The organism is Burkholderia sp. BCC1988 (genome assembly GCF_905339895.1).
Lineage (GTDB): Bacteria > Pseudomonadota > Gammaproteobacteria > Burkholderiales > Burkholderiaceae > Burkholderia.
Genome location: NZ_CAJPHA010000019.1, coordinates 113,209 through 169,208, shown reverse-complemented (window position 1 = coordinate 169,208; position 56,000 = coordinate 113,209). Strand labels below are relative to the sequence as shown.

General features: G+C 65.4%; 58 protein-coding genes and 1 tRNA gene (2 of these 59 only partly in view). 22 read left to right on the top strand and 37 right to left on the bottom strand.

Going from position 1 to position 56,000, the window contains the following annotated elements; translation table 11 throughout:
• The 4 genes from U4012_RS25870 to U4012_RS25855 all read left to right on the top strand — a co-directional run.
• On the top strand, positions 1-327 hold the end of the coding sequence (locus tag U4012_RS25870; protein ID WP_044844642.1) for a DUF2863 family protein. 891 nt of this gene lie to the left of the window's left edge; 327 of the gene's 1,218 nt are visible here — the last part of the coding sequence; the start codon falls outside the window, past its left edge; it ends in the stop codon at positions 325-327.
• 209 nt (positions 328-536) lie between these two features.
• A complete protein-coding gene (locus U4012_RS25865) occupies positions 537-1,373 on the top strand; it encodes a response regulator transcription factor (protein ID WP_044844643.1) in 837 nt (278 codons plus the stop codon).
• Between the two features lie 75 nt (positions 1,374-1,448).
• Positions 1,449-2,123, top strand: coding sequence for an energy-coupling factor ABC transporter permease (locus tag U4012_RS25860; protein ID WP_044844644.1), 675 nt, complete (start codon positions 1,449-1,451; stop codon positions 2,121-2,123).
• A 136-nt stretch (positions 2,124-2,259) separates the two neighbouring features.
• Positions 2,260-2,913: a BspC domain-containing protein gene (locus U4012_RS25855; protein WP_321802133.1), complete on the top strand. Its 654-nt coding sequence runs from the start codon at positions 2,260-2,262 to the stop codon at positions 2,911-2,913.
• An 83-nt stretch (positions 2,914-2,996) separates the two neighbouring features.
• Here the strand turns inward: U4012_RS25855 and U4012_RS25850 are convergent, their stop codons facing one another.
• Together U4012_RS25850 and yaaA are read right to left on the bottom strand one after the other, a co-directional pair.
• Positions 2,997-4,151: a M14-type cytosolic carboxypeptidase gene (locus U4012_RS25850; RefSeq protein WP_321802132.1), complete on the bottom strand. Its 1,155-nt coding sequence runs from the start codon at positions 4,149-4,151 to the stop codon at positions 2,997-2,999.
• 88 nt (positions 4,152-4,239) lie between these two features.
• Positions 4,240-5,022, bottom strand: coding sequence for a peroxide stress protein YaaA (gene yaaA / locus U4012_RS25845; protein WP_321802131.1), 783 nt, complete (start codon positions 5,020-5,022; stop codon positions 4,240-4,242).
• A 57-nt stretch (positions 5,023-5,079) separates the two neighbouring features.
• Here yaaA and U4012_RS25840 point away from each other — a divergent pair, with 57 nt between their 5' ends.
• Positions 5,080-5,577 (top strand): putative toxin-antitoxin system toxin component, PIN family, encoded by a 498-nt coding sequence (locus U4012_RS25840; RefSeq protein ID WP_044844648.1) that lies wholly within the window; start codon positions 5,080-5,082, stop codon positions 5,575-5,577.
• Positions 5,578-5,610: 33 nt separating this feature from the next.
• On the top strand, positions 5,611-6,783 hold the full coding sequence (locus tag U4012_RS25835) for a pyridoxal phosphate-dependent aminotransferase (RefSeq protein WP_321802130.1): 1,173 nt from the start codon (positions 5,611-5,613) through the stop codon (positions 6,781-6,783).
• Between the two features lie 49 nt (positions 6,784-6,832).
• On the opposite strand, the gene U4012_RS25830 is transcribed toward U4012_RS25835, so the two are convergent.
• Positions 6,833-7,489: a glutathione S-transferase gene (locus U4012_RS25830; protein WP_257772852.1), complete on the bottom strand. Its 657-nt coding sequence runs from the start codon at positions 7,487-7,489 to the stop codon at positions 6,833-6,835.
• 211 nt (positions 7,490-7,700) lie between these two features.
• Here U4012_RS25830 and U4012_RS25825 point away from each other — a divergent pair, with 211 nt between their 5' ends.
• Both U4012_RS25825 and U4012_RS25820 read left to right on the top strand, forming a co-directional pair.
• Positions 7,701-8,492: an oxepin-CoA hydrolase, alternative type gene (locus U4012_RS25825; protein WP_124522500.1), complete on the top strand. Its 792-nt coding sequence runs from the start codon at positions 7,701-7,703 to the stop codon at positions 8,490-8,492.
• Positions 8,493-8,666: 174 nt separating this feature from the next.
• Complete coding sequence (locus tag U4012_RS25820) at positions 8,667-9,359, top strand: glutathione binding-like protein (protein ID WP_321802129.1); 693 nt, start codon at positions 8,667-8,669, stop codon at positions 9,357-9,359.
• 51 nt (positions 9,360-9,410) lie between these two features.
• Here U4012_RS25820 and U4012_RS25815 read toward each other — a convergent pair whose 3' ends face one another.
• The 28 genes from U4012_RS25815 to U4012_RS25680 form a co-directional block, all read right to left on the bottom strand.
• Positions 9,411-9,887: a MaoC family dehydratase gene (locus U4012_RS25815; protein WP_124487235.1), complete on the bottom strand. Its 477-nt coding sequence runs from the start codon at positions 9,885-9,887 to the stop codon at positions 9,411-9,413.
• The gene (locus U4012_RS25810; RefSeq protein WP_044844653.1) at positions 9,884-10,345 is read right to left on the bottom strand and encodes a MaoC family dehydratase; all 462 of its coding nucleotides are present in this window, start codon (positions 10,343-10,345) and stop codon (positions 9,884-9,886) included. Before U4012_RS25810 ends, U4012_RS25815 begins: the two co-directional genes overlap by 4 nt.
• A 34-nt stretch (positions 10,346-10,379) precedes the next feature.
• Positions 10,380-11,513, bottom strand: a complete 1,134-nt coding sequence (locus U4012_RS25805; RefSeq protein WP_321802128.1) for an acyl-CoA dehydrogenase — start codon at positions 11,511-11,513, stop codon at positions 10,380-10,382.
• A gap of 19 nt (positions 11,514-11,532) precedes the next feature.
• The gene (locus tag U4012_RS25800) at positions 11,533-12,729 is read right to left on the bottom strand and encodes an acyl-CoA dehydrogenase family protein (protein WP_044844732.1); all 1,197 of its coding nucleotides are present in this window, start codon (positions 12,727-12,729) and stop codon (positions 11,533-11,535) included.
• Between the two features lie 54 nt (positions 12,730-12,783).
• Positions 12,784-13,206, bottom strand: coding sequence for a DUF1178 family protein (locus U4012_RS25795; protein ID WP_006756910.1), 423 nt, complete (start codon positions 13,204-13,206; stop codon positions 12,784-12,786).
• Between the two features lie 136 nt (positions 13,207-13,342).
• Entirely contained in the window at positions 13,343-13,933 is a 591-nt protein-coding gene (locus tag U4012_RS25790; protein ID WP_044844655.1) for an NUDIX domain-containing protein, read from the bottom strand.
• A 36-nt stretch (positions 13,934-13,969) separates the two neighbouring features.
• Positions 13,970-14,266 (bottom strand): DUF2818 family protein, encoded by a 297-nt coding sequence (locus U4012_RS25785; protein ID WP_044844656.1) that lies wholly within the window; start codon positions 14,264-14,266, stop codon positions 13,970-13,972.
• Positions 14,266-15,720: an NADH-quinone oxidoreductase subunit NuoN gene (gene nuoN / locus U4012_RS25780; protein WP_193759852.1), complete on the bottom strand. Its 1,455-nt coding sequence runs from the start codon at positions 15,718-15,720 to the stop codon at positions 14,266-14,268. The genes U4012_RS25785 and nuoN overlap by 1 nt, the downstream gene beginning before the upstream one ends.
• A gap of 36 nt (positions 15,721-15,756) precedes the next feature.
• Positions 15,757-17,247 carry an NADH-quinone oxidoreductase subunit M gene (locus tag U4012_RS25775; RefSeq protein ID WP_044844658.1) on the bottom strand — a complete coding sequence of 497 codons (1,491 nt, stop codon included), beginning with the start codon at positions 17,245-17,247 and terminating at the stop codon, positions 15,757-15,759.
• A gap of 18 nt (positions 17,248-17,265) precedes the next feature.
• Entirely contained in the window at positions 17,266-19,323 is a 2,058-nt protein-coding gene (gene nuoL, locus U4012_RS25770) for an NADH-quinone oxidoreductase subunit L (RefSeq protein ID WP_124487230.1), read from the bottom strand.
• A gap of 17 nt (positions 19,324-19,340) precedes the next feature.
• Positions 19,341-19,646: an NADH-quinone oxidoreductase subunit NuoK gene (gene nuoK, locus U4012_RS25765; RefSeq protein ID WP_004185739.1), complete on the bottom strand. Its 306-nt coding sequence runs from the start codon at positions 19,644-19,646 to the stop codon at positions 19,341-19,343.
• Between the two features lie 18 nt (positions 19,647-19,664).
• On the bottom strand, positions 19,665-20,315 hold the full coding sequence (locus tag U4012_RS25760; RefSeq protein WP_044844660.1) for an NADH-quinone oxidoreductase subunit J: 651 nt from the start codon (positions 20,313-20,315) through the stop codon (positions 19,665-19,667).
• Positions 20,316-20,429: 114 nt separating this feature from the next.
• A complete protein-coding gene (nuoI, locus tag U4012_RS25755) occupies positions 20,430-20,918 on the bottom strand; it encodes an NADH-quinone oxidoreductase subunit NuoI (RefSeq protein WP_011885529.1) in 489 nt (162 codons plus the stop codon).
• A 15-nt stretch (positions 20,919-20,933) separates the two neighbouring features.
• Positions 20,934-22,001 (bottom strand): NADH-quinone oxidoreductase subunit NuoH, encoded by a 1,068-nt coding sequence (gene nuoH / locus U4012_RS25750; protein WP_044844661.1) that lies wholly within the window; start codon positions 21,999-22,001, stop codon positions 20,934-20,936.
• Entirely contained in the window at positions 22,002-24,332 is a 2,331-nt protein-coding gene (gene nuoG / locus U4012_RS25745) for an NADH-quinone oxidoreductase subunit NuoG (RefSeq protein WP_321802127.1), read from the bottom strand. It abuts the gene before it with no gap.
• A gap of 84 nt (positions 24,333-24,416) precedes the next feature.
• Positions 24,417-25,727, bottom strand: coding sequence for an NADH-quinone oxidoreductase subunit NuoF (gene nuoF / locus U4012_RS25740; protein WP_006756904.1), 1,311 nt, complete (start codon positions 25,725-25,727; stop codon positions 24,417-24,419).
• A complete protein-coding gene (gene nuoE / locus U4012_RS25735) occupies positions 25,724-26,209 on the bottom strand; it encodes an NADH-quinone oxidoreductase subunit NuoE (protein ID WP_006478266.1) in 486 nt (161 codons plus the stop codon). The genes nuoF and nuoE overlap by 4 nt, the downstream gene beginning before the upstream one ends.
• Positions 26,210-26,389: 180 nt before the next feature.
• On the bottom strand, positions 26,390-27,643 hold the full coding sequence (locus U4012_RS25730; RefSeq protein ID WP_044844663.1) for an NADH-quinone oxidoreductase subunit D: 1,254 nt from the start codon (positions 27,641-27,643) through the stop codon (positions 26,390-26,392).
• A gap of 9 nt (positions 27,644-27,652) precedes the next feature.
• Positions 27,653-28,255 (bottom strand): NADH-quinone oxidoreductase subunit C, encoded by a 603-nt coding sequence (locus U4012_RS25725; protein ID WP_044844664.1) that lies wholly within the window; start codon positions 28,253-28,255, stop codon positions 27,653-27,655.
• 21 nt (positions 28,256-28,276) lie between these two features.
• On the bottom strand, positions 28,277-28,756 hold the full coding sequence (locus tag U4012_RS25720) for a NuoB/complex I 20 kDa subunit family protein (protein WP_006398799.1): 480 nt from the start codon (positions 28,754-28,756) through the stop codon (positions 28,277-28,279).
• A gap of 62 nt (positions 28,757-28,818) precedes the next feature.
• Complete coding sequence (locus tag U4012_RS25715; protein ID WP_006398798.1) at positions 28,819-29,178, bottom strand: NADH-quinone oxidoreductase subunit A; 360 nt, start codon at positions 29,176-29,178, stop codon at positions 28,819-28,821.
• A gap of 154 nt (positions 29,179-29,332) precedes the next feature.
• A tRNA-Leu gene (locus tag U4012_RS25710) sits at positions 29,333-29,417 on the bottom strand.
• 111 nt (positions 29,418-29,528) lie between these two features.
• Positions 29,529-29,909 (bottom strand): preprotein translocase subunit SecG, encoded by a 381-nt coding sequence (secG, locus tag U4012_RS25705; RefSeq protein ID WP_042977371.1) that lies wholly within the window; start codon positions 29,907-29,909, stop codon positions 29,529-29,531.
• A gap of 72 nt (positions 29,910-29,981) precedes the next feature.
• Positions 29,982-30,737, bottom strand: coding sequence for a triose-phosphate isomerase (gene tpiA, locus U4012_RS25700; RefSeq protein ID WP_124487228.1), 756 nt, complete (start codon positions 30,735-30,737; stop codon positions 29,982-29,984).
• Between the two features lie 140 nt (positions 30,738-30,877).
• Positions 30,878-31,897 (bottom strand): NAD(P)H-quinone oxidoreductase, encoded by a 1,020-nt coding sequence (locus U4012_RS25695; protein ID WP_044844666.1) that lies wholly within the window; start codon positions 31,895-31,897, stop codon positions 30,878-30,880.
• Positions 31,898-32,040: 143 nt separating this feature from the next.
• Entirely contained in the window at positions 32,041-34,188 is a 2,148-nt protein-coding gene (gene pnp / locus U4012_RS25690) for a polyribonucleotide nucleotidyltransferase (RefSeq protein WP_044844667.1), read from the bottom strand.
• Positions 34,189-34,479: 291 nt separating this feature from the next.
• The gene (gene rpsO / locus U4012_RS25685) at positions 34,480-34,749 is read right to left on the bottom strand and encodes a 30S ribosomal protein S15 (RefSeq protein ID WP_006398792.1); all 270 of its coding nucleotides are present in this window, start codon (positions 34,747-34,749) and stop codon (positions 34,480-34,482) included.
• Positions 34,750-34,866: 117 nt separating this feature from the next.
• Positions 34,867-36,126 (bottom strand): branched-chain amino acid ABC transporter substrate-binding protein, encoded by a 1,260-nt coding sequence (locus tag U4012_RS25680; RefSeq protein ID WP_321802138.1) that lies wholly within the window; start codon positions 36,124-36,126, stop codon positions 34,867-34,869.
• A gap of 190 nt (positions 36,127-36,316) precedes the next feature.
• Here U4012_RS25680 and U4012_RS25675 point away from each other — a divergent pair, with 190 nt between their 5' ends.
• From U4012_RS25675 to U4012_RS25665, 3 genes are all read left to right on the top strand, one after another.
• Complete coding sequence (locus U4012_RS25675) at positions 36,317-36,829, top strand: hypothetical protein (protein ID WP_321802126.1); 513 nt, start codon at positions 36,317-36,319, stop codon at positions 36,827-36,829.
• Between the two features lie 387 nt (positions 36,830-37,216).
• On the top strand, positions 37,217-37,858 hold the full coding sequence (locus U4012_RS25670) for a carbonic anhydrase (protein ID WP_321802125.1): 642 nt from the start codon (positions 37,217-37,219) through the stop codon (positions 37,856-37,858).
• A gap of 36 nt (positions 37,859-37,894) precedes the next feature.
• Entirely contained in the window at positions 37,895-39,445 is a 1,551-nt protein-coding gene (locus U4012_RS25665; protein ID WP_321802124.1) for a SulP family inorganic anion transporter, read from the top strand.
• Positions 39,446-39,524: 79 nt separating this feature from the next.
• Here U4012_RS25665 and U4012_RS25660 read toward each other — a convergent pair whose 3' ends face one another.
• From U4012_RS25660 to U4012_RS25635, 6 genes are all read right to left on the bottom strand, one after another.
• The gene (locus U4012_RS25660; protein ID WP_044844671.1) at positions 39,525-41,069 is read right to left on the bottom strand and encodes a 2-isopropylmalate synthase; all 1,545 of its coding nucleotides are present in this window, start codon (positions 41,067-41,069) and stop codon (positions 39,525-39,527) included.
• A 325-nt stretch (positions 41,070-41,394) separates the two neighbouring features.
• Positions 41,395-42,267 (bottom strand): CDP-diacylglycerol--serine O-phosphatidyltransferase, encoded by an 873-nt coding sequence (gene pssA / locus U4012_RS25655; RefSeq protein ID WP_044844672.1) that lies wholly within the window; start codon positions 42,265-42,267, stop codon positions 41,395-41,397.
• A gap of 15 nt (positions 42,268-42,282) precedes the next feature.
• Positions 42,283-42,927, bottom strand: a complete 645-nt coding sequence (locus tag U4012_RS25650) for a phosphatidylserine decarboxylase (RefSeq protein ID WP_039370565.1) — start codon at positions 42,925-42,927, stop codon at positions 42,283-42,285.
• 127 nt (positions 42,928-43,054) lie between these two features.
• Positions 43,055-44,071, bottom strand: a complete 1,017-nt coding sequence (gene ilvC / locus U4012_RS25645) for a ketol-acid reductoisomerase (protein WP_044844673.1) — start codon at positions 44,069-44,071, stop codon at positions 43,055-43,057.
• A 104-nt stretch (positions 44,072-44,175) separates the two neighbouring features.
• Positions 44,176-44,667, bottom strand: coding sequence for an acetolactate synthase small subunit (gene ilvN, locus U4012_RS25640; RefSeq protein WP_034207977.1), 492 nt, complete (start codon positions 44,665-44,667; stop codon positions 44,176-44,178).
• A gap of 112 nt (positions 44,668-44,779) precedes the next feature.
• Positions 44,780-46,543: an acetolactate synthase 3 catalytic subunit gene (locus tag U4012_RS25635; protein ID WP_321802123.1), complete on the bottom strand. Its 1,764-nt coding sequence runs from the start codon at positions 46,541-46,543 to the stop codon at positions 44,780-44,782.
• Between the two features lie 352 nt (positions 46,544-46,895).
• On the opposite strand from U4012_RS25635, the gene U4012_RS25630 reads away from it, so the two are divergent.
• From U4012_RS25630 to U4012_RS25580, 11 genes are all read left to right on the top strand, one after another.
• Positions 46,896-47,459 carry an RNA polymerase sigma factor gene (locus U4012_RS25630; RefSeq protein WP_040144687.1) on the top strand — a complete coding sequence of 188 codons (564 nt, stop codon included), beginning with the start codon at positions 46,896-46,898 and terminating at the stop codon, positions 47,457-47,459.
• Positions 47,456-47,881, top strand: coding sequence for a DUF3619 family protein (locus U4012_RS25625; RefSeq protein ID WP_044844675.1), 426 nt, complete (start codon positions 47,456-47,458; stop codon positions 47,879-47,881). The genes U4012_RS25630 and U4012_RS25625 overlap by 4 nt, the downstream gene beginning before the upstream one ends.
• 30 nt (positions 47,882-47,911) lie before the next feature.
• The gene (locus tag U4012_RS25620; RefSeq protein ID WP_321802122.1) at positions 47,912-48,673 is read left to right on the top strand and encodes a DUF3106 domain-containing protein; all 762 of its coding nucleotides are present in this window, start codon (positions 47,912-47,914) and stop codon (positions 48,671-48,673) included.
• Between the two features lie 6 nt (positions 48,674-48,679).
• Positions 48,680-49,192: an RDD family protein gene (locus U4012_RS25615; protein ID WP_321802121.1), complete on the top strand. Its 513-nt coding sequence runs from the start codon at positions 48,680-48,682 to the stop codon at positions 49,190-49,192.
• A gap of 260 nt (positions 49,193-49,452) precedes the next feature.
• Positions 49,453-50,391 carry a UDP-2,3-diacylglucosamine diphosphatase gene (locus U4012_RS25610; protein WP_044844678.1) on the top strand — a complete coding sequence of 313 codons (939 nt, stop codon included), beginning with the start codon at positions 49,453-49,455 and terminating at the stop codon, positions 50,389-50,391.
• 30 nt (positions 50,392-50,421) lie between these two features.
• Entirely contained in the window at positions 50,422-51,456 is a 1,035-nt protein-coding gene (locus U4012_RS25605) for a glycosyltransferase family 4 protein (protein ID WP_044844679.1), read from the top strand.
• The gene (locus U4012_RS25600) at positions 51,453-51,989 is read left to right on the top strand and encodes a diacylglycerol kinase (protein ID WP_044844680.1); all 537 of its coding nucleotides are present in this window, start codon (positions 51,453-51,455) and stop codon (positions 51,987-51,989) included. Before U4012_RS25605 ends, U4012_RS25600 begins: the two co-directional genes overlap by 4 nt.
• 192 nt (positions 51,990-52,181) lie before the next feature.
• The gene (locus U4012_RS25595; RefSeq protein ID WP_044844681.1) at positions 52,182-52,937 is read left to right on the top strand and encodes a TetR/AcrR family transcriptional regulator; all 756 of its coding nucleotides are present in this window, start codon (positions 52,182-52,184) and stop codon (positions 52,935-52,937) included.
• Complete coding sequence (locus tag U4012_RS25590; protein WP_044844682.1) at positions 52,934-53,515, top strand: TIGR00730 family Rossman fold protein; 582 nt, start codon at positions 52,934-52,936, stop codon at positions 53,513-53,515. The genes U4012_RS25595 and U4012_RS25590 overlap by 4 nt, the downstream gene beginning before the upstream one ends.
• Positions 53,516-53,537: 22 nt before the next feature.
• Positions 53,538-54,299, top strand: coding sequence for an SDR family oxidoreductase (locus tag U4012_RS25585; RefSeq protein ID WP_124522480.1), 762 nt, complete (start codon positions 53,538-53,540; stop codon positions 54,297-54,299).
• A 228-nt stretch (positions 54,300-54,527) separates the two neighbouring features.
• Positions 54,528-56,000, top strand: the 5' portion of a protein-coding gene (locus tag U4012_RS25580) for an ArnT family glycosyltransferase (RefSeq protein ID WP_257772868.1). 423 nt of this gene lie beyond the right edge of the window; the window shows 1,473 of its 1,896 coding nt (coding positions 1-1,473); the start codon lies at positions 54,528-54,530; its stop codon lies off the right edge, out of view.

Genomic DNA, 56,000 nt, shown 5'->3' with positions numbered 1-56,000 from the left:
ATCGACGAGTATCGCGTCGGCTTCACGCGACGTGCCAGCAACGACGTGATCTATGGCGTCGTGTGGCCGCTGTACGGTCGCGAGAACGGTGACGTGTCGATCGACAGTGCGACGCTCGAAGGCGAAGCACCGATCGAAGGGCCGCTCGAGGAGATCGTGAGTCTGTTGAAGGAATGCGGTGTAACCGACGTCCGCCGGCACGCAGGCCGCTTCGAGCCCGAGTACTGCGACGACTGCGGCGTGCCGCTCTATGCGGATCCGCTCGGCGAGATCGTCCACGCGGAAATGCCGGAAGACGCATCGCCCGCCCAGCCGCACTTTCACTGATCGTGCACGGCAGGCCCGCTGAGCCTGCCCAATGAAGCCGTTCCCGGTTCCTGCCGGAGCGGCTTTTTTTTCGTCCGCATTTCCCTCACGAGAAATTTCAGACTTTTCCTAATCCTTTCAGCCAAGCAGACATCGTGTAAGGTTTTTGTCATTATCGGAACCACCCCATGCCGACGGCAGCTCAATGACTCACCTTACGGAGGTTGAATATGCGGTTCCTGGTGCTTAACTCAGACGCCGAACGGCGTGACGGACTGAAAGCCCTGCTGCGGCAGATCGACCGTCACGCCCGCATCAACGATGCACCCGATGGTTTCCAGGCGCGCCGGCTGCTGCGTACCCAACGTTTCGACCTCGTTGCCATCGACTGGCTGGACGTCGGGCGGCACAGCGAACTCCAGGCGCTCTGCAGCGCCTGCTCGCCGACGCCCGCCGCGGTGCTGATCGACGAATCCACGCCGGAGGCCATCCAGCGCTTCTACAACTACGGTGTCGCGGGCGTGATCCCGCACTCCACACGGCCGCACCTGATCGTGCGGGCGCTCGAAATGGTTCTGCTGGGCGGCCATTACATCCCGCCGATCGCGCTAAGCCTGCTGCCTTCCGCCGCCGCGGCGCGTCACGATGCCCATTTCCAGACGCTCGCCGGATCGCTGCCGCGCCGCCCGCCAAGCAGCCTCCTGTCGCCTAGACAGGCGCAGATCATGCGCTTCGTCCATATGGGCAGCACCAACAAGATGATCGCCCGCACGCTCGGCATCAGCGAAGGCACCGTGAAGATCCACCTCGCCAGCATCTTCCAGCAGCTGGGCGCGGCAAACCGCGCTGCCGCAGTCGCGATCTACAACGGCTGGCTGTCGCCCCATCTCGAGGTGCTGCTGGCGAACCGCGATCGTGCAAGCAAGCCCGTCATCGGCGAACGCGGCCCGGTCCCCCTGCGCAAGCAACGGAACGACCGTCCATACCCGCTGCCTGCCGCGGACACCAGCACTCGCGACCTGCCGCTCGCGGCCGAACCGCGGGCGCGGTTTCGGCGCGACCGCTGATCGGACAGTCTCGATATTGCGACGGTCGACATGTGCGGATTCCCACCTTTGATGCTCAACGAGTAATATGGACCCATGGGTTTTCTTTTCACACCGCTTCCGCTCTGGGTTGGCATCGGTGGCTGGATCGCCGCCGTGGCGCTGCTCGTGCTCGCGCTCTGGAATCGTCCCTTCGTCCGGCTGCAGGACGCAACGCTCCAGCACGTGTGGCTCGCGCTCGTCACTGCGATCACGGTGCTGTGGGCCTCGAATGCGTGGCTCGAAGATGGCATCGTCATGCACCTGCTCGGCGCGACGCTGCTCGTCACGCTGTTCGACTGGACGCTTGCGCTGATCGCGATGGGTGCCGTCACGGCCGTCGCCGCGATCGTCTTCGATGCGCCGTGGCAAGGCATCGGTCTCACCTATCTGATCTACGGCGCGCTACCGGTCGCCGTGTCCGCGTTGCTGCAACGCGCCGCGATCGCGTGGCTCCCGCACAACCTCGCATCGTTCATCATCGGCCAGGGGTTCCTGTCACCGGCCATCGCGATCGTCTCGGTCGCCGCGGCCGCGGCCGGTGTCCAGCTCGCGCTCGCGGACGGCGTGCCCGTCGTGATTCCCGCCGGCTATCTGCTGAACACCGCGCTGCTCGCGCTCGGCGAAGCGTGGTTCACCGGCATGGCCACCGCGCTCATCGCTGTCTATCGTCCGGCGTGGGTCACGACCTTCGACGTTCGGCGCTATCGCCTCGGCGGCCCGCGCGCCTGAACGCGGCGGCCCCGATGCGAGCGGTGCGCGCGGCGATCCGTTTGCGCAGCGCGGGAGAGTGCAACGCCTACTGCCGCACAACTTTTTTACGCTAAGATTGAACTCCTGATCTTCATCGGGCATCTATACGTGCCCGATGCCTCATTTGCTCCTCACCAATAACCAGATGGACAGCTCACCTGCCTCGCTCCGGATTTTCCGGGCGCTCGGCAAGCTGGCGGCCTGTGTCGCGGGCCTGTCGCTTGCGCTTCCGGCACCGGTATTCGCCGACCTCCTCGACCAGCGCTCCGAACTGATCAACAAATTAGTCAACGAGATGCACGCCGATCCGATCGTCGCCGATTGTGCGGCGCACGGCAGCTTCATCGCCAGCACGTCGTCGGCCTTCGATCGCGTCGACTTCGCGCCGAACGCGTTCGAAAGCGGCAAGGCGACGATCACGCCGTGGAACGATTCGTTCGATCAGGGCAAGCAGCGCGTGAAGGTCGACAACATCGTTACCGTGGATGGCCTCGGCGTCCACAGCGACGGCAGCGACCCGACACCGCTGAAATTCCGCTGCGGCTACGTCGGTCAGCAAATGCTTGCGTTCAGCTGGAACGATCCCGTGCCGCCGCTGAAGCCGCGCGTCGAGCGTCCGTCGTCGTCGACGAAGAAGTTCAACGGCAAGTCACACCGCGGCAAGGTGAAGGCCAAGGCATCCGGCCGCACCGGCAAGAAAGCCGTCGCAACGAAAAAATCCAGCGGCCAGAAGAGTGCCGTGAAGAAGAAAACCGCGAAGAAGTCCTGATACGACGGAGCGGCAACGACAGAAGCCAAAAAGCCGGCACATCATGCGATGCGCCGGCTTTTTTCATATCGACGACGATGCGCTTACGCGAACGTCTCGACGTGCACCAGGATTGCCGCCAGCATCGCAGCGCCAAGCGCCGCGCTCCGCTCGCCATTCCAGCCGACCCGCTCGTCGGGCAGGTTCGCGTTGTCCTTGAACGGCATCTCGAGCGTCAGCGACAGGCAGCCGAACTGATGGCCGATGTACTTCGACGCGAGCTTGAGCGCGTCTTCCTTGTACTTGCTCGCCGCATAGCCGTGCTCGGTCTGGAAATCCGGGCTCGCGACCTTGAACGCCTCGATGAACGCGGTCTGCTCCCTGCCCTGCTGCTCGGTAAAGCTCGGCAGCATCTCCGAACCCGCAACGAACACGTACGGCAGATCTTCGTCGCCGTGAATGTCGAAGAACATGTCGCAGCCGATCGCATGGATCGCATCGCGCACGGCCAGCACTTCGGGGCTGCGCTCGGCATCGGGCTCCATCCACTCGCGATTCAGGTTCGCGCCCGCCGCGTTGGTGCGCAAGTTGCCGTGCACGCTGCCGTCCGGATTCATGTTCGGGACGATGTAGAACGTCGCGCGGTCGTACAGCTTGCGCGCCACCGGATCGCCCGCCCAGTCGCCCCATCCGGCCAGCCGCTTGACGAGCCCTTCGACGAACCACTCGGCCATCGTCTCGCCCGGGTGCTGGCGCGCGATGATCCACACCTTCTTCTTCGGTGCCCCGTCGACTTCCGGCGTACCGAGCGTCAGCAGCGACATCGGACGGCCTTCGACCGTGCGGCCGAGTTCGACGACGCTCGCCTGCGGCAATTGCTGAACCGCGCCGAGGAACGCCGCATGGCGCTCTTCCGAGTACGGCTCGAAATACGCGTAGTAGATGCTGTCGAACTCGGGCGTATGGTCGATGGTCATCGTCTTGCCGTCGAATGTCGTCGGCACGCGGAACCAGTCGACCCGGTCGTAGCTCGCGACTGCACTGTAGTTGCGCCATCCCGACGGATACGCGCATTCGGCTGCATTCTCGAACGACATCACGCACCGCTCGCCGCGCGCGCCCGTCAGGCGAAAGTAGAACCATTGCGCGAATTCCGAGCGGTTGTCGCCACGTATGCGCAGCCGGATCGCGTCCGGGCTGTCGCACGACACGACGTCGACGGCGCCTGCGTCGAAATTGCTGGTGATCGAAAGGGTCATCTGTCTCTCCAATTGCGACCGGAGCGGGCGGTCTGCCACGTGTCCGGCCTCATGCATGCACCGGCCGTCTCGTGAACGGCCGGCTCGGTCACTCGCCGATTCGCCGGCGATATACGTAAGTCGAATCGTTCGACGCAGCGGCATCGAACGCGTAGTCTTCCATCGCGAAATCCTTCAGCGCGGCCGGCTCGGCGATGCGGTTCTCGACGATATAGCGCGCCATCAGGCCACGGGCGCGTTTCGCATGGAAGCTGATGATCTTGTAGCGGCCGCCCTTCCAGTCCTCGAACACCGGCGTGACGATCGGCGCGGCCAGCAGTTTCGGCTTGACCGACTTGAAGTACTCGGTCGACGCGCAGTTGACCAGCACACGTGCCGCGCCGCTGCGCGTCTCGAGCTGCTCGTTCAGTGCCCGCGTGATGCGGTCACCCCAGAACGCATACAGATCCTTGCCGCGCGCGTTCGCGAAACGCGTGCCCATCTCGAGCCGGTACGGCTGCAGCAGGTCGAGCGGGCGCAGCAGCCCGTACAGGCCCGACAGCACGCGCACGTGCTGCTGCGCATAGTCGAGATCGGCGGCCGACAGCGATCTGGCATCGAACCCTTCGTACACGTCGCCGTTGAACGCGAGCACCGCCTGCTTCGCATTGGCCGTCGTGAAGGTCGGCGACCAGTCCGCGTAGCGCTGGAAGTTCAGCCGCGCGAGCGGATCGGAGATGTCCATCAGCGTCGAGATGTCCTGCGGCGACAGCTTGCGCAGGCCGTCGATCAGTTCCGACGCATCGTCGACGAATGCAGGCTTCGTGTAAGACGGGACGTGGGCGGGCGTATCGTAGTCGAGGGATTTGGCTGGGGAGAGAACGATTATCATAGAGGCTCGCTGGCACGCCGTGCCTTGCGGTCAGACGAAAACCACCGATTGTAACGAATGACCCGCTCCCTCGCCCCGCATGCCGCACATCGCGTCGTGCTCGACTCGAACGTCTGGATCGACATACTCGTATTCGACGACCCCGCCACCCGCCCGATCCGGGCTGCGCTCGAACGCGGCACGCTGGCCGCCGTGATCGACGGCCGCTGCCTGAACGAACTCGAGCTCGTGCTCGACTATCCGCAGTTCCAGGCGCGCGCGATCGACAAGGCCGAAGCGCTCGCGACCGTCGCCCGCCTGACGCGCCTCGTCGAGCCGCCGCCCGTCGACGCCGACGCGCCGCCGCTGCCGAAGTGCAAGGACCGCGACGATCAGAAGTTTCTCGAGCTCGCGCGCGCCGCGCAGGCCGACTGGCTCGTGTCGAAGGACCGTGCGCTGCTCAAGCTCGCGAAGCGCACCGCACGCGACTTCGGCTTCCGGATCGCGCAGCCCGCGCCATTTACCGAAGCCTGCGCGCTCGATGCCGCGTCGGCCACCCCCACCACGCCGGCCTGACGAGCCCGGCGCCACCCGCTTGCGACCGTATCGATGAACGCTCCTACCGACATGCCTACGACTCCCGTTTTCCCCTCGCGCCTGCCGAACGTCGGCACGACGATCTTCACGGTGATGAGCGCGCTCGCCGCCGAGAAAGGCGCCGTGAACCTCGGCCAGGGCTTCCCGGATTTCGACTGCGACCCGCGCATCGTCGACGCGGTCGCGGCCGCGATGCGCAACGGTCACAACCAGTATCCGCCGATGGCCGGCGTCGCGCCGTTGCGCGATGCGATCGCCGACAAGATCGCGCAGGTCTACGGCCGGCGCTACGATCCGGCCACCGAGATCACGGTCACGGCCGGCGCGACGCAGGCCCTGCTGACGGCGATCCTGTGCGCGGTGCATCCCGGCGACGAAGTGATCGTCGTCGAACCGACCTACGACAGCTATCTGCCTTCGATCGAACTGGCCGGCGGCAAACCCGTGTTCGTCACGCTGGAAGCGCCCGACTATGCGATCCCGTTCGATCGCCTGGCCGCCGCGATCACGCCGAAGACGCGGATGATCATGATCAACACGCCGCACAACCCGACCGGCACCGTGTGGCGCGAGGCCGACATGCGCAGGCTCGAGGAGATCGTGCGCGGCACCAACGTGCTGATCCTGTCGGACGAAGTGTACGAACACATGGTCTACGACGGCGCGCGGCACGAGAGCGTCGCACGCTACCCGGACCTGGCCGCGCGCAGCTTCATCGTGTCGAGCTTCGGGAAGACCTACCACGTGACGGGCTGGAAGGTCGGCTACGTCGCGGCGCCTGCCGCGCTGACCGCGGAGTTCCGCAAGGTCCATCAGTTCAACGTGTTCACGGTGAACACGCCGATGCAGATCGGGCTCGCCGACTACCTGCGCGATCCGGCGCCGTACCTGACGCTGGCCGGCTTCTACCAGAACAAGCGCGACTTCTTCCGCGCCGGCCTCGAGCGCACGCGCTTCAAACTGCTGCCGTGCACCGGCACGTACTTCCAGTGCGTCGACTATTCGGCGATCAGCGATCTGCCCGAAGCGGAATTCTCGAAGTGGCTCACATCGGAAATCGGCGTGGCGGCGATTCCGGTGTCGGCGTTCTACCACGAGCCGCACGAGTCGGGCGTCGTGCGCTTCTGCTTTGCGAAGCAGGAAGGCACGCTCGCATCCGCACTCGAACGGCTCGCGCGCCTGTAAGACTTGCCTCGGCGACCGGGCGCGGCATGACACCGCGCCCGCACCGCGCTTACGAACGCGCGGCGCTCGCCGCCTCGACGTAGGCCTTGCGATCGGCCGCCACGCGCTGCGCGGCCGGCCGCTCGCCGACCAGCTTCACGTGCGCCTTCCAGTCGATGCCGGCGTCGAGCAGGAAATCGCGGCCGAAGACGGCCTTCGTCGCCATCCCGATCACCGGCAGATGGATCGCTGCGGCAATGTCCGCAAGACTGAACGTGTCACCGAGCACGTACGGCGAGAACTGCGTCATCCGCTTGAACGCATCGATCGCGCGCGGCAGGCGCTTCTCGACGTGCGCCTTCATCCCGTCGCTGACCTTGCCGCCGAAAAACGCTTCCGTATAGACCTCGCGCGCGGTCCATTCGAGATACAGCTCGAGCGTCTCGACGAGTTCGCGCACCTTCGCGGCCGCGAACGGCCCGGCCGGGAAAATGGCCTTGTCGGGATAACGCGCCGCCAAATACTCGATGATCACCTGCGACTCGAACAGCGCGCCCTCTTCCGTCTTCAGGAACGGAATCTTGCCGAGCGGCGAATCGGCAAGCAGTGCCGGATCGTTGATCGGCAGACCGCATGCCGATTCCTCGAACGGGATGCCATGCTCGAGCAGGACGAACTTCACCTTGTTGTAATAGTTGGACAACGGAATACCGCACAGCTGTAGCATCGGAGTCTCCTTCGTTGCTGAGGCGCGGCCGCAGTGATGCCGGCCGCATCGGGATGCGTCGCGCTGAAAAGCACGTTCGTGCTAGTCTAAAGCAGTTTCGCGTCCGTCAAGACAACGATACATCCGCTGCGGCATCACCCTCACGGGTAGGCGCGCAAGCCCGCGCAACATGCGACGCCGCAACCCCGCCATTCGATGGAGACACACTCGCATGAGTGCTGAACTGCTGGCCTCGCGTCCGCCCGAAAGCGAATCGACGCTCGTCCTCACGCTGTCCAATCCCGGCGCGCGCAACGCGCTGCATCCCGACATGTATGCGGCCGGCGTCGAAGCGCTCGCCACCGCCGAGCGCGATCCCGCGATTCGCGCGGTCGTGCTCACGGGGGCCGATCGTTTCTTTTGCGCGGGCGGCAACCTGAACCGGCTGCTCGACAACCGCTCGAAGGATCCGTCCTACCAGGCCGACAGCATCGATCAGCTCGGCGCGTGGATCACGGCGCTGCGCGCAACGACGAAGCCCGTGATCGCGGCCGTCGAAGGCGCCGCGGCCGGCGCGGGCTTCTCGCTCGCACTCGCGTGCGACCTGATCGTTGCCGCGCACGATGCGAAGTTCGTGATGTCGTACGCACGCGTCGGCCTCACGCCCGACGGCGGCGGCTCGTGGTTCCTCGCACGTGCGCTGCCGCGTGCGCTCGCCGCCGAAATCCTGTTCGAGGGCAAGCCTGTCGCGGCCGAACGCCTGCATGCGCTCGGCGTAGTCAACCGGCTCGCCGCGCCCGGTGCCGCGCTGTCCGACGCGCTCGCGTGGGCCGACTCGCTTGCCGGCATCTCGCCGAACGCGCTGACACGCATCAAGTCATTGCTCGACGATGCGACCGCGCAGCCGCTCGATGCGCACCTCGGCACCGAGCGCGATCACTTCGTCGCGTCACTGCATCACGCGGACGCGTTCGAAGGCATTACCGCATTTCTCGAGAAACGCCAGCCGCGCTACAAGCGCTGATCCGGCGCGCGGCCACCGCTCGAACGCCGGTTCCGCCGCCTCGGCGACACGCGCGCGCAGGCGCATGGCCGCACGTTGCCGTCGCCTGCAGCCCGCATCGATCCATGCTCTAATGACCGCCTGTCGCGGCGCCCTGTCGGCGCCGCTTTCGCGCATGCAATAAAGGAGTTGACGATGATCGACGTCTACAGCTGGGCGACCCCGAACGGCCACAAGGTACACATCATGCTCGAGGAAACAGGCCTCGCGTATCGTGCGCATCCGGTCGATATCGGTGCAGGCGACCAGTTCGAGCCCGAATTCCTGAAGATCAGCCCGAACAACAAGATCCCCGCGATCGTCGACGCGGACGGCCCTGGCGGCAAGCCGATCTCGCTGTTCGAATCGGGCGCGATCCTCGTTTACCTGGCGGAAAAGACCGGCAAGTTCCTGCCGACCGAGCCGGCCGCGCGCTACGCGACGCTCGAATGGCTGATGTTCCAGATGGGCGGCGTCGGCCCGATGCTCGGCCAGGCGCATCACTTCCGGCTGTATGCGCCGGAGAAGATCGAGTACGCGGTCAATCGCTACACGAACGAAGCGAAGCGCCTGTACAACGTGATGGAAAAGCGCCTCGGCGAATCCGCCTATCTCGCGGGCGACACGTACACGATCGCGGACATTGCGACGTTCCCGTGGACGCGTTCGTGGCAAAACCAGGGCATCGTGCTCGACGAACTGCCGAACGTGAAGCGCTGGCATGAAGCCATTGCCGCGCGTGCCGCCGTGCAGCGCGGCGTCGAAGTACTCGCGTCGCTGCGCAAGCCGCTGCAGGACGACAAGGCACGCGAGATGCTGTTCGGCGCGACGCAATACGCGAAGCACTGAAGCGCCGCGCGCCCTGTGACGCAGCGGCATCCGTCGCTGCCGCCGCGCGCATCAGAAGTAGTGCAGCGTAATGAATTCCGCCGAACAAACGAGCAACGGCGCATCCGGACGCTCGACCTGCATCGACACCGACCACGTCACCTGCACGCCGCCCCGCGCGGCCTGCGCGGCTTCCTTCACCGCGAACAGCGCGCGCACGCGTGCGCCGACCGGCACCGGCTTCAGGAACCGCACGCGGTTCAGTCCGTAGTTCACGCCCATCTTCTGCTCGAAGCGCATCGCATCGGTCATCAGCGCGGGAATCAGCGACAGCGTCAGGAAGCCGTGCGCGATCGGGCCGCCGAACGGCGACTCGCGCCGCGCACGCTCGGGATCGACGTGAATCCACTGGTGATCGCCGGTCGCGTCGGCGAACCCGTCGACCCGGCGCTGGTCGATCTCGACCCAGCCGCTCGCGAGCGGTTCCGCGCCGACTCGCTCGAGCAACGCTTGCGTCGACGCGATCAGCGGCAATGTCACGTCCGTCATGCACCCGCTCCTTGCGGATGGCGCAGCCCGAAGATCACCTTGGTATGCACGGTGATCACCGTGTCGCCGGCACCGTTGAGGCCGATCCACTCCGTCGACACGATGCCGCGATCGGGCTTGCTCGCCGACACGCGCTTGTCGTGGACCTTCTGGTACATCGTGATCGTGTCGCCGGCACGCACGGGCTTGAGCCAGCGGATCGAATCGATGCCGGGCGAGCCCATGCTGGTCGAATCCGGCCCGAGCTTCTTGATGAGCAGGCTCATGAACACCGAACACGTATGCCAGCCGCTCGCGACCAGCCCACCGAACGGCGAGGCCTTGCCGGCTTCCTCGTCGAGGTGGAACGGCTGCGGATCGTAGCGTTGCGCGAACGCCTTGATGTCGTCCGGTTCGAACGTATAGCGGCCGATTTCGGTCGTACTGCCGACTTCCAGATCTTCGTAACTGATACCCACTGTCTATCTCCTGTAGCGCGCTCGCGCGTCGCCGTCATGCCGCGTCGGTCTGCGCGAAATCCGGCAGGGCCGCGATGCGCGCAAGGTGATGATCGGTGTCGCCGAGGGTCGTCTCGATGATCGACAGCCGCTTGAACAGGTGTGCGGCGGCGACCTCGTTGGTCACACCCATGCCGCCGTGCAGTTGCACGGCCTGCTGGCCGACGAAGCGCGCGGCCGCGCCGACCCGCGCCTTCGCGGCCGACACCGCCTTGCGCCGCGCGTCGGCGTCGCCGCCCGCGTAACGCACGGCGGCCAGGTAAGTCAGCGAGCGCGCCTGCTCCGCGTGAATCAGCATGTCGACCATCCGGTGCTGCAGCGCCTGGAAGCGCGCGATCGGCACGCCGAACTGTTCGCGCGTCTTCGTGTATTCGACCGTCGCGCGGTTCAGTTCGTCGAGTGCGCCGACCGCTTCCGCGCAGAGCAGGAAGGTCGCGTAATCGGCAATCTGCTCGAGTGCGGCCGCATCGCGTGCGCCGCCCGTCAACTGCCGCGCGGGCGTTTCCTTGAACTCGATCGTCGCGGCGCGCTGGCCGTCGATCGTCCGGTAGTCGACGAGCTTCACGCCCGCGGCATCGCGATCGACGACGAACAGGCCGATGCCGCCGCCGTCGACGCGCGCGGGCACGATCCACACATGGGCCTGTGCGCCGTGCTGAACGATCGACTTGATGCCGGTCAGCCGGTACGTGCCGCCCTGCTCGCGCGCATGCGTTTCGAGTTCGTACAGGTCGTAGCGCGCCCGCGGTTCGTGGAATGCAACGGCAACGCGCTTCTGCCCTTGTGCGACCGCTTCCAGCAGCGCGGCATCGTCGCCCGTGCCGGACCCGGCGATGCGCAGCGCCTCGATACCGACCGCGGTCGCCCAGTACGGCTCGACCACGAGTGCGCGGCCGAGCTCCTGCATCGCGACCAGCATGTCGACCGGGCCGCCGCCGAATCCGCCCTGTGCGTCCGGCACGGGCAGCGCGGTCAGGCCCAGCTCCGCGAATGCGCTCCATTGTGCATCCGACACACCCGCCTCGCTGCGCACGATGGCCTGGCGCGCGTCGAAACCGTATTGCTCGCCGAGATAACGGCGCAGCGCGTCGGCGAACTGTTGCTGCTCATCGGTAAAGCTGAAATCCATGGTTGTCTCCGTTCCCTGATCACAGCCCCAGGATCATCTGCGCGATGATGTTCTTCTGAATCTCGTTCGAACCACCGTAGATCGACGTCTTCCGGTAATTGAAGTAGTACGCGGCGAGCGGCGCCGCATCGTCGTCGCCCGCGCTGCTGTGTTCGCGCTCGCCCTCGAGGAACGGGACATCGAACGGCGCGGCGAGCGGCCCGATCGCCTCGAACATCAGCTCGGTGAGCGCCTGCTGCACCTCGGTGCCCTTGATCTTCAGCATCGATGCCTCGGGGCCCGGCCCCTTGCCGCTCGTCTCGCGGCTCACGACGCGCAGCACCGTCACCTCGAGCGCCATCAGCTCGACCTCGAGCGCCGCGACCTTCGCGGCAAACACGGGATCGGCGAGCAACGGCTTGCCGTTCTTGCGCTGGTTCGACGCCACGCGCTTCAGGAATGCGAGCTCGCGCTTCGACGCGCCGACGCGTGCAATGCCGGTGCGCTCGTGGCCCAACAGGTATTTCGCGTAGGTCCAGCCGCGGTTTTCATCGCCGACGAGATTCTCGACGGGCACCTTCACGTCCTCGAAGAACACCTCGTTGACTTCGTGATCCTCGTCGAGCGTGATGATCGGACGCACGGTGATGCCGGGCGTCTTCATGTCGATCAGCAGAAACGAGATGCCCTCCTGCTTCTTCGCCGCCGGATCGGTGCGCACGAGACAGAACATCATGTCCGCATACTGGCCGAGTGTCGTCCAGGTCTTCTGGCCGTTGACGACGTAGTGATCGCCGTGGCGTTCGGCGCGCGTGCGCAGCGATGCGAGATCCGACCCGGAGCCCGGCTCCGAATAGCCCTGGCACCACCAGTCGGTGCCGTCGAGAATGCGCGGCAGATAATGGCGCTTCTGCGCTTCGCTGCCGTATTTCATCAGCACGGGCGCGACCATCGACACGCCGAACGGCAGCACGGTCGGCGCGCCGATGCGTGCGCACTCCTCATCCCAGATGTGCCGCTGCGTCGCGTTCCAGTCCGGGCCGCCGTATTCGGCCGGCCACGCGGGCGCAGACCAGCCGCGCTGGCCGAGAATCCGGTGCCAGCTCGCGAAATCCTCGCGGTCGAGTCGTTTGTGATCGAGTACCTTGGCGCGCAGTGCGTGAGGCAGATTGGCCTCGAGCCAGGCGCGGACGTCGACGCGGAACGCGTCGTCGGCGGGGGAATAATCCAGATCCATGCGCAGTGTCTCCTGGCCGCGGCCGTCCGGGCCGCCAAGGACACACTGCATACGTCATTGCAGCGGTTCTTTCAGCGCGGCAGGAATCGGCAGCGGCATCACGTCGATGCCTTCTTCGGCCAAGGATTGCGCATCCTCCGGCGTCGTGACGCCACGAATGCTGCGTGCCGGCGCCTCGTTGTAATGGATGCGCCGCGCTTCCTCGGCGAAGCGCTCGCCCACGTTCTCGGTCTTCTCCAGCACCTCGCGCAGCGCGCGCATCACCTGCGCCTGCAGCGCACGCGGATCGGCCGGCTGGGCCTGCGTCGCGCCCGACAGGTTCAGGCGAGGCGCCGACGGCATCCGGTTGATCTCGGTCGTCCCGCACACCGGACATTCGACCAGCTTGCGGGACAACTGCGCTTCGAACTCATCGGCGGAAGCGAACCAACCTTCGAACCGATGGCCGTGCGGGCACTGTAAATCGAGGACCTTCATGCTGAATCAGGGCGTGTGACGAGTGTAGCGCAAAACGCGCTTTTGTGAACGATCGTGCTAAACCAGGATCGCGCGGCCGGCCAGCAACCGCGTCACCCGATTGTAACGCGGCGCCCCACCCGCCGCTGACGCGTCGTCAGGGCTGCTCGACCGGACCCAGCGGCCAGGCGCCGGACAGCACCTTGTCGAGCCACATCGTGCCGATGATCGTCTTCACGTCGGTGATCTGGCCCGTGCGCACCCACTCCTGCAGGTCGGGCAGCGTCGCCGTGAAGGTTTCGAGGAATTCGCCTTCGTCGAGCTTGCGCTCGCCGGCCGTCAGGCCGCGCGCGAGATACAGGTCGATGAATTCGGTCGAATAGGAAATGATCGGGTGAATCCGGGCCAGGAACACGTATTCGCGTGCCGTGTAGCCGGTTTCCTCGCGCAGTTCGCGCACCGCGCAGGCGAGCGCGCCTTCGTTCGGATCCAGCTTGCCGGCCGGGAATTCGGCCATGACCTTGCCGATCGGATAGCGGTACTGGCTTTCCATCAGCACGCGGCCGTCGTCGAACAGCGGGATCACCATCACCGCGCCCGGGTGCTGGACGTATTCGCGCGTGGCCTGCTTGCCGTCCGGCAGACGGACGGTATCGCGCTTCAGCTTGAGGAACGAGCCTTCGAAAATCGCCTCGCTCTCGAGGCAGGTTTCGGTCAGTGCGGCGTCGTGATTGGGTAGTTCGGCCATCGGCGGCTCCAAGAATGAGCGCGACGGCCGAAGCCGTCAGCGTCGTTTGACGAGATACTGGAACGTGAAGCCGGGGAACGCGAACACGACAAAGAGACTGAACGTGATCGCGTAAAACTGCCAGCCCTGTTCGAAGCGGTTGCCGGCGCGCGACTCGAGCCAGAAGCCGAGCGCGCCGACGACGAAATACAGCACGATCAGCTCGCCGATCCGAACCCACGCGTTCTTCTTCGTCGCACCGATCGGCACGACGGCGAAGAGGCGTTGGTTCAGGAACGGCAGGTTGGCGCAGACGAGCGCCAACAGCACGATGAACCAGCCGGCTGCCGACATTACAGCGGCAGCGTGTGACGAATCGCCTGCAGGCAGGCCGTCAGCAGCGGACTCGGGATCAGGCCGAGCACGACGACTGCGAGGCCGTTCAGCACGAGGATCGTGCGCTTGCAGAAATCGCCGGTGACCGGAGCCGTATCCTGCGGTGCATCGAAGTACATCAGCTTGACGATGCGCAGGTAGTAGAACGCGCCGAACAGCGACGTGATCACGGCCAGCACGGCCAGCCACGTGAGACCCGCATTGACGGTCGCCTCGAGCACCGCGAGCTTCGCGTAGAAGCCGACGGTCGGCGGGATACCTGCCAGCGAGAACATCATGACCATCATCACGAACGCGAACACCGGGCTGCGCTTGTTGAGGCCCTTGAAGTCGTCGATCGTTTCCGCTTCGAAATCGCGGCGTGCGAGCAGCATCACCACGCCGAACGAGCCGAGCGTCGTGATCAGGTAGACGATCGCGTAGAACATCGCCGAGCTGTACGCGTTCGCCGGTGCGGCCGCGTCGCCCTTCACGATGCCGGCGAGCAGGCCGAGCAGCACGAAGCCCATGTTCGAGATCGCCGAATACGCGAGCATCCGCTTGATGTTGCGCTGGACGATACCGGTGATGTTACCGACGATCAGCGACAGCGCGGCGAGGATCACGAGCGCGGTCTGCCAGTTCTGTGCGAGCGGCAGCAGGCCCATCACCAGGAAACGCAGGCCCCACGCGAACGCGGCAACCTTCGGGCCGCCGCCGACGAACAGCGTCATCGCGGTCGGTGCGCCCTGGTAGACGTCCGGCACCCACATGTGGAACGGCACGGCGCCGAGCTTGAACGCGATACCGGCGACGATGAAGATCACGCCGAACATCAGCACGGCTGCGTCGGTGTTGCCGCCGACCGCCTTGTACACCTCGCCCAGCTCGAGCGAGCCGGTCGCGCCGTAGAGCATCGAGATGCCGTACAGCACGAAGCCCGACGCGAGCGCGCCCAGCACGTAGTACTTCATCGCGGCTTCGCTCGACTGCGCGGCATCGCGGCGCAGCGCGATGACGGCGTACAGCGACAGCGACATCAGTTCGAGGCCGAGGTACAGCGTCAGGAAGTTGTTGCCCGACACCATCACCAGCTGACCGAGCAGCGAGAACATGCCCAGCAGGAACACGTCGCCGCGGAACATGTCGCGGTCTTCGAGGTACTTGCGCGAATAGACGAGCGAGACCGCGAAGCCGATCGACACGACGGCCTTCATCATGCTCGCGAACGAGTCGACGACGACCATCCGCGAGAAGAAGTAGTACGGCTGCGGGTCGAGCGCCTGCACCGCGAACCACACGCCGGCGACGACCGACGAAACCACCGCGATCAGATAGGTCAGGCGGCGGCCAGCGGCACCGGTAAAGGTGTCGTTCAGCCATGCGACGACGATGGCGACCATCACCAGCGCGTCAGGCAACAGGACATTCATAGGAGCGTTCATGATCTTGAGTTCCTCCGCTCGCGATTACTGGGCCAGCGGCAGCTTCGACTGCGCGACTTGGGAGAGGAGGTTTTCCACGGAAACGTGCATCACGTCGGTGAAAGGCTTCGGATACAGGCCCATCAGCATCGTGAACGCGGCGAGCACTGCCAGCATCACGAATTCGCGACGGCCGATGTCCTTCAGCTTGGCAACGTGATCGTTCGCGACCGCGCCGAAGTACACGCGCTTGTACATCCACAGCGTGTAGGCCGCGCCGAGGATCAGCGTGAATGCCGCGCCGAATGCGATCCAGAAGTTGTACTGGACGGCTGCGAGAATCACCATGAACTCGCCGACGAAACCCGAGGTGCCCGGCAGGCCGCAGTTGGCCATCGAGAACAGCATCGCGAATGCCGCGAACTTCGGCATCACGTTCACGACGCCGCCGTAATCGGCGATCTGGCGCGAGTGCACGCGGTCGTACAGCACGCCGATGCACAGGAACATCGCGCCCGACACGAAGCCGTGCGAGATCATCTGGACGATCGCGCCTTCGACGCCGAGCTGGTTGAAGATGAAGAAGCCGAGCGTGACGAAGCCCATGTGCGCGATCGACGAATACGCGACCAGCTTCTTCATGTCGGCCTGCACCATCGCGACGAGACCGATGTAGATCACCGCGATCAGCGAGAGCGTGATCACGACCGGTGCCAGGAAGTGGCTTGCGTCAGGCGTGATCGGCAGCGAGAAGCGCAGGAAACCGTATGCGCCGAGCTTCAGCATGATCGCCGCCAGCACGACCGAACCGCCCGTCGGCGCTTCCACGTGCGCGTCCGGCAGCCAGGTGTGCACCGGCCACATCGGCACCTTCACCGCGAACGCGAGGAAGAAGGCGATGAACAGCAGGATCTGCGGCGTCATCGCGATCTTGGCGCCCTGCCACGTCGCGAGGTCGAACGAATGCGTCTGCGTGTACAGGTAGATCAGCGCGACCAGCATCAGCAGCGAGCCGGCCAGCGTGTACAGGAAGAACTTGAACGCCGCATACACGCGGTTCGGGCCGCCCCACACGCCGATGATGATGTACATCGGGATCAGGGTCGCCTCGAAGAACACGTAGAACAGCAGGCCGTCAGCGGCCGAGAACACGCCGATCATGATCCCGGACAGGATCAGGAAGGCCGCGAGGTACTGCGCGACGTTCTCGGTGATCACTTCCCACGCGGCGATCACGACGATCACCGTGATCAGCGCGGTCAGCACGACGAACCACATCGAGATGCCGTCGACGCCGAGGTGGTACGAGATCTTGAAGCGTTCGATCCAGGTCGACTGCTCGACGAACTGCAGCGCAGCCGTGCTCGAGTCGAAGCCCGTGATCAGCGGGACCGTGACCGCGAGACCGAGCAGCGAGCCGATCAGCGCGACCCAGCGGGCCGTCCCCGGATTTTTGTCGTTACCTACCGCGAGTACCAGGAGGCCGAAAACGATCGGCAACCAGATCGCGGTACTGAGAATCGGAAAAGCGTGCATTGTTCTTGTCCCCTCGCCTTATTTGCCGCCGAGCGTTACAAACAGGGTCAGGAGCCCCAGCATGCCGATGATCATGGCGAACGCGTAGTGATAGATGTAACCGGATTGGAGGAAGCGGATCACGCCGGCGAACCAGCCGATGAACTTGGCGCTGCCGTTGACGAGGCCGTCGATCACGACGACGTCGCCTTCCTTCCACAGGCCGCGGCCGATCGCCACCGAACCACGGGCGAACACCACTTCGTTGATCTTGTCCATGTAGTACTTGTTGTCGAGCAGCGTGTAGATCGGGCCGAACGCGCGGCGGATCACGGCAGGCAGCTCAGGACGCTTCAGGTACAGGAACCACGCGACCACGACGCCGGCAATCGCGAGCCACAACGGCAGCGTCGTCAGCGAGTGCAGGCCCATCGCGGCCCAGCCGTGGAATTCCTTGCCCAGCTCTTCGAGGCCCGGGTGGTTTTCGCCGATGAAGATCACCTTGTCGAAGGCCACGCCATGTTCGAAGAAGCTGCCGTACAGCATCGGGCCGATCGCGATCGCACCGATGATGACCGACGGAATCGCGAGCAGCACGAGCGGCAGCCACACGACCCACGGGGTCTCGTGCGGTTCGTGCGCGTGGTCGTCGTGACCATGGCCGTGGCCGTGATCGTCGTGGCCGTGCGCGGCCGCCATGCCCATCGGCGATTCAGGATGCTTCGGGTTGCGGAAGCGCTCTTCGCCGTGGAACACGAGGAAGTACATGCGGAACGAGTACAGCGCCGTCACGAACACGCTTGCGACCACGGCGAAGTACGCGAAGCCCGAACCCGCGAGATGCGATTCCTTCACGGCCTCGATGATCGAATCCTTCGAGTAGAAGCCCGAGAAGAACGGCGTGCCGATCAGTGCGAGCGAGCCGATCAGCGACGTGATCCACGTGATCGGCATGTACTTGCGCAGGCCGCCCATGTTGCGGATGTCCTGGTCGTGGTGCATGCCGATGATCACCGAGCCCGCGCCGAGGAACAGCAGCGCCTTGAAGAACGCGTGCGTCATCAGGTGGAACAGCGCGACCGGGTACGCGGACACGCCGAGCGCGACCGTCATGTAGCCGAGCTGCGACAGCGTCGAATAGGCGACCACCCGCTTGATGTCGTTCTGGATGATGCCGAGGAAGCCCATGAACAGCGCCGTGATCGCGCCGATCACCGTGATGAACGACAGCGCGGTATCCGACAGTTCGAACAGCGGCGACATGCGCGACACCATGAAGATGCCGGCGGTCACCATCGTCGCCGCGTGAATCAGCGCGGAGATCGGGGTCGGGCCTTCCATCGAGTCGGGCAGCCACACGTGCAGCGGGAACTGTGCCGATTTACCCATCGCGCCGATGAACAGGCAGATACAGGCGACGGTCAGCAGGCCCCAGTCGGTGCCCGGGAAATGCAGGCTGGCGAGCTCGGCACGCTTCGCGAACACTTCGCCGTAGTTCATCGAACCCGCGAACGCGAGCAGCAGGCCAATGCCGAGCAGGAAGCCGAAGTCGCCCACGCGGTTCACGAGGAACGCCTTCATGTTCGCGTAGATCGCGCTCTCACGCGTGAAGTAGAAGCCGATCAGCAGGTACGACACCAGACCCACCGCTTCCCAGCCGAAGAACAGCTGCAGGAAGTTGTTGCTCATCACGAGCATCAGCATCGAGAACGTGAACAGCGAGATGTACGAGAAGAAGCGCTGGTAGCCGTCCTCTTCCTGCATGTAGCCGATCGTGTAGACGTGCACCATCAGCGACACGAAGGTCACGACGACCATCATCATCGCCGTCATCGAATCGACGAGGAAGCCGACTTCGAGCTTCAGCGAGCCGACCCGCATCCATTCGTAGACGGTCGCGTTGAAGCTCGCGCCGCCCATCACGACGTCGGCGAAGACTTTCGCCGACAGGAGGAACGCGATCATTACGCCGAGGATCGTGATCCGGTGTGCGCCCTTGCGCCCGACTGCGTTCCCGAACAGCCCCGCAATCAGCGAGCCGGCCAGCGGAGCGAGCGGAATCGCCAGCAGCAGGTTTTCATTGAGTGTCGTTGACATAACAGCGTTGCCTGAAATTAACCTTTGAGCTGATCGAGATCCTCGACATTGATCGTGTCGAGCTTACGGAACAGGGTCACCAGAATCGCGAGACCGATCGCGGCTTCCGCTGCGGCGACGGTCAGCACGAAGAACACGAAGATCTGGCCGTGCACGTCGCCAAGGTAGTGCGAGAACGCGACGAAGTTGGTGTTCACCGCCAGCAGCATCAGTTCGATCGCCATCAGGATGATGATGATGTTGCGGCGGTTCAGGAAGATCCCGACGATCGCGATCGCAAAGAGGATCGCGCCGAGCACGAGGTAATGAGCAAGAGTCAGCATGGTTTTCCTTTCCTCCGCTTAGCCGTTGGTGCTCGTACCGGCTTCGCTCTGCGCCGTTTCCGGCTGCGGCTTGTCCGCTTCCATCTTCACGAGGCGCACGCGGTCGTCGCGGCGCACCTTGACCTGATCCGACACGCGCTGGCGCTTGCTGTCCTTGCCCTTGCGCTCGGTCAGCCCGATCGCGGCGATGATCGCGACCAGCAGCACCAGGCCGGCGATTTCAAACGCGAAGATGTAGTCGGTGTAGATCACCTTGCCGATCAGACGCGTGTTCGACCAGTCGGCCATCGCGCCCGTCGCCATCGCGTGCACGGTGTGCGTGTCGCCGTAGCCGCGCCACAGGATCAGCGCGGTCTCGACCACGATGATCGCGCCGACGACGGTCGCCATCGGCACGAAGCGCTTGAAGTCGCGGCGCAGGTAATCGATGTTGATGTCCAGCATCATCACGACGAACAGGAACAGCACCATCACGGCGCCCACGTACACCAGCACCAGCAGGATCGCGAGGAACTCCGCTTCCAGCAGCATCCAGATCGCGGCGGCGTTGAAGAACGCCAGCACAAGGAAAAGCGCAGACGCCACCGGGTTGCGCGAAGTGATCACCTTCAGCCCTGATACCACCAGGAGCAGCGCGAAGATGTAGAACAGTACGGTCGTGAATTCCATGATTACCGGTTCATCGTTAGGCCATAGTCAGGCGCGGCTTGCGGGACGCTCTCGCGTGCCGCACCCGTCGCGGCGGCTCGGCCCGTTCATGCCGGGCCGGCACTGCAAACACAATCAACGATACGGCGCGTCGGCAGCCTTCGCCGCAGCGATGTCCTTCTCGTAGCGATCGCCCACCGCGAGCAGCATTTCCTTCGTGAAATACAGGTCGCCGCGCTTTTCGCCGTGATATTCGAGAATCTGCGTCTCGACGATCGAATCGACCGGGCAGCTTTCTTCGCAGAAACCGCAGAAGATGCACTTCGTCAGGTCGATGTCGTAGCGCGTCGTGCGGCGCGTGTTGTCCGCGCGCGTTTCCGATTCGATCGTGATCGCCATCGCGGGGCACACGGCCTCGCAGAGCTTGCACGCGATGCAGCGCTCTTCGCCGTTTTCGTAGCGGCGCAGCGCATGCAGCCCGCGGAAACGCGGCGAAATCGGGGTCTTCTCTTCCGGGAACTGCACGGTGAACTTGCGCCGGAACGTGTAACGACCGGTCAGCGCGAGCCCCTTCAGCAGCTCCGTCAGGAAGAAGGTCTTAAAGAAGTGTTGGATTGCCGTCATGATTTCGTCCGATCTTTACTTCACCCAGATGTTGAGCGGCGACATCATCCAGAAGCCGACCACGACCACCCAGATCACCGTGACGGGCAGGAACACCTTCCAGCCCAGACGCATGATCTGGTCGTAACGGTAGCGCGGGAACGTCGCGCGCACCCAGATGAACACCGACAGCAGCGCGAATACCTTCAGCACCAGCCAGAAGATGCCCGGAATGAACGACAGGAATTCGAACGGTGCGTCCCAGCCGCCGAGGAACAGCGTCGAGGCCAGCGCCGAGATCACGATCATGTTGATGTACTCGGCGAGGAAGAACAGCGCGAACGCCATGCCCGAGTAATCGATCATGTGACCCGCGACGATCTCCGACTCCCCTTCCACCACGTCGAACGGGTGACGGTTCGTTTCGGCGATGCCGGACACGAAGTAGACGACGAACGCCGGCAGCAGCGGCAGCCAGTTCCACGACAGGAAGTTCACGCCGTGGCCGGCGAAGAAGCCGTGCTGCTGCGAGCCGACGATTTCCGACAGGTTCAGGCTGCCGGCCGTCATCAGCACGAGCACCAGCGCGAAGCCCATCGAGATTTCGTACGAGACCATCTGCGCCGCGGCGCGCATCGCGCCGAGGAACGCGTACTTCGAGTTCGATGCCCAGCCGGCGAGAATCACCGCGTACACGCCGATCGACGAGATCGCCATCGCGTACAGCAGGCCCGCGTTCACGTTCGCGAGCACGGCTTCGGCCTGGAACGGGATCACCGCCCACACGGCGAACGCCGGCACGACGGTCATGACCGGTGCGATCAGGTACAGCCAGCGGCTGGCGGCGCTCGGCTGAATCACTTCCTTCAGCAGCAGCTTCAACACGTCGGCGATCGGCTGCAACAGGCCGGCGGGGCCGACGCGGTTCGGGCCGAGACGCACGTGCATCCAGCCGATCAGCTTGCGTTCCCACAGAATCAGGTACGCGACGCACAGCAGGATGACGACGGAGACGACGAGGATGCGCACGATTGCCCACACCGTCGGCCACGCGACGCCGAGAACCTGGGCGCCGCCCGCGTTGATCGTATCGAACAAGCTCATTTACGCCTTCTCCACCACCAGTTCACCGGACAGGCTGCCGAGCGCTGCGCCGGCAGGCGTTGCCGCCGACACGCGAACGACCGTCTCCGCAAGATTCGCGTCGCGCACGGCCGGCAACTGCACCGCACGCTCGCCCTGGCGCACGCGCACCGCGTCGCCTTCCTTCAAGCCCAGCTTGTCGAACAGCGCGGCCGGCAGGGCCGCGGCGTTCGCTACCTTCGCGGCGGCCGTCAGGTGCAGCGCACCTGCACGGCGCACGAGTGCGTCGGCATGATAGATCGGCACGTCGGCGAGGCGCTCGAAGCCGCCGTTCGCGGCAGTTGCCGCGACGCGGGCCGGTGCGGCCGACGCCTGGTTCGACAGACGGTTCGCGACGCCTGCGTCGCCGAGCGCCGCGAGACGCACTTCTTCCGCCGTTTCGTATTCGAAGTTCGGCAGGCCGAGCAGGCTGCCGAGCACGCGCAGCACCTTCCACGCCGGACGCGTGTCGCCGAGCGGGCGCACGACGCCGTTGAAGCTCTGCACCGAGCCTTCCGCGTTCACGTACGTACCGGCCGTTTCCGTGAACGGCGCGATCGGCAGCAGCACGTCGGCGTAATCCAGGCCGTGCTTGAACGGCGACATCACGACGACCATCTCGGCCTGGTTCAGCGCGGCAAGCGCCTGCGCCGGATCGGCCGTGTCGAATTCCGGTTCGACGTTCAGCAGCACGTAACCCTTGCGCGGCTGCGCGAACGCTTCGCGTGCGTTCAGGCCGCCTTCGCCCGGCAGTGCGCCGACGACGTGCGCGCCGACCGTGTTCGCCGCTTCCGTCAGGAAACCGAACGTGGCGCCGGTGTTGTCGGCGATCCACTGTGCGACGGCGTGCAGCTTCGCGAATTGCGGATGACGGACGGCTGCGTTGCCGAGCAGCACCGCGCGGCGCTCGCCGTTCGCGAGCGACTGGGCGACCGCTTGCGCAGCCGGCGATGCGGCGACGCCCGCGAGCGCGTCCGGCAGCGCGACGCCGCGCAGTTGCGCGACGGCTGCGGCCACGCCGGCCAGTTCGTCGAGCCATGCCGACGGCGCGGCGACGATGCGCTTCGCGGTCGGGATCAGCGAGTCGTCGGCGGTCGCGTGCAGGAAGTGCAGCTTCGCGCCGTTCTTCGCGGCCTGGCGCAGGCGTGCGGCGAACAGCGGGTGGTCACGGCGCAGGAACGAACCGACGACGAACGCGGCATCCACGTTCGACAGGTCGGCGATCGGCATGCCGAGCCACGGTGCGCCGTGGACCGGCGCCGAGAAATCCTGCTGACGCAGACGGAAGTCGACGTTCGGCGTCTTCAGTTCGTTAGCGAGCTGCTTCACGAGGAACAGCTCTTCAGCGGTGCTGTGCGCGCTCGCGAGCATCGCCAGCGCATTCGCGCCGTGATCCGCGGCGATGCCCTTCAGGCCCTTCGCGACGTATTCGAGCGCGGTCTGCCAGTCGGTTTCGATCCACTGGCCGCCCTGCTTCAGCATCGGCTTCGTCAGGCGCTCTTCGCTGTTCAGGCCTTCGTACGAGAAACGATCCTTGTCCGAGATCCAGCATTCGTTGATCGCTTCGTTCTCGAACGGCAGCACGCGCATCACGCGGTTGTTCTTCACCTGCACGACGAGGTTCGCGCCGACGGAATCGTGCGGGCTCACCGACTTGCGGCGCGACAGTTCCCACGTACGGGCGCTGTAGCGGAACGGCTTGCTGGTCAGCGCGCCGACCGGGCACAGGTCGATCATGTTGCCCGACAGTTCGGAGTCGACCGTCTTGCCGACGAACGTCGTGATTTCCGAGTGCTCGCCGCGGCCCAGCATGCCGAGCTCCATCACGCCGGCGATTTCCTGGCCGAAGCGGACGCAGCGCGTGCAGTGGATGCAGCGCGACATTTCTTCCATCGAGATCAGCGGGCCCACGTTCTTGTGGAACACCACGCGCTTCTCTTCCGAGTAGCGCGACGACGACTTGCCGTAGCCGACCGCCAGATCCTGCAGCTGGCATTCGCCGCCCTGATCGCAGATCGGGCAATCGAGCGGATGGTTGATGAGGAGGAATTCCATCACCGACTGCTGCGCCTTCACGGCCTTGTCGGACTGCGTGTGCACGATCATGCCGGCCGACACGGGCGTCGCGCAGGCAGGCACGGCCTTCGGCATCTTCTCGACTTCGACGAGACACATCCGGCAGTTGGCCGCGACCGACAGTTTCTTGTGATAGCAGAAGTGAGGAATGTACGTATCCGCCTTGTGCGCAGCCTGGATCACCATGCTGCCTTCGGGCACCTCGACCTTCTTGCCGTCTATTTCAAGTTCAACCATGATGGTGAATGGTCCTTAACCTATTTCCGCCCGTTCGCGCCTTCGCCCGACCGTGCGCTCAAATTCCGCAACCGGTGCTTCGCTTCAGGCTGCCGCCGCGTGCGCGTGGCCGCCGACCATGCAGTGCTTGTGCTCGACGTGGTACGCGAATTCGTCCCAGTAATGCTTGAGCATCCCGCGAACCGGCATCGCCGCCGCATCGCCGAGCGCGCAGATCGTGCGGCCCATGATGTTCTCGGCAACCGAGTTCAGCAGGTCCAGATCTTCCTGGCGGCCTTCGCCGTGCTCGATACGATTCACGACGCGATACAGCCAGCCGGTGCCTTCACGGCACGGCGTGCACTGGCCGCACGATTCCTCGTAGTAGAAGTACGACAGGCGCAGCAGCGAACGCACCATGCAGCGCGTCTCGTCCATCACGATCACCGCGCCGGAGCCGAGCATCGAGCCCGCCTTCGCGATCGAGTCGTAATCGAGATCGGTCTGCATCATGATGTCGCCCGGGATCACCGGCGCCGACGAGCCGCCCGGAATCACGGCCTTGATCTTGCGGCCGCCGCGCATCCCGCCGGCGAGCTCCATCAGCGTCGCGAACGGCGTGCCGAGCGGCACTTCATAGTTGCCCGGACGCTCGACGTCGCCCGACACCGAGAAAATCTTCGTGCCGCCGTTGTTCGGCTTGCCGATCTCGAGGTAATTCTGCGGCCCGATGGACAGCAGGAACGGCACCGCGGCGAACGTCTCGGTGTTGTTGATCGTGGTCGGCTTGCCGTACACGCCGAAGCTCGCCGGGAACGGCGGCTTGAAGCGCGGCTGGCCCTTCTTGCCTTCGAGCGACTCGAGCAGCGCCGTTTCCTCGCCGCAGATGTACGCGCCGTAACCGTGGTGCGCGTGCAGCTGGAACGAGAATTCCGAGCCCATGATGTTGTCGCCGAGGAAACCCGCGGCGCGCGCCTCATCGAGCGCGGCCTCGAAGCGTCGATACACTTCGAAGATTTCGCCGTGAATGTAGTTGTAGCCGACGGTGATGCCCATCGCGTACGCGCCGATGGCCATGCCTTCGATCAGCGCATGCGGGTTCCAGCGCAGGATGTCGCGATCCTTGAACGTGCCCGGCTCGCCTTCGTCCGAGTTGCAGACGAGGTACTTCTGTCCCGGGAACTGGCGCGGCATGAAGCTCCACTTCAGGCCGGTCGGGAAGCCCGCACCGCCACGGCCACGCAGGCCCGACGCCTTCACGTCGGCAATCACCTGCTCCGGGGGAATCTTTTCTTCGAGAATGCGGCGCAGCTGCTTGTAGCCGCCGCGCGCAACGTAGTCTTCGAGATGCCAGTTCTCGCCGTTCAGACCAGCGAGGATCAGCGGTTTGATGTGACGGTCGTGGAGGGACGTCATTTCGAGAGCTCCTCAAGCAGCTGGTCGATCTTCTCGCGGCTCATGAAGCTGCACATTCTGTGATTGTTCACCAGCAGCACCGGCGCATCGCCGCACGAGCCCATGCATTCGCCTTCCTTCAGCGTGAACTTGCCGTCGGGCGTGGTTTCGCCGAAGCCGATGCCCAGCTTCTGTTTCAGGTAGTCGGCAGTCGCTTCCGCGCCGCCGTGCGGGCCAAGCTGGCACGGCAGGTTCGTGCAGAGCGTGATCTTGTGCTTGCCGACCGGTTTGAGCTCGTACATCGTGTAGAACGTCGCGACTTCCTGCACGGCGACGGCCGGCATGCCGAGATAGTCCGCGACGAACTGCATCAGTTCGGGCGACAGCCAGCCGTGCTCTTCCTGAGCGACGGCCAACGCCGACATCACGGCGGACTGTTTCTGATCGGCGGGATACTTCGTCAACGCTCGATCGATTTCCTTCAGGCCTTCAGCTGAGATCATTTTCAGACACGACTCTTTCAATTCCTACCGAACGAACAACCTGCCGCACTGCTGTGCATGGACGGCAGACCTGGCGCTCACTGTTGACAGCTTGCGAAGCCGCGCCGGCTCGGCGCATACCGCATGTGACTTCGCGTGTGACTGACTGCTCGCCGCCCGCTCGCGCAGGCGGCGCAACCATTAGCGATCGATTTCGCCGAACACGATGTCCTGCGTACCGATGATCGTGACGGCGTCGGCAATCATGTGACCGCGCGCCATTTCGTCGAGCGACGCGAGGTGCGCGAAACCCGGTGCGCGGATCTTGAGGCGATACGGCTTGTTGGCACCGTCCGACACGAGGTAGATGCCGAATTCACCCTTCGGATGCTCGACTGCCGCGTACGCTTCGCCTTCCGGCACGTGAAAACCTTCGGTGAAGAGCTTGAAGTGGTGAATCAAGTCTTCCATGTTGGTCTTCATGCCGACGCGCGACGGCGGCGCAACCTTGTGATTGTCGGTCATCACCGGGCCCGGATTCTTGCGGAGCCACTCAATACACTGTTTCGCGATACGGACCGACTGGCGCATTTCTTCCACGCGCACCAGATAGCGGTCGTAGCAATCGCCGTTCACGCCGACCGGCACGTCGAAATCCATGCGGTCGTACACTTCGTACGGCTGCTTCTTGCGCAGGTCCCAGGCGATGCCCGAGCCGCGCAGCATCGGGCCCGTCAGGCCCATCTGCAGCGCACGCTCCGGGCTGACGACGCCGATCCCGACCAGACGCTGTTTCCAGATCCGGTTGTCGGTCAGCAGCGTTTCGTATTCGTCGACGCACTTCGGGAAGCGCGTGAAGAAGTCGTCGATGAAGTCGAGCACCGAGCCGCTGCGCGCTTCGTTCATCTTCGCGAGCGCCTTCTCGTTGCGAATCTTCGACGCCTTGTATTGCGGCATTGCGTCAGGCAGGTCGCGATAGACGCCGCCCGGACGGTAGTACGCCGCGTGCATCCGGGCACCGGACACCGCTTCGTACACGTCCATCAGGTCTTCGCGCTCGCGGAATGCGTACAGGAACACGGCCATCGCGCCGACGTCGAGTGCGTGCGCGCCGATCCACATCAGGTGGTTCAGCACGCGGGTGATCTCGTCGAACAGCACGCGGATGTACTGCGCGCGCTCCGGCACGTCGATGCCGAGCAGGCGCTCGATCGCGAGCACGTAGCCGTGCTCGTTGACCATCATCGACACGTAGTCGAGACGATCCATGTACGGCACGGACTGGATGAAGGTCTTGCTTTCCGCGAGCTTTTCGGTCGCGCGGTGCAGCAGGCCGATGTGCGGATCGGCACGCTGGATGACTTCGCCGTCGAGCTCGAGCACCAGGCGCAGCACGCCGTGCGCTGCCGGGTGCTGCGGGCCGAAGTTGAGGGTGTAGTTCTTGATTTCTGCCATGACGCCCCCTTAATGTTTCAGACCGCCATAGCGATCCTCGCGGATCACGCGCGGCGTGATTTCGCGCGGCTCGATCGTCACCGGCTGGTAGACGACCCGCTTCTCTTCCGGGTCGTAACGCATTTCGACATAGCCCGACACCGGGAAGTCCTTGCGGAACGGATGGCCGATGAAGCCGTAGTCGGTGAGGATGCGGCGCAGGTCGGGGTGACCCTCGAACACGAGGCCGTACAGGTCGAACGCTTCGCGCTCGTACCAGTTTGCGGAGGTCCAGATGTCGACGAGCGACGCCACGATCGGCAGATCGTCGTCCGGCGCGAACACGCGCAGGCGCAGGCGCCAGTTGTTCGTGACCGACAGCAGCTGCGACACGGCCGCGAAACGCGGGCCGTCGTAGGCGCCGTCGCCGTACGTTTGATAGTCGATGCCGCACAGGTCGATCAGCTGCTCGAAACGGAGCTTCGGATCGTCGCGCAGCGTCTTTGCGACTTCGAGGTAATCGCTCGCCTTCACGACGAGCGTCAGTTCACCGATCGCTTCGGTGAGGCTCACCACGCGCGCGCCGAGCGCGGCTTCGAGGTTGGCCTTGAGGGTCTCGATTTTGCTTGCCATATTGAGGGGACGCTCGGGGCTTTATTGACGGGCGATGGTGTTGGTGCGGCGGATCTTCGCCTGAAGCTGGATCACGCCGTAGACCAGCGCCTCGGCCGTGGGCGGACAGCCCGGTACGTAGACGTCGACCGGCACGATCCGGTCGCAACCGCGGACCACCGAGTACGAGTAGTGGTAGTAGCCACCACCGTTCGCGCACGACCCCATCGAGATCACCCAGCGCGGCTCGGCCATCTGGTCGTACACGCGGCGCAGTGCGGGCGCCATCTTGTTGCACAGCGTGCCGGCGACGATCATCACGTCCGACTGACGCGGGCTCGGACGGAACACGACCCCGAACCGGTCCAGGTCGTAACGGGCCGCGCCCGCATGCATCATCTCGACGGCGCAACACGCGAGCCCGAACGTCATCGGCCACAGCGAGCCGGTACGCGTCCAGTTGATCAGCTTGTCAGCCGTCGTGGTGACAAACCCTTCCTTCAAGACCCCTTCGATACTCATTTGCTTTCCACTCCAGACGAGCGGCCCAGCGCGGCCGCCCATGCAAACCGGCGATTAACCCATCACTCCCAGTCGAGGCCGCCTTTCTTCCAGATATAGGCAAAGCCCAGCAGGAATTCGAGCAGAAAAATCATCATTGCGATGAAACCCGGCCAGCCGATGTCCCGGAGCGCGACGCCCCACGGAAACAGGAATGCGGTTTCGAGATCGAAGATGATGAACAGGATGGCGACGAGGTAGTACCGGACGTCGAATTTCATCCGGGCGTCTTCAAAGGCTTCGAAGCCGCACTCGTACGGTGCGTTCTTCTCGACGTCCGGCTTGTTGGGACCAAGGAGCTTGCCGATGCTGACCAGCGCTATACCTAAACCAGTGCCCACGAGGAGGAACAACAAGACGGGGTAATAGGCTGCGAGGTTCAAGGCAATCCTCTATCGGTTGGTTCTGAGCGTCCGGAGAATACCACTTCCGGCGGAAGGAATCATTTCGGAGTGCGTGCAATCACAAGACAATCGCAAGGCACACCCCACAAATGAAAAATGCCAGCCACTAGAAGCGGCTGGCATTGAGTAACTTTGGTGCCGACGGCGAGACTCGAACTCGCACAGCTTTCGCCACTACCCCCTCAAGATAGCGTGTCTACCAATTTCACCACGTCGGCACTGCATGCAACTCGGGTTGTACTGCTCGTTTCCCGCGAATCGCTTCAAGAATTAAATTCTAACCCGAGTTCCAGATTTGTTCAACGCACAACCGCAAAAAATTTAACTTTTTATTTCGGGACGTCCTGGCCCGGCGCGCTTGCGGCCGACCCCGCAACCGCGGCGGACGCCGCGACTGCCGGTGCCGATGCTGCAGGTGCCGATGCCGGCGCGGTCGCTGCCGTGCCGAGCACGCCGGCCGACGGCGTCGACTTGTACGAACCGAGATACGTCAGTGCGAGCGTCGCGACGAAAAAGATCGTCGCGAGAATGCCCGTCGTGCGCGACAGAAAGTTCGCGGAGCCGGTCGCACCGAACAGGCTGCCCGACGCGCCGCTGCCGAATGCAGCACCCATGTCGGCACCCTTGCCGTGCTGGAGCAGCACCAGCCCGATCACACCCAGTGCAGACAGTACCTGCACGACAATAATCAGCGTCTTGAATAACAGCATCACACCCACCCGATTGGATCAGGCGACCGGACCGACCGGCCGCCATCATGGTTCAATTCGACCCCGGACCGCTCAACGCGCGGCCCGGCAGATCGCCAGGAAATCTTCCGCCTTCAGCGACGCGCCGCCGATCAGGCCGCCGTCGATGTCCGGCTGCGCGAACAGCTCTTCCGCGTTGTCCGGCTTCACGCTGCCGCCGTACAGCACCGATACGTCCGCCGCCCCCTTCGCCGCGAGACGCGCACGCAGGAATGCGTGTACGTCCTGCGCCTGCGCCGACGTCGCGCTCTTGCCCGTGCCGATCGCCCAGACCGGCTCGTACGCGACGACGATGCGCGCCGCTTCGTCGGCCGTCAGCACGGCCAGCACGGCGTCGAGCTGCGCACCGACCACCCGCTCGGTCGCACCCGCTTCACGCTCGTCGAGCGTTTCACCGACGCACACGACGGGCGTGAGGCCTGCCGCGAGCGCACGCTGCGTCTTCGCAGCGACGGTTTCGCTGCGCTCGCCGTGATACGCGCGGCGCTCCGAGTGACCGACGATCGCATACTGCGCGCCGAACTCCGCCACCATCGCGGCCGCCACTTCACCGGTGAACGCGCCCTGCTCGTGCGCGGACACGTCCTGCGCGCCGAACGCGACACGGCCGCCGGCGAGCTGCGCCTGAACCTGCGCGAGATACGGGAACGGCACGCACACGCCGATCGACGTCTCGGCCGCCACCGCGCCTGCGCCCTGCACCACTTCGTTCAGCAATGCCTGGTTGCCGGCCAGCCGGCCGTGCATCTTCCAGTTGCCGATCACTCGCTTCGTTCGTTGTTTCGACATCGTGTCTGTCTCGTCACTATCTTGTCATTAACGCACCGGAAACCGGCCGTCAGGTTGGATCTGGCGAAGCAAACCCGCGATTTTACTGCGCGCGGCTTGAACCGGTCAAACCGCACATGTCAAGTCCGGCCGCACGGCCGTCAGGTGGTCGTACCCCAATCGAGCACGATCTTGCCGATGTGCTCGCCGCTTTCCATCAGCGCATGCGCCTGCGCGGCCTCGCCGGCCGGCAGCACGCGGTAGATCACGGGCTTGATGCGGCCGTCCGCGAGCAGCGGCCAGACGCGCGCCTTCAGCTGTGCGGCGATGCGCGCCTTGAATTCGACCGGACGCGGACGCAGTGTCGAGCCCGTCACCGTCAGTCGGCGGCGCAGGATCTCGTTCAGGTTGACCTCGGCCTTCGCCCCGCCGAGCAGCGCGATCAGCACGAGGCGGCCGCCATCCGCGAGCGCGGACAGTTCGCGCGGCACGTACGAGCCCGCGACCATGTCGAGGATCACGTCGACGCCACGATCGTGCGTCAGCGACTTGACGACCTCGACGAAGTCCTCGGTCTTGTAGTTGATCGCGCGCTCGGCGCCGAGCGCCTCGCATGCCCGGCATTTGTCGGCATTCCCGGCCGTCGCGAACACGCGATAGCCGAGCGCGTGCGCGATCTGGATCGCCGTCACGCCGATCCCGCTCGAGCCGCCCTGCACGAGCAGCGTTTCCTGCTCGCCGCCCTCGCCCGCGCCGAGCAGCGCGCGGTCGAACACGTTGCTCCACACCGTGAAGAACGTTTCGGGCAGCGATGCGGCTTCGATGTCGGTCAGCCCGTCGGGAACCGGCAGGCATTGCGGTAGCGGCGCGACCGCGTACTCGGCGTAGCCGCCGCCCGCGAGCAGCGCGCAGACGCGATCGCCCAGCTTCAGGCCGAACGGGTTCAGCGCCGCATCCGACAGGTCGCCGCCGACGATCTCGCCCGCGACCTCGAGGCCCGGCAGATCCGATGCCCCCGGCGGCGGCGCATAGGCGCCCTTGCGCTGGAATACGTCGGGCCGGTTCACGCCGGAAGCCGCCACCTTGATCAGCACTTCGCCGCGCTTCGGTTCGGGGCGCGGACGCTCCGCGAGCTTCAGCACGTCGGGGGCGCCGAATTCGGTGATTTCGATGGCTTGCATGGTGGTCGCTCCAGGATCGGAATCGGGTGGCGCACCCGTGCGCGGCACGGGCGCCTCGCCGGCGCTGCTGCGCCGCACAACGATGCTACAGAAAAAACGGCCGGCACGCTTTCGCACTGCCGGCCGTTCTCACGCCTGTCCGCTTACTGCTGCGGCGGCGTATCCGAATGCGACGCCGCCGCTGCTTCGTTCAGCAGCGCCTTCGCCGACAGACGCACGCGACCCTTCTCGTCCGTCTGGATCACCTTGACCTTCACCTGCTGGCCTTCCTTCAGGTAGTCGTTGATGTCCTTCACGCGCTCGTTGACGATTTCCGAGATGTGCAGCAGGCCGTCCTTGCCCGGCAGCAGGTTCACGATCGCGCCGAAATCGAGCAGCTTGAGCACCGTGCCTTCGTACACCTGGCCGACTTCGATTTCAGCCGTGATTTGCTCGATGCGCTTCTTCGCTTCGGCCATGCCTTCGCTGTTCGTGCTCGCGATCGTCACGACGCCGTCATCGGAGATGTCGATGGTCGTGCCGGTTTCTTCGGTCAGCGCGCGGATCACCGAACCGCCCTTGCCGATCACGTCGCGGATCTTTTCCGGGTTGATCTTGATCGTGATCATGCGCGGCGCGAATTCCGACAGTTGCGTGTTCGCACCCGAGACCGCCGAGGTCATCTTGCCGAGGATGTGCATGCGGCCTTCCTTCGCCTGCGCGAGCGCGACCTGCATGATTTCCTTCGTGATGCCCTGGATCTTGATGTCCATCTGCAGCGCCGTCACGCCTTGCTCCGTGCCGGCCACCTTGAAGTCCATGTCGCCGAGGTGATCTTCGTCGCCGAGGATGTCGGTCAGCACCGCGAACTTGTTGCCTTCGAGGATCAGGCCCATCGCGATGCCCGCGACGTGCGCCTTCATCGGCACGCCGGCGTCCATCAGCGCGAGGCAGCCGCCGCACACCGATGCCATCGACGACGAACCGTTCGATTCGGTGATTTCCGACACGACGCGGATCGAATAGCCGAATTCGTCGGCGCTCGGCAGGCACTTGACCAGCGCGCGCTTCGCGAGACGGCCGTGGCCGATTTCACGACGCTTCGGCGAGCCGACGCGGCCCGTTTCGCCGGTCGCGAACGGGGGCATGTTGTAGTGGAGCATGAAGCGCTCGCGGTATTCGCCTTCGAGCGCGTCGATGATCTGCTCGTCACCCTTCGTGCCGAGCGTCGCGACGACGAGCGCCTGCGTTTCGCCACGCGTGAACAGCGCCGAACCGTGGGTGCGCGGCAGCACGCCGGTGCGGATCTCGATCGGACGCACGGTGCGCGTGTCGCGACCGTCGATGCGCGGCTCGCCGTTCAGGATCTGCGAACGGACGATCTTCGCTTCGATGTCGAACAGGATGTTGCCGACGGTCGCCTTGTCGGCCGCGACCGTGCCGGCCGCCAGCGCGTCTTCCTCGAGCTTCGCCGAGGTTGCCGCGTAGACTTCCTTCAGCTTCGTCGAACGCGCTTGCTTGTCGCGCAGCTGGTAAGCGGCGAGCAGGTCGCCGTGCGCCAGTTCCGTCACGCGCGCGATCAGCGCTTCGTTCTTCGGTGCCGGCTGCCAGTCCCACTCGGGCTTGCCGCCTTCGCGCACGAGTTCGTGGATCGCGTCGATCGCCGTCTGCATCTGCTCGTGGCCGAACACGACCGCGCCCAGCATCACGTCTTCCGGCAGCTGGTCGGCTTCCGATTCGACCATCAGCACCGCGCGCTCCGTACCGGCGACGACGAGGTCGAGGCTCGATGCCTTGATCTGGTCACGCGTCGGGTTCAGCACGTAGGCGTTGTCGATGTACGCGACGCGCGCGGCACCGACCGGACCGTTGAACGGCAGGCCCGACACGGCGAGCGCGGCCGATGCGCCGATCAGCGCGGGGATGTCCGCCGGGATTTCCGGGTTCACGGAAAGCACGTGGATCACGACCTGGACTTCGTTGTAGAAGCCTTCCGGGAACAGCGGGCGCAGCGGACGGTCGATCAGGCGCGACGTCAGCGTCTCGTGTTCCGACGGACGGCCTTCGCGACGGAAGAAGCCGCCCGGGATCTTGCCGGCCGAGTAGGTCTTCTCGAGGTAGTCGACGGTCAGCGGGAAGAAGTCCTGACCCGGCTTCGCCGACTTCGCGCCGACGACGGTGGCCAGCACGACGGTGTCTTCCACGTCGACGATCACGGCACCGCTCGCCTGGCGGGCGACTTCACCGGTTTCGAGGCGCACCTTGTGCTGGCCCCACTGGAATTCCTTCACGACCTTGTTGAACATGGACATGGTTGCTCCTTTGAATTCATTCATTTCATTCGCCGTGCGGGCCATCCCGCGCGGCGGCGTCCCGACCGAATCACCCGGAGCAAGGTGTGTTTTTTATGCCATTCCAGCACGCCGCTCGACGAGCGGCGCGCTGGAATGACACAAATCCCGACCCCGGTATCAGCCGTTCCGGCAGCCCGGCACCCACGTGCCGGACGACCTGCGGTGCGCGTGACGCTACGCACCGCGCAAAAACAAAATGCCTGCATCAGCGGACTGACACAGGCATCTTGCTGGCGGCAATCGCCTCGATTACTTACGCAGACCCAGCTTCTCGATCAGCGCGCGGTAACGGTCGGCATCCTTGCCCTTGAGGTAGTCGAGCAGCTTGCGGCGGCGGCTCACCATGCGCAGCAGGCCGCGGCGGCTGTGGTGATCCTTCGCGTGGGTCTTGAAGTGACCCGTCAGTTCGACGATACGTGCGGTCAGCAGTGCGACCTGGACTTCGGGCGAACCCGTGTCGTTGGTACCGCGGGCGAACTGAGCAACGACTTCCGACTTCTTGATATCTGCAACAGACATAAGATTTCCTTTGTTTCCTACTGGCTAACTAACAGGCGGACACGGAAGAATGGCCGTGCCGTGACTTACAACCGGCGGGCATTGTAGCACAACTGCACGCCGTTCCATCGCCTCCTGTCACGGGCGCGTCATCGAGCAGGTCGACGGCATCTGCGTGCGCTGCGCGGGCACCGCGAGGACGGTCCGGAAACCGTATCCCGAGCCCTCGTTGTCGAAGCGCACGCCCGGCGTGCCGGCCTTGTCCATTTCCATCACGTAAAGGGGCTGGATCAACTGGTGATCCTGCGCCCGCATCGACGACGCGTGGAAGCCGTCGTCGAGCGACAGCCCTTCGAGCGCGCGCGCCACTGCGATGGGGTCGGACGAGCCGGCGCGATTCATCGCCGCCGCGAGCATCTCGATCATCAGGCTCATCCGTCGCACCGGATAGTCGTCCGGGGCAGCGGGAAAACGGGTCCGGTACGCGCGGTAGAACCCGTCCGATTGCGCGCCGCCCGCGTTCGGATGCCAGTCCGCGACGGCGACCACCCGGCCGACGCCCGCATCGCCGAGCGCGGCCGGCGCGCCGAGACTGTTGCCATAGAACGTATAGAACTTCGCGTTCAGCCCCTGCTCGCGTGCCGCCTTCACGAGCAGCGTGAGGTCGTTGCCCCAGTTGCCGGTCACGACGGCGTCCGCGCCGCTCGCGCGGATCTTCGCGATATAGGGCGAGAAATCCTTGATGCGGCCGATCGGGTGGAATTCGTCGCCGGCGATCGTCACGTCGGGGCGCCGCTCGGCCAGCGCCTGCCGCGCCAGCGCGCTGACGTCGTGGCCGAAGCTGTAGTCCTGGTTCAGCAGGTAGACCTTGCGCAGCGGGCGGTCGCGCGCCATCACGTCCGCCAGCGCGGCCATCCGCATCCCCGCGTGCGCGTCGAAGCGGAAATGCCAGAAGCTGCAGCGCGCACCGGTCAGCGCCGGATCGTCGGCCGAATAGTTGAGGAACAGCATCCGGCTGTCCGGATTGCGCGCGTTCAGCTTGTCGAGCGCCGCGACGAGCGCGGCCGCGACCGCCGAGCTGTTGCCCTGCGCGACGAAACCGATGTGCCGGTCCGCCGCCGCGCGCAACTGCACCAGCGCCTCCTCCGGGCTACCCTTGCTGTCGAGCACGACGAGTTCGAGTGGGTGCGCGCCGTCACGCAGCTTCACGCCGCCCGCCGCGTTGACCCGCTCGACGCCGAAGCGCAGGTTGCGCTCGACGGCCGCGCCCGCGTTCGCGAACGGGCCCGACATCCCTTCGATCAGCGCGATCCGCACCGGCTCGCCTGCCGCGAACGCGGACGACGCCAGCATCCACCCGGCGCTCCATGCGAGCGCGTACCGTTTCCACAGCTGCATCGGCTCCCTGCCCTTCAACCTGTCCGAGAAGCGCGGATCATAGGACGCGGGCGGCGCCGGCCGCAAGCCCGGCGCGCAACGATAGCCCGACGACACCCGGCCGGCGATCCGCACCGATTTTTTCGGCACGATGCGCCGGCGCGCGCCGTCCGTGATACAACTGAACGGTTAGAGCGTTCTGGAGGATCCCATGCGCATTCGCATTCCCGCGCGCCTGCCGGTGCTGGTCGCCTGTTCGGCGGCGCTGCTCGCCGGCTGTGCGCAACCGTGGCAGCAATACCAGGCCGGCCAGGACGAGTCGACGATCGTCGCGCGCATGGGCCCGCCGCGCGAGATCTACGACCTGCCCGGCGGCGGCAAGCGCCTGATGTGGCCGACCCAGCCGATGGGCGAGATCACCGTCGCGGCCGACGTCGACGCGGCCCACCGGATCGTCAACGTGCGCCAGGTGCTGCAGCCGAGCGAGTTCTATCGCGCGGATATCGGCAAGTGGACCAAGACCGACGTGCTCGTCAATTTCGGCCGCCCGGTCGAGACGTCCTACTTCCCGCTGATGAAGCGCGAGGTATGGACCTACCGCTATCTCGAAGACAACGTCTGGTACATGATGTACAGCTTCTACTTCGACCCGCAGGGCATCCTGCGCACCACGCAGAAAACACCGGACCCGCTGCACGATCCCGACCGCCGCAATCTGTTCTGATCGGATCGATTGCGCATTTACGCGCAATTTTCACAATGGCCATTCACGAATCGTTGCGTGAATGGCCATTTCATTTTTTCCGTCATATTCGATTAATTTCGAATTGAAGCAGCAATCCTTTCCGATCGAATATGCGCCCAAAGCATCGCGGTGAAGCCCCGCGCCACGCGGCCGCCGGCGGGAAACAGGCATGCACGATACATGTCATGCGTTGCATTGGTGCATTCGGTGCACCTCTCCAGATCGAGTTGAAACAATTTGTATCATTGGCACCGGATGTTAGGGCATACCCCTAATATCGGATGAAATTGAACCTTTCAATTTAGAAAGCATCCTATTGCTCCACTTCGTCCGGTATTTGTTTGTCCTTATCAGAAAGGAGTCCTCATGAATCGCCCCAAGAGCATGCTGGTTGCCAACATCGCCTGGGCCCGCGAGACGCACGAGCACACGCCCGGTTTCTTCGACGCACTCGCGCGCGGCCAGAATCCGCGCGTGCTGTGGATCGGCTGCGCCGACAGCCGGGTGCCAGCCGAAACCATCACGCATTGCGTGCCCGGCGAGCTGTTCGTCCATCGCAACATCGCGAACCTGTTCCATCCCGACGACGACAATTCCGCGAGCGTGCTCGAGTACGCCGTGCGCGTGCTCGAAGTCGACCACGTGATCGTGTGCGGCCACTACGGATGCGGCGGGGTGCGCGCGTCGCTGCTGCCGCCGCCGGCCGACCTGCCGCACGTCGCGCGCCGCATCGCGCCGCTGTGCGCGCTTGCACGGCGCCATCGCGACACGCTCGACGGACTCGACGACACGGCCGCCGCCGACCGCCTAGCGGAACTCAACGTGCTCGAACAGGTGCGGCTGCTGCGCGCTTCGCCGATCGTGCATGGCCGGCAGCGGCCGCCGCTCGTGCACGGCTGGATCTTTTCGCTCGCCGACGGCCGCCTGAAGGAACTCGATTCCGGCTACACGGCAGCGCCGGCCGAAGCCGAACCGGAGCATGCCGCCATGGCCGTCGCTCTCGGCTGATCCGCCCCTCCCTACGCCAATGAAATCACCCCAACCATGAAACTGAACGACCGCCTGTCCACCCTGCCGCGCGACATCGTCGCCGGCATCGTCGTGTTCCTCGTCGCGCTGCCGTTATGTCTCGGCATCGCCAATGCGTCCGGCGTCGAGCCGTTCGCCGGGCTCGTGTCCGGCATCGTCGGCGGGATCATCGTCGCGCTGTTGAGCGGCTCGTCACTGTCGGTCAGCGGGCCGGCCGCCGGCCTCGTCGTGATCGTCGTCGAAGGGATCGCGCAACTCGGCAGCTTTTCCGCGTTCCTGCTCGCGGTGCTGCTGTCCGGCGTGCTGCAGTTCGGCTTCGGCATGCTGCGCGCCGGCCGCTTCGCCGCGTACGTACCGTCGCCCGTCATCAAGGGCATGCTCGCGGCGATCGGCCTGCTGCTGGTCGTGAAGCAGATTCCGTTCGCATTCGGCATCGGCGGGCCGGCCGCGCAATCGTTTGCATCATGGCCCGGCCTGCCGACCGCCTGGGCCGCAACGGCCATCGCGCTCGTCTCGCTCGCGCTGCTGGTCGCGTGGGACACGCCCGCGCTCAAGCGCTTCGGCTGGGTACGCGCGGTGCCTGCGCCGCTCGCGGTCGTCGTGTTCGGCATCGGCGCGACGCTGGTGCTCGGCGTCGTTGCACCGTCGGTCGCGCCGGGCGCCGCGCATCGCGTCACGCTGCCGGAGCTCGAATCGTTCGCGGCGCTCGCGGCATCGCTGAAGCATGCCGAGCTCGGCCCGAACTTCGCGCAACTCGTCAATCCGGACGTGTGGCGCGTCGCGATCACGCTCGCGGTCGTCGCGAGCCTCGAGACGCTGCTGAGCCTGGAGGCGGTCGAACAGATCGATCCGAAGCGCCGGCCGACCCAGCCGGACCGCGAACTCAAGGCCCAGGGCGTCGGCAATCTCGTCGCGGGCGCGGTCGGCGGGCTGCCGATCACGTCGGTGATCGTGCGCAGTTCGGTCAACGTGAACGCGGGTGCCCAAAGCCGGATGTCGGCGATCGTGCACGGGATCCTGCTGCTCGCCAGCGTGTTCGCACTCACCGGGCTGATCAACCTGATCCCGCTCGCGAGCCTCGCGGCGATCCTGATCCACACCGGCTTCAAGCTCGCGAAACCGGCGCTGTTCCGCTCGGTGCTGAAGCAGGGCCCGGCCGCGTTCGTGCCGTTCGCCGCGACGATCGCGGGCGTGCTGGCGGTCGACCTGCTGTTCGGCATCGCGCTCGGCCTCGCCTGCAGCGTGCTGGCGGTCGCGGTGGCGAACCTGAAGAGCCCCGTCACGCTCGCGCAGCACGACGACCACTTCCTGCTGTCGTTCCGCAAGGACGTGTCGTTCCTCGGCAAGGTGCAGGTCAAGCATCACCTGCGGCACATTCCGGACCGCGCGGCCGTGATCATCGACGCGACGCGCGCCGACTACATCGACCACGACGTGCTCGAACTGCTCGACGCGTTCATCGCCGATGCGCCGCGGCGCGGGATCGCGGTCGAATTCCGCCGCCGCAGCCCGGCGCCCCGCCCGGCCGCGCGCCGCTGGTCGTTCCGCGCGCCGGCCGCCGAATGAGCGGCGCATGAAAAACGCCCCGCGCGGCGCGAGGCCGCACGGGGCGTTTCGTGTGCTTCGGGCGCTCGACGCGCAGCGCTTACGCGCGCTGCGGGTTGACCTTGTCGTCCTTCGAATGCAGCTTGTTCAGCGCCGAGATGTACGCCTTCGCGGACGCGGCGACGATGTCCGGATCGGTGCCGACACCGTTGACGATCCGCCCGCTCTTCGACAGCCGGACCGTCACTTCGCCCTGCGCCTGCGTGCCGGTCGTGATCGCGTTCACCGAGTACAGCAGCAGTTCGGAACCGCTGCCGACTTCACCCTCGATCGCGTTGAACGTCGCGTCGACCGGCCCGTTGCCGCGTGCCTCGCCGGTCACTTCCTTGCCTTCGACCGCGAACACGATCTTCGCCTGTGGCTGCTCGCCCGTCTCCGAACGCTGCGACAGCGACACGAACTTGAAGTGCTCCTGCTCGTGCGCGAGCGCCGATTCTTCCGAGACGATCGCGATGATGTCTTCGTCGAAGATCTCGGCCTTGCGGTCGGCGAGGTCCTTGAAGCGCATGAACGCGGCGTTCAGTTCGGCTTCGCTGTCGAGCGACACGCCGAGTTCCTGCAGGCGCTGCTTGAACGCGTTGCGACCCGACAGCTTGCCGAGCACGATCTTGTTCGCGGTCCAGCCCACGTCTTCCGCGCGCATGATTTCGTAGGTGTCGCGCGCCTTCAGCACGCCGTCCTGGTGGATGCCCGACGCGTGCGCGAACGCGTTCGCGCCGACCACCGCCTTGTTCGGCTGCACGACGAAACCGGTGATCTGCGACACGAGCTTCGAGGTCGGCACGATCTGCGTCGTGTCGATGCCGACGTCGAGGCCGAAGTAGTCCTTGCGGGTCTTCACGGCCATCACGATTTCTTCGAGCGACGTGTTGCCCGCGCGCTCGCCGAGACCGTTGATCGTGCACTCGACCTGGCGCGCACCGCCGATCTTCACGCCGGCGAGCGAGTTCGCCACCGCCATCCCGAGATCGTTGTGGCAATGCACGGAGAAGATCGCCTTGTCCGAGTTCGGAATGCGTTCGCGCAGCGTCTTCACGAGGTTGCCGTAGAGTTCCGGCACGCCGTAGCCGACCGTGTCGGCGATGTTGATCGTCGTCGCCCCCTCGGCGATCACCGCTTCCAGCACGCGGCACAGGAAGTCGAGATCCGAACGGCTGCCGTCTTCCGGCGAGAATTCGACGTTGTCGGTGAACTTGCGCGCGAAGCGCACCGCGAGGCGCGCCTGCTCGAACACCTGGTCCGGCGTCATGCGCAGCTTCTTTTCCATGTGCAGCGGCGACGTCGCGATGAACGTGTGGATCCGCGAGCTGTTGGCCGGCTTCAGCGCGTCGGCCGCACGCTGGATGTCCTTGTCGTTGGCGCGCGCCAGCGAGCAGATCGTGCTGTCCTTCACGAGACCGGCGATCGTGTGGATCGCGTCGAAGTCGCCGTTCGAGCTGGCCGCGAAACCGGCCTCGATCACGTCGACCTTCATCCGCTCGAGATGCTTCGCGATGCGGATTTTCTCTTCCTTCGTCATCGACGCGCCGGGCGATTGTTCACCGTCACGCAACGTCGTATCGAAAATGATCAGCTTGTCTGTCATGGGGGGGCTCCAGGGCTCTTTATACGGGAATCGAACGTAATGAGATCGCGCCACCGCTGGCGACGCTCAACAACAGACGAGGCTTGACGGAGGGCGAGAACGGTCAGCGCGGCAGGCGCGCCAAAGCTAGCGCGCGTAGCGGCGCACCGGCTAGAAGGAGGGAGAGGCGGGGAAATGCAGTCATGCCGAAGACTATAGCGACATTCCGCCGGGTGCGCAATCGGACGGCACCCGGGATACCGGGCTCCGACGCACGAAAAAGGGGCAAATGAAAACGGCGGCCCGGAATCATCTCCGAGGCCGCCGTTTCCGGACAGGTTGCGCGTCAGTGGTCGCGTTGCGACGAGCGCGCGGGATTCGCCCGCCCGCGCACGGCCATGTAGGCCCAGAACACGTAGCCGGACAGCCCGTACAGCACGAACAGGCAGAACAGCATCAGCGGCGGATCGGACGACACGAGCACGAACGCGACGACGACCAGCAGGATCGCCGCGAACGGCACGCGGTGCCGCACGTCGAGCGCCTTGCCGCTGTAGAACGGCGCGTTCGACACCATCGTCACGCCCGCATAGATCGTCAGTGCGAACGCGACCCACGGCAGCCAGCCGAGCTTCATCGGCACGCGGTTGTCGGTCGCGAGCCAGACGAAGCCGGCAATCAGCGCGGCGGCGGCCGGGCTCGGCAGCCCCTGGAAGAAGCGCTTGTCGACGCTGCCGATGTTCGTGTTGAAACGCGCGAGACGCAGCGCGGCGCCCGAGCAATAGACGAACGCGGCGAGCCAGCCCCAGCGGCCGAGATCCTTCAGCACCCACTCGTACATCACGAGCGCGGGCGCGACGCCGAACGACACCATGTCCGACAGGCTGTCGAACTGTTCGCCGAACGCGCTTTGCGTATGCGTCATGCGCGCGACGCGCCCGTCCATCCCGTCGAGCACCATCGCGACGAAGATCGCGATCGCGGCGATCTCGAAGCGCACGTTCATCGCCTGCACGACCGCGAAGAAGCCGCAGAACAGCGCGGCGGTCGTGAATGCGTTCGGCAGCAGATAGATGCCACGCGTCTTCAGGAACCGCTGGCGCGCGGCGCGGCGGCTCTCGAGCGGCGCGGGATCGGGCGCCATTCCCTTGTTGCGGCGGAACGGACGTGGCGTCTGGCCGGAGCCGTTACGCGGCCGACGCGGTTTGAATGCGGCCATCGTGCGCCCCGCCGCTTACTGTTCGAGCTCGGCGAGGATCGTCGACGACGCGTAGACCTTCTCGCCGATCGACACCTTCGCGCGGCTGCCGAGCGGCAGATACACGTCGACGCGCGAACCGAAGCGGATGAAACCGTAGCGCTGGCCGCGCGACAGCGGCTCGCCGGCGCGCACGTAGCAGAGGATCCGGCGGGCGACGAGGCCGGCGATCTGCACGGCGGTGACGGTCTTGCCGCTCGCCGTCTGGATCACGACCGCATTGCGCTCGTTCTCGGTCGACGCCTTGTCGATCGCCGCGTTCAGGAACGCGCCCGGGAAGTACTCGACCTTGGAGATCGCGCCGTCGACCGGCGAACGCTGCGAATGGACGTTGAAGACATTCATGAACACGCTGATCTTCAGCGCTTCGCGGTTCGCGTACGGATCCTGCGTGGTCTCGACCGCGACGATGCGGCCGTCGGCCGGGCACAGCACCGCATTCGGCTGCGCCGGGATCGGGCGCTGCGGATCGCGGAAGAACTGGACGACGAAGACGAGCAGCAGCCAGAACGGCCACGCGAAGCCGAAGCCCCCGACGGCGTGGATCAACAACGCGATGACGGCTGCAATCGCGATGAACGGCCAGCCTTCGCGCGCGATGATCGGATGAGGATAGTTCATGGGTTCGTTCGGTGTTCGGTGAATTGCAAAGCCCGTAGGATAGCAAAAGCCGCCCGGGGCACTGCTGCCTTCGGACGGCTTTTTGAAACCGACCCTCCACTCGAAGGGCCGGAGCAGCACGCGGTGCTTAGTTCTTCGTCTGGTCGACGAGCTTGTTCTTCGCGATCCACGGCATCATCGCGCGCAGCTTCGCACCGACCTGCTCGATCTGGTGCTCGGCCGTCAGGCGGCGGCGCGACTGCAGCGTCGGGGCGCCTGCCTTGTTCTCGAGAATGAAGCTCTTGGCGTACTCGCCCGTCTGGATGTCAGTCAGGCACTGCTTCATCGCCTTCTTCGTCTCTTCCGTGACGACGCGCGGGCCCGTCACGTACTCGCCGTACTCGGCGTTGTTCGAGATCGAGTAGTTCATGTTCGCGATGCCGCCTTCGTAGATCAGGTCGACGATCAGCTTCAGTTCGTGCAGGCACTCGAAGTACGCCATTTCCGGCGCGTAGCCGGCTTCGACCAGCGTCTCGAAACCTGCCTTGATCAGCTCGACGGTACCGCCGCACAGCACGGCCTGCTCGCCGAACAGGTCGGTTTCGGTCTCTTCACGGAAGTTCGTCTCGATGATGCCGGCACGGCCGCCGCCGTTCGCTGCCGCGTACGACAGCGCGATGTCGCGTGCCGCGCCCGACTTGTTCTGCGCAACCGCGATCAGGTGCGGCACGCCGCCACCTTGCGAGTACGTGCCGCGCACGGTGTGGCCCGGGGCCTTCGGCGCGATCATGATCACGTCGAGATCGGCGCGCGGGATCACCTGGCCGTAGTGGACGTTGAAGCCGTGCGCGAATGCCAGTGCGGCGCCCTGCTTGATGTTCGCGTGCACTTCCTTCGCGTACACGTCGGCGATCTGCTCGTCCGGCAGCAGCATCATGACGACGTCCGCGCCCTTCACCGCTTCCGCGACTTCCTTGACCGCGAGGCCTGCGTTTTCAGCCTTGCTCCACGACGCGCCGTCCTTGCGAAGGCCGACCGTCACGTTCACACCGCTGTCCTTCAGGTTCAGTGCGTGTGCATGGCCTTGCGAGCCGTAGCCGATGATCGTGACTTGCTTGCCCTTGATGAGGGAGAGGTCAGCGTCTTTGTCGTAGAAAACGTTCATGATGGTTCCTTCGCTAATTCAAAAATTCAACAATTCGTTCAGATGGAGTACTGCGGGCCGGGACATGACGGCGCACCCGGCGTGCCTCTTTGGCAATTTCGGCATCACACCTTCAGGATGCGCTCGCCGCGTCCGATGCCGGAGCTGCCGGTACGCACGGTCTCTAGGATCGCGGTGGCGTCCAGCCCCTGGATGAATGCGTCGAGCTTGTCGCTCGCGCCCGTCAATTCGATCGTGTAGGTCTTTTCGGTCACGTCGATGATGCGGCCGCGGAAAATGTCCGACATCCGCTTCATTTCTTCGCGCTCCTTGCCCACTGCACGTACCTTGATCAGCATCAGCTCGCGTTCGATGTGTGCACCGTCGGTCAGGTCCACCACTTTCACCACCTCGATCAGGCGGTTCAGATGCTTCGTGATCTGTTCGATCACGTCGTCGGAGCCAATGGAAACGATGGTGAGCCGCGACAGCGATTGGTCTTCGGTCGGCGCCACCGTCAAGGTTTCGATGTTGTAGCCGCGTGCGGAAAACAGACCGACCACGCGCGACAGCGCGCCCGGTTCGTTTTCCAGCAGGACGGAAATGATGTGTCTCATGTTCGCTTCTTCCAGAATGTGTCCGTGTCGATTCACTCGCGCCGCGCGCCGCCCGGTGCCGCACCGCCCTTCGTGAAGGCGGCCGCTCCCGGCCTGGACGCGCGTCGCGCCGTTACAGATCTTCCGATCCGAGCAGCATCTCGGTGATGCCCTTGCCGGCCTGTACCATCGGCCAGACGTTTTCGGTCGGATCGGTCTGGAAGTCGAGAAACACGGTGCGGTCCTTCAGGCGCAGCGCTTCCTTCAGCGCCGGCTCCACATCCGAGGTCTTTTCGATCCGCATGCCGACATGGCCGTACGCTTCGGCGAGCTTCACGAAATCGGGCAGCGCATCCATGTACGAATGCGAATAGCGCTTGCTGTATTCGATCTGCTGCCACTGGCGGACCATGCCGAGATAGCGGTTGTTCAGCGAAATGATCTTCACGGGCGTGTCGTACTGCAGGCAGGTCGACAGTTCCTGGATGCACATCTGGATCGAGCCTTCGCCCGTGATGCACAGCACGTCGTCGTCCGGGTGCGCCATCTTGACGCCCATCGCTGCCGGCAGGCCGAAGCCCATCGTGCCGAGGCCGCCGGAGTTGATCCAGCGACGCGGCTTGTTGAAACGGTAGAACTGCGCGGCCCACATCTGGTGCTGGCCGACGTCCGAGCACACGAACGCGTTGCCGTCCGTCAGCTCCCACGCCTTCTCGACCACGTACTGCGGCTTGATGATCTCGCTGTCGCGGTCGAACTTCAGGCAGTCTTTCGCGCGCCAGCTTTCGATGTCCTTCCACCATTGCGCGAGCGCTTCGGTGTCGGGGCCATGCTCGGCCGTCTGCAGCTGCTCGATCAGCTCCTTCAGCACTTCCTTCACGTCGCCGACGATCGGGATGTCGACCTTCACGCGCTTCGAGATCGACGACGGGTCGATGTCGATGTGGATGATCTTGCGCGGACGCGACGCAAAGTGCGCCGGATCGCCGATCACGCGGTCGTCGAAGCGCGCGCCGATCGCGATCAGCACGTCACAGTGCTGCATCGCCATGTTCGCTTCGTAGGTGCCGTGCATGCCGAGCATGCCGAGGAATTTCTTGTCCGACGCGCGATAGCCGCCGAGGCCCATCAGCGTGTTCGTGACCGGGTAGCCGAGCAGGTCGGCGAACTGGTTCAGTTCGCGTGCCGCATCGGCGAGGATGATGCCGCCGCCCGTGTAGATATAGGGACGCTTCGCCGACAGCAGCAGCGACACGGCCTTGCGGATCTGGCCCGAATGGCCCTTCGTGACGGGGTTGTACGAGCGCAGCGACACGCTCTTGACCGGCTCGTACTGGCACGGTGTCTTGGAGATGTCCTTCGGGATGTCGATCAGCACCGGGCCCGGACGGCCGGTGCGGGCGATGTAGAACGCCTTCTTGACGGTTTCCGCGAGGTCGCGCACGTCCTTCACGAGGAAGTTGTGCTTCACGCACGGACGCGTGATACCGACCGTATCGCATTCCTGGAACGCGTCCTGGCCGATCGCGGCAGTCGGCACCTGGCCGCTGATCACGACCATCGGGATCGAATCCATGTAGGCCGTCGCGATGCCGGTCACCGCATTGGTGACACCGGGGCCGGACGTCACGAGACAGACGCCGACATTGCCGGTGGAACGCGCATACGCATCGGCTGCGTGCACGGCCGCCTGTTCGTGGCGCACCAGCACGTGCTGAATCTTGTCCTGCTTGTAAAGCTCGTCGTAGATGTAGAGTACCGAGCCGCCGGGGTAGCCCCAGATGAATTCGACGTTTTCGTCGGCCAGTGCCTTCATGAGCACGGTGGCGCCGATGGAGTCGCTATCGGGAGGGGAAAGGGGTTCCGACGTGGAGAATTCCGCGCTGGGCATGTTCATTTTGACCTTTCGAATTTTCGGCAAAAAATTGATCGGGTGCTCTCTGCCGGGCTTGTGGCTCGGGTTCAAGCGGCGCGTCCAGTTTGAAGGGCGGGCTTCTTGGGCCAGCCTCAAATGAGACCATCACTTCATGTTGCGAATCGCTGACGATAGCGGGTCATGATTGGGTCGTCAAGCAAAATATCCCGCAGCGCATCATGCGCCCCGCCCGGCGGGCCGCGGACGCGGCTCGCAAGCAACGGGGCGAGCCGCAACCGGTGCCAAGTCGCGCGAAAATTTGTTAGCATCCGCGGGTTTTACGAAATTTTTCGACCTTTCACACGCCGCAGTCCGCAGCGCATACCTTTACGGAATGGCATCAGACAAGGAACTCGCCGACTTTCTGGCGGGCGTCGAAAGGCGCGCGTTCAAGCAGGCTGCGTACGCCGTGCGTGACGACGATGCGTCGCTCGACATCGTGCAGGACGCGATGATCAAGCTGGCGGAGAAATACGGCGACCGGCCGGCGGCCGAACTGCCGCTGCTGTTCCAGCGGATCCTGCAGAACGCGATCCACGACTGGTTCCGCCGGCAGAAGGTCCGCAACACCTGGGTCACGCTGTTCTCGTCGCTCAACAATACGGACGACGAGGACTTCGATCCGCTGGAAACGCTCGAGTCCGCGGACGACAATGCAGGTGTCGAGAGCACCGAGCACCGCCTCGAGCGGGAGCAGGTTCTGGCCCTGATCGACGAAGAAATCCAGAAACTTCCGACGCGTCAACGGGAAGCGTTCCTGATGCGTTATTGGGAAGATATGGATGTCGCCGAGACTGCCGCCGCAATGGGGTGCTCCGAAGGCAGCGTCAAGACGCACTGCTCGCGAGCCACCCATGCCCTGGCGCAAGCGCTCAAGGCCAAAGGAATCACGCTATGAGCTCCGCTCCCGTAAATCGAGAACACGAATTCGCGCTGAAGGTCCGCCGCGCACTGGACGAACGTGCCGCGGCGCTGCCTGCCGCGACCACCGATCGTCTGGCCGTCGCGCGCCGGGCCGCGCTCGCGCGCAAGAAGCCGGAAGCCGCCACCGCGCCGGTGTTCGTGCCCGCCTTCGCCGGTGCCGCCGCCGCATACGGCACGCCGCCCGCGAGCCGTCCGCAGACGTCGTTCGCGCGCCGCCTGCTGCGCGCGTGGCCGCTCGCACTGCTGCTCGCGGGGCTCGTCGGCATCGCGTACTGGGAAGACATGCAGCGCACCGCCGAACTCGCCGACATCGACGCGGCGATGCTCAGCGACGACCTGCCGCTCAACGCGTATCTCGATCACGGGTTCAACGCGTATCTTTCGCACACACGCTAACAAACAGACAATAACGAGGGGATCGCACGGGTGAGTCAGAAACGCGGCCTGGCCGTATTTTTCGGATGCGTGATCGCGATCGCCATTTCCTACGTCGCCACCTATTCCCGATTCAACCCGCCCCCCGCGACGGTCTCCGCCGCGGCCAGCAGCGCGCCCGCGCCGACCTCGGCCGCAGCCGGCCTGACCACCGAACTCACCCCGCTGCCCCTGCCGCTGCCGGCCGCCAATGGCCCGCTGTCGTGGGCGCGCCTGACGCCCGCGCAACGCGAGGCACTCGCGCCGTTCGCCGATCAGTGGGATGGCTTCAGCGATGCGCGCAAGCGCAAATGGCTGAAGATCGCGTCCCGTTTCGCGAAATTGACGCCCGATGAGCAGAAGCACCTGCAGGACAGGATGTCCGAGTGGGCGCGGATGACGCCCGAGCAGCGCCGCGTCGCGCGCGAGAATTACCAGAGCGCGAAGGAGCTTTCCGCGCAGGCGCGCGAGCGCGCATGGAAGGCCTACCAGCAACTGCCCGAAGAACAGAAGCAGCGCCTCGCCGCGACCGAGCGCCGGCGCCGGCCGAGCGTCGTCAGCGCGCCGCCGACCGTCGCCGACCGCGACGTGCGCCGCCTCGTCAATTCGCACGAACATCCGGCGAGCAACCCTGTTGCGGCACCGGCGCCCGCATCGGTCGGCGCCGGCGCGCCGCCGGTGACCGCATCGGCCACGTCCGGCACCGCCCCCGCACCCGCGACCGTCACGCCCGTGTCGCCGGCCGACGCGCCGTCGATGTTCAAGGGTTCCTGACCCGCCGTGGCAAGCGCCCCCGCACCCGAGGCCCCGGCCGTCGCCGCCGCGCCGTCCGTGCGGCGGCGCCTCGCGGCGATGCTGTACGAAGCCGTGCTGCTGTTCGGCGTCGTATTCTTCGCCGCCCTCGCCTTCAGCCTCGCGACGCAGCAGCGCAACGGCCTCGTCCATCACAACCTGCTCGCCGCGTGGATCGCACTCGTCGTCGGCGCGTACTTCGTCTGGTTCTGGACCCATGGCGGCCAGACGCTGCCGATGAAGACCTGGCGGCTGCGGCTCGAATCGTCGAGCGGCCGGCCGCTGAACGCCGGCCACGCGCTCGTCCGCTACGCGCTCGGCTGGCTGTGGTTCCTGCCGCCGCTCGCACTGCATCCGCTCCTCGGCCTGTCGGTACCCGTCACGCTCGCGCTCGCCGCCGCGTGGATCATCGTATGGGCCGGCGCCGCCCGCCTGCATACCGATCGCCAGTTTCCGCACGACCGCATCGCCCGCACGCGCGTCGTCGCGATTCCGCGCTGACCCGCGCGGTTCGCGTGATCGCGGGACGGCTTCGTGCATTCGTGCTTCCGTCAGACAAAACCCCTCGAAACCGCCCGCACGCCCGCCCCGCGCGCCTTCCACGGTAACCGCAGGCCGGTCGGTTCTGCAGGTTACGCAACACCGCCACATTCACTGCTAAACACGCCGCGACGACAGTAATAAGAACGTCTCGTGACTGTCACGGCATGGTCACGCCCGCATGGCGCAATGCCGGTAATGTCAACCGGCGCGAGTCATGCATGGGCCAGAAAACGTCCGCGACCTCCCTGTTCCGTCAACCGCTCGGCGCCCGCGCCGTCACCGCCTTCCTGTCCGGCTCGGCCGCAACCGATGCCCTTTCGCCGCACGAACCGGCGGCCGCACACGTCACGCAGCGCGACGACCCCGAGCCGTCCACGCATCGCTACCGCACGATCTGGCTGTCCGACATCCATCTCGGCTCGAGCGGCTGCCAGGCGCCGTACCTGCTCGATTTCCTGCGCCACAACGATTCGGAATACCTGTACCTCGTCGGCGACATCATCGACGGCTGGCAGCTGAAGAAAGGCTGGTACTGGCCGCAGGCGCACAACGACGTCGTGCAGAAGGTGCTGCGCAAGGCGCGCAAGGGCACGCAGGTCGTCTACATCCCGGGCAACCACGACGAAGGCGCGCGGCAGTTCTGCGACCTCGCGTTCGGCGACATCCAGGTGCGCGGCGAGGCGTTCCACACGACGCTCGCCGGCAAACGTTTGTGGATCGTGCACGGCGACCTGTTCGACGGCGTGATCCAGCACGCGAAATGGCTCGCGTATCTCGGCGACACGCTCTACACGCTGATCCTCGTGCTGAACCGCTGGTTCAACCGGATCCGCAGCCGGCTGGGCTTCCAGTACTGGTCGCTGTCGCAGTACCTGAAGCACCAAGTGAAGAACGCGGTGAACTTCATCTCGCAGTTCGAGACCGTGATGACCGACGAGGCGCGCCGCCGCGGCTGCGACGGCGTCGTGTGCGGGCACATCCACAAGGCGGAGATCCGCGACATCGACGGCGTGCTGTACTGCAACGACGGCGACTGGGTCGAGAGCCTGTCCGCGCTCGTCGAAACGATGGAAGGCGAACTGAAGGTCGTCTACTGGACGGCGATGCGCACCGCGCCGTCCGCTGCCCCGTCGCGCAAGGCCAAGGCCACTGCCTGACACAACTCCACTTACAGGACACATGCCGCGATGAAGATCATGATCGTCACCGACGCGTGGGAACCGCAGGTCAACGGCGTCGTGCGCACGCTGAAGAGCACCACCCGCGAACTCACCGCGCTCGGCCACCGGGTCGAAATGCTGACGCCGCTGGAATTCCGCACGGTGCCCTGCCCGACCTACCCCGAGATCCGCCTGTCGATCCTGCCGTACCGCAAGCTGCGCGCGCGGATCGATGCGTTCGCCCCCGATGCGCTGCACATCGCGACCGAAGGCCCGCTCGGCCTCGCCGCGCGACGCTATGCACGCGCGCGCAAGCTGCCGTACACGACCGCGTATCACACGCGCTTTCCGGAATACGTGCAGGCGCGCTTCGGGATTCCGCTGTCGGCGACCTACAAGTTCCTGCACTGGTTCCACGGGCCGTCGCTCGCGGTGATGGCGCCGACCCCGGTCGTGAAGCAGGACCTCGAGAAGTTCGGCTTCACGAACGTCGTGCTGTGGACGCGCGGCGTCGATCTCGACATCTTCCGGCCGATGGAGTCGAAGGTGCTCAACACCGCCCGGCCGATCTTCCTGTACGTGGGCCGCGTCGCGATCGAGAAGAACGTCGAGGCGTTCCTGCGCCTCGACCTGCCCGGCTCGAAGTGGGTCGCGGGCGAAGGTCCGGCGCTCGCCGAGCTGAAGTCGCGCTACCCGGAAGCGAACTATCTTGGCGTACTGTCGCAAGCCGAGCTCGCCAAGGTGTATGCTGCGGCCGACGTGTTCGTGTTCCCGAGTCGCACCGACACGTTCGGCCTCGTGCTGCTGGAGGCGCTCGCGTGCGGCACGCCGGTCGCCGCCTACCCCGTCACGGGCCCGATCGACGTGCTCGGCGGGGGCGCTGCCGGCGCGATGCACGAAGACCTGCAGGAAGCCTGCCTGGAGGCGCTGAAGATCGAACGCGAGACGGCCCGCGCGTGGGCCGAACGCTTCTCGTGGCGCGCGGCGTCCGAGCAGTTCGCGTCGCATCTGAAGCCGCTGCCGAAGACTGCGTACTCGCCCGCCGAAGGTGCCGCCGTTTGAAACGAGACCTGAACGACAAGACCCCGTCCCCTGCCATCACGGCGCCACTGCATCGTCCGTTCGACGAAGAAGAGCCGCACGCCGACGCGGACGTGCACCCGCACGAACCGCTCGGCCCCGACGATCGCCTGGCGCCGCTGCCGCCGAACCCGTACAAGCGCCACCGCGGCATCACGCGCGCGTGGTACGCGCTCAAGCATTCGCTGAACGGGTTTCGCGTCGCGATCCGCGAGGAGAGCGCGTTTCGCCAGGAGCTCACGCTCGCCGCGCTGATGCTGCCGATCGGTGCGTTCTCACCGGTCCCCGCCGCATCGCGCGCGCTGCTGATCGCGTCGGTGCTGCTCGTGCTGATCGTCGAGCTGCTGAACTCGAGCGTCGAGGCCGCGATCGACCGCATCTCGCTCGAGCGCCACGAATTGTCGAAGCGCGCGAAGGACCTCGGCAGCGCGGCGGTCACGGTCGCGCTGTTCGCGTGCGTGACGACGTGGGGCTTCGTGCTCGGGCCGGTGATCGCCCGCTGGCTCGGCTTCTAGCAATCCCCGCGACGCCGCCTGCGTGCGGCGGCGCACCATGCGCCGAACGCATCGCGATCACGAAATGCGCCCGATGCAAGGAAACCGCGGTTTATAATCGTCCGCCAGACTTAGAACAGCAACCCGCGCCGGACGAATCCCGCAGCATCGATTGCAGCGCCCGCCAGTCCGGCACACACAGGGCCGGACGACATGGAAGCGAAACCTCCCCGCCGCACCCGCGAACGGATTCTCGAGTTGTCGTTGAAACTCTTCAACGAGATCGGCGAGCCGAACGTCACGACCACGACGATCGCCGAGGAAATGGAAATCAGTCCAGGCAACCTGTACTACCATTTCCGCAACAAGGACGACATCATCAACAGCATCTTCGCGCAGTTCGAGCAGCAGATCGAACGGCGGCTGCGCTTCCCCGAAGATCACCGTCCGACGATCGACGAGACCTGGTCGTACCTGCAGTACATGGCCGATTTCATGTGGACCTACCGGTTCCTGTATCGCGACCTCAACGACCTGCTCGCGCGCAACCGCACGCTCGAGACGCACTTCAAGCAGATCATCAGCCACAAGGTGCGCTTCGCGCACGAGATGTGCGAACTGCTCGTGTCCGACGCCGAAATGGTCGCGACGCCCGCCGAGATCGAAGTCATCGCCACCAACATGGCGGTGATCTCGACGTACTGGCTGTCGTATCAGTACGTGATGCATCCGCGCAAGTACAACGACCAGGACGCGATCCGCGAAGAGCTGCACCAGGTGAGCATGCACGTGATCTCGATCATGGCCCCGTACCTGCGCGGCCGTTCGCGCCAGCTGTTCGACGATCTCGTCTCCGGCAAGCTGCCCAAGCGCCAGTTCACCGACTACCTGCCGCCGCGCGACGGTTCGCCGCGCCCCGCGGGCAGCCCGGTCGCCGCCAAGCCCGCCGCGAAGGATACGAAACAATGAAGGCAGTCTGTGTTTACTGCGGCTCGTCGTCCGGCGTGCGGCCCGTCTATGCGGACGCCGCACGCGCATTCGGCCGCGCGCTCGTCGATGCGGGCCTCACGCTCGTCTACGGCGGCGGCCGCGTCGGTTTGATGGGCGTGATCGCCGATGAAGTGATGGCGGCCGGCGGCCGTGCGGTCGGCGTGATCCCCGAGTTGCTCGTCGACAAGGAAGTCGGCCATACGGGGCTGTCCGAGCTGCACGTCGTACCCGACATGCACCACCGCAAGAAGATGATGGCCGACCTGTCCGACGCGTTCGTCGCGATGCCCGGCGGCGCCGGCACGCTCGAGGAATTCTTCGAGGTCTATACGTGGGCGCAGCTCGGTTATCACCGCAAGCCCGTCGCGCTGTACAACATCGATTCGTTCTACGATCCGTTGATCGCGCTGCTGCGCCATACGGTCGACGAAGGCTTCATGCGCCCGGCCTACTTCGACGCGCTGTGCATCGACGCCGAACCGGTCGCGCTGATCGAACAGCTGCGCCGCTACCAGCCGCTCGCCCAGGACAAATGGGCAACCGACGCGGCCAAGTAACCTTCATCAGGAGCCGCACGCGATGCCCGCACCGTCCGAGCGCAAGGCCGTCCTCATCACCGGCGCGAGCCGCGGCATCGGCCGCGCGACCGCCGTGCTCGCGGCCGGGCGCGGCTGGGACGTCGGCATCAACTACGCGCGCGACGCGGCGGCCGCCGAACTGACCGCGCAAGCCGTTCGCGACGCCGGCGCGCGCGCGTGCGTCGTCGCCGGCGACGTCGCGAACGAAGCGGACGTCATCGCGATGTTCGATACGGTCGCGACCGCGTTCGGTCGCCTCGACGCGCTCGTCAACAATGCGGGGATCGTCGCGCCGTCGCTGCCGCTCGCCGACATGCCGGTCGAACGGCTGCGGCGGATGTTCGACACCAACGTGCTCGGCGCCTACCTGTGCGCGCGCGAAGCCGCGCGCCGGCTGTCCACCGATCGCGGCGGGCGCGGCGGCGCGATCGTCAACGTGTCGTCGATCGCGTCCCGGCTCGGCTCGCCGAACGAGTACGTCGACTACGCGGGCTCGAAGGGTGCGGTCGATTCGCTGACGATCGGCCTCGCGAAGGAACTCGGCCCGCACGGCGTACGCGTCAACGCGGTGCGCCCCGGCCTGATCGAGACGGAAATCCACGCGAGCGGCGGCCAGCCGGGCCGCGCGGCACGCCTCGGCGCGCAGACGCCGCTCGGCCGCGCCGGCGAAGCGCAGGAGATCGCGGAAGCGATCGTCTGGCTGCTCGGCGACGCGGCGTCTTACACGACGGGCGCCCTGCTCGACGTCGGCGGCGGCCGGTAATCCCGCCCCAAAAGGCGGAAAAACGGCCGACCGCGGCCGTCCGTGGTCACGACACCACAAATCTCCACAATATCGCGGCTGTTTCAGTAAACATCCGTAACGGTTCCGTGTTCTACTAGCGCCAAGCCAAAAACGGCCGGTCATCCGGCTGTCATTTCGCCTCGATGCGACCCTTATTGGTCCCGGCCCATGTCGCCGGACCGGCTTGACCCGACCGAGATCTTTTCCATGCCAGGAACCGCAGCGCCCGGCCGGCGACGCACGGCCGTGCCCGCTTCGGCCGCGCACGCACGCTCAGCCGCCGATCCCAACCTCAGCGCGACACTCGATGGCGCCGGCACGCCTGCCGTGGCCGGCGCCGCCGCACCGAACGCCACCCGCGATCGCGTCCTCCGGCTCGGCTGGCGCGTCTGGCTGCTGGTTGCCGCGCTGGTGTGCGCGTATACGCTGCCGGGCGTGCTCGGCCACGATCCGTGGAAGCAGGACGAAACCTATACGTTCGGCATCATCCAGCACATGCTCGAGACGGGCGACTTCGTCGTGCCGACCAGCGCCGGCCAGCCGTTCATGGAAAAGCCGCCGCTCTACGCATGGGTCGCGACGAGCCTCGCGTGGCTGCTGCAGCGGGTGATGCCGCTGCACGACGCGGCACGGCTCGCGAGCGCGCTGTTCGCGGCGCTCGCGTTCGGCTTCATCGCTCGCGCGGCCCGCAGTGCCGGCCGGGCCGACAGCTGGCTCGACCTGCGCGTGATCGGCCCCGTCGTGCTGAGCGCGGGCACGCTCGTCGTCATCAAGCACGTGCACGACATGATGACGGACGTCGCGCTGTTCGCCGGTACCGCAATGGGCTTCTGCGGCCTGCTCGAGCTCGTGATGCGGCACGTCGCGCAGGCGCGGCAGATGCGGCACGGGCTGCCGGTGCGGCCGTCCGGCCGCTGGGCCGCGCCGCTCTTCGGCGCGGGTGTCGGCATCGCGCTGATGGCGAAGGGGCTGTTCGTGCCGCTCGTGTTCGCGGCCACGCTCACGGGCGCGCTGGTGCTCTACCCCGCCTGCCGTACGCGCGCGTTCGCACGCTCGCTCGGCGTCGCCGCGCTGGTGTTCGCACCGTTCGCGCTCATCTGGCCGACCGCGCTGTTCCTGCGTTCCGAGACGCTGTTCATGACGTGGTTCTGGGACAACAACGTCGGCCGCTTCTTCGGTTTCTCGGTGCCGGAACTCGGCGCGGAAAACGACAAGCCGTTCTTCATCCTGCGTGCGTTCCTGCTGCTCGGCTTCCCGGTCGCGCCGCTCGCGATCGTCGCGCTGGCGCGCGGCGCATGGCGCGACTGGCGCACGCCGCGCATCGCGCTGCCCGTGCTGTTCGCCGGGATCGGCCTCGCGGTGCTGCAAGTGTCCGCGACCTCGCGCCAGCTCTACATCCTGCCGTTCTTCGCGCCGCTCGCGCTGGTCGCCGCGCAGGCGATCGAACGCCTGCCGCGCGGGCTGCATCTCGCATGGGACTACCTGAGCCGCCTGCTGTTCGGCACCGTCGTCGCGCTCGCGTGGATGATCTGGGCGGTCATGGCCGATCCCGGTGCATCGCGTGCGAACCTCGCGGTGCTCGGCCGCTGGCTGCCGCTCGACTGGACCATGCCGATCGTGCCCGGGCTCGTGATCGGTGCGCTCGCGCTGACGGTCGGCTGGCTGTCGCTGCTGCCGAAG

What these genes read in the sequence shown, in the direction of transcription:
- U4012_RS25865 (WP_044844643.1), top strand. Translation starts at nt 537, where the DNA reads ATGCGGTTCCTGGTGCTTAACTCAGACGCCGAACGGCGTGACGGACTG.
- U4012_RS25860 (WP_044844644.1), top strand. Translation starts at nt 1,449, where the DNA reads ATGGGTTTTCTTTTCACACCGCTTCCGCTCTGGGTTGGCATCGGTGGC.
- U4012_RS25855 (WP_321802133.1), top strand. Translation starts at nt 2,260, where the DNA reads ATGCCTCATTTGCTCCTCACCAATAACCAGATGGACAGCTCACCTGCC.
- U4012_RS25850 (WP_321802132.1), bottom strand. Translation starts at nt 4,151, where the DNA reads ATGACCCTTTCGATCACCAGCAATTTCGACGCAGGCGCCGTCGACGTC.
- yaaA (WP_321802131.1), bottom strand. Translation starts at nt 5,022, where the DNA reads ATGATAATCGTTCTCTCCCCAGCCAAATCCCTCGACTACGATACGCCC.
- U4012_RS25840 (WP_044844648.1), top strand. Translation starts at nt 5,080, where the DNA reads ATGACCCGCTCCCTCGCCCCGCATGCCGCACATCGCGTCGTGCTCGAC.
- U4012_RS25835 (WP_321802130.1), top strand. Translation starts at nt 5,611, where the DNA reads ATGAACGCTCCTACCGACATGCCTACGACTCCCGTTTTCCCCTCGCGC.
- U4012_RS25830 (WP_257772852.1), bottom strand. Translation starts at nt 7,489, where the DNA reads ATGCTACAGCTGTGCGGTATTCCGTTGTCCAACTATTACAACAAGGTG.
- U4012_RS25825 (WP_124522500.1), top strand. Translation starts at nt 7,701, where the DNA reads ATGAGTGCTGAACTGCTGGCCTCGCGTCCGCCCGAAAGCGAATCGACG.
- U4012_RS25820 (WP_321802129.1), top strand. Translation starts at nt 8,667, where the DNA reads ATGATCGACGTCTACAGCTGGGCGACCCCGAACGGCCACAAGGTACAC.
- U4012_RS25815 (WP_124487235.1), bottom strand. Translation starts at nt 9,887, where the DNA reads ATGACGGACGTGACATTGCCGCTGATCGCGTCGACGCAAGCGTTGCTC.
- U4012_RS25805 (WP_321802128.1), bottom strand. Translation starts at nt 11,513, where the DNA reads ATGGATTTCAGCTTTACCGATGAGCAGCAACAGTTCGCCGACGCGCTG.
- U4012_RS25800 (WP_044844732.1), bottom strand. Translation starts at nt 12,729, where the DNA reads ATGGATCTGGATTATTCCCCCGCCGACGACGCGTTCCGCGTCGACGTC.
- U4012_RS25795 (WP_006756910.1), bottom strand. Translation starts at nt 13,206, where the DNA reads ATGAAGGTCCTCGATTTACAGTGCCCGCACGGCCATCGGTTCGAAGGT.
- U4012_RS25790 (WP_044844655.1), bottom strand. Translation starts at nt 13,933, where the DNA reads ATGGCCGAACTACCCAATCACGACGCCGCACTGACCGAAACCTGCCTC.
- U4012_RS25785 (WP_044844656.1), bottom strand. Translation starts at nt 14,266, where the DNA reads ATGTCGGCAGCCGGCTGGTTCATCGTGCTGTTGGCGCTCGTCTGCGCC.
- nuoN (WP_193759852.1), bottom strand. Translation starts at nt 15,720, where the DNA reads ATGAATGTCCTGTTGCCTGACGCGCTGGTGATGGTCGCCATCGTCGTC.
- U4012_RS25775 (WP_044844658.1), bottom strand. Translation starts at nt 17,247, where the DNA reads ATGCACGCTTTTCCGATTCTCAGTACCGCGATCTGGTTGCCGATCGTT.
- nuoL (WP_124487230.1), bottom strand. Translation starts at nt 19,323, where the DNA reads ATGTCAACGACACTCAATGAAAACCTGCTGCTGGCGATTCCGCTCGCT.
- nuoK (WP_004185739.1), bottom strand. Translation starts at nt 19,646, where the DNA reads ATGCTGACTCTTGCTCATTACCTCGTGCTCGGCGCGATCCTCTTTGCG.
- U4012_RS25760 (WP_044844660.1), bottom strand. Translation starts at nt 20,315, where the DNA reads ATGGAATTCACGACCGTACTGTTCTACATCTTCGCGCTGCTCCTGGTG.
- nuoI (WP_011885529.1), bottom strand. Translation starts at nt 20,918, where the DNA reads ATGACGGCAATCCAACACTTCTTTAAGACCTTCTTCCTGACGGAGCTG.
- nuoH (WP_044844661.1), bottom strand. Translation starts at nt 22,001, where the DNA reads ATGAGCTTGTTCGATACGATCAACGCGGGCGGCGCCCAGGTTCTCGGC.
- nuoG (WP_321802127.1), bottom strand. Translation starts at nt 24,332, where the DNA reads ATGGTTGAACTTGAAATAGACGGCAAGAAGGTCGAGGTGCCCGAAGGC.
- nuoF (WP_006756904.1), bottom strand. Translation starts at nt 25,727, where the DNA reads ATGACGTCCCTCCACGACCGTCACATCAAACCGCTGATCCTCGCTGGT.
- nuoE (WP_006478266.1), bottom strand. Translation starts at nt 26,209, where the DNA reads ATGATCTCAGCTGAAGGCCTGAAGGAAATCGATCGAGCGTTGACGAAG.
- U4012_RS25730 (WP_044844663.1), bottom strand. Translation starts at nt 27,643, where the DNA reads ATGGCAGAAATCAAGAACTACACCCTCAACTTCGGCCCGCAGCACCCG.
- U4012_RS25725 (WP_044844664.1), bottom strand. Translation starts at nt 28,255, where the DNA reads ATGGCAAGCAAAATCGAGACCCTCAAGGCCAACCTCGAAGCCGCGCTC.
- U4012_RS25720 (WP_006398799.1), bottom strand. Translation starts at nt 28,756, where the DNA reads ATGAGTATCGAAGGGGTCTTGAAGGAAGGGTTTGTCACCACGACGGCT.
- secG (WP_042977371.1), bottom strand. Translation starts at nt 29,909, where the DNA reads ATGCTGTTATTCAAGACGCTGATTATTGTCGTGCAGGTACTGTCTGCA.
- tpiA (WP_124487228.1), bottom strand. Translation starts at nt 30,737, where the DNA reads ATGTCGAAACAACGAACGAAGCGAGTGATCGGCAACTGGAAGATGCAC.
- U4012_RS25695 (WP_044844666.1), bottom strand. Translation starts at nt 31,897, where the DNA reads ATGCAAGCCATCGAAATCACCGAATTCGGCGCCCCCGACGTGCTGAAG.
- pnp (WP_044844667.1), bottom strand. Translation starts at nt 34,188, where the DNA reads ATGTCCATGTTCAACAAGGTCGTGAAGGAATTCCAGTGGGGCCAGCAC.
- rpsO (WP_006398792.1), bottom strand. Translation starts at nt 34,749, where the DNA reads ATGTCTGTTGCAGATATCAAGAAGTCGGAAGTCGTTGCTCAGTTCGCC.
- U4012_RS25680 (WP_321802138.1), bottom strand. Translation starts at nt 36,126, where the DNA reads ATGCAGCTGTGGAAACGGTACGCGCTCGCATGGAGCGCCGGGTGGATG.
- U4012_RS25675 (WP_321802126.1), top strand. Translation starts at nt 36,317, where the DNA reads ATGCGCATTCGCATTCCCGCGCGCCTGCCGGTGCTGGTCGCCTGTTCG.
- U4012_RS25670 (WP_321802125.1), top strand. Translation starts at nt 37,217, where the DNA reads ATGAATCGCCCCAAGAGCATGCTGGTTGCCAACATCGCCTGGGCCCGC.
- U4012_RS25665 (WP_321802124.1), top strand. Translation starts at nt 37,895, where the DNA reads ATGAAACTGAACGACCGCCTGTCCACCCTGCCGCGCGACATCGTCGCC.
- U4012_RS25660 (WP_044844671.1), bottom strand. Translation starts at nt 41,069, where the DNA reads ATGACAGACAAGCTGATCATTTTCGATACGACGTTGCGTGACGGTGAA.
- pssA (WP_044844672.1), bottom strand. Translation starts at nt 42,267, where the DNA reads ATGGCCGCATTCAAACCGCGTCGGCCGCGTAACGGCTCCGGCCAGACG.
- U4012_RS25650 (WP_039370565.1), bottom strand. Translation starts at nt 42,927, where the DNA reads ATGAACTATCCTCATCCGATCATCGCGCGCGAAGGCTGGCCGTTCATC.
- ilvC (WP_044844673.1), bottom strand. Translation starts at nt 44,071, where the DNA reads ATGAACGTTTTCTACGACAAAGACGCTGACCTCTCCCTCATCAAGGGC.
- ilvN (WP_034207977.1), bottom strand. Translation starts at nt 44,667, where the DNA reads ATGAGACACATCATTTCCGTCCTGCTGGAAAACGAACCGGGCGCGCTG.
- U4012_RS25635 (WP_321802123.1), bottom strand. Translation starts at nt 46,543, where the DNA reads ATGAACATGCCCAGCGCGGAATTCTCCACGTCGGAACCCCTTTCCCCT.
- U4012_RS25630 (WP_040144687.1), top strand. Translation starts at nt 46,896, where the DNA reads ATGGCATCAGACAAGGAACTCGCCGACTTTCTGGCGGGCGTCGAAAGG.
- U4012_RS25625 (WP_044844675.1), top strand. Translation starts at nt 47,456, where the DNA reads ATGAGCTCCGCTCCCGTAAATCGAGAACACGAATTCGCGCTGAAGGTC.
- U4012_RS25610 (WP_044844678.1), top strand. Translation starts at nt 49,453, where the DNA reads ATGGGCCAGAAAACGTCCGCGACCTCCCTGTTCCGTCAACCGCTCGGC.
- U4012_RS25605 (WP_044844679.1), top strand. Translation starts at nt 50,422, where the DNA reads ATGAAGATCATGATCGTCACCGACGCGTGGGAACCGCAGGTCAACGGC.
- U4012_RS25595 (WP_044844681.1), top strand. Translation starts at nt 52,182, where the DNA reads ATGGAAGCGAAACCTCCCCGCCGCACCCGCGAACGGATTCTCGAGTTG.
- U4012_RS25590 (WP_044844682.1), top strand. Translation starts at nt 52,934, where the DNA reads ATGAAGGCAGTCTGTGTTTACTGCGGCTCGTCGTCCGGCGTGCGGCCC.
- U4012_RS25585 (WP_124522480.1), top strand. Translation starts at nt 53,538, where the DNA reads ATGCCCGCACCGTCCGAGCGCAAGGCCGTCCTCATCACCGGCGCGAGC.